This is a genomic window from Luteimonas notoginsengisoli (assembly GCF_042648885.1).
Taxonomy (GTDB): Bacteria; Pseudomonadota; Gammaproteobacteria; order Xanthomonadales; family Xanthomonadaceae; genus Luteimonas; species Luteimonas notoginsengisoli.
In genome coordinates, this window is record NZ_JBHRYF010000017.1 from 1 (window position 1) to 57123 (window position 57123).

The following is a 57123-nucleotide window of genomic DNA, read 5'->3' on the forward strand; positions in this document are numbered from 1 at the left end:
TCCGTCCTCTCTGGGTGACGGACTCTACCTAGCTTCGGCTGGTACGGCTCAGTGGGGGCAGGTCACACTTACGCAGCCTACCGAGAACAAGCCTGTCTGATGAGAATTGATTGCAAGCGCCAGATCAAGCAAGGCCGAGTCTTTAGCTAGCTCAGGTATGGCGCGGAGCGCGGCCTCATCGCCTTTGACGTACTTAAAGCCATAGTTGGCGTCGCCATCCTCTCGCAGTACTCCATCACCGCCGTATGGTATGGGCTTGGCTCGATGCCTGATGCTCAAATAGTTGGAATGTCTAGTCATATTTGGTGTGATGGCTAACGATCCGTTAGGCAGTATGCCAAATGGCATCCTGAGACTCGCCTGCTCGGACTATGACGCCCGAAGTCGGCGCTCGTACCAGGGCTGGGATCGATTGACGATCCTGACCACCGACAGCATTACCGGCACCTCGATCAGCACGCCCACCACGGTGGCCAGCGCCGCACCCGATTGCACGCCGAACAAGGCGACCGCGGTGGCGACGGCGAGCTCAAAGAAGTTGCTAGCACCGATCAGCGCTGACGGCCCTGCCACGCAGTGGGCGACGCCTAGCTTACGGTTGAGCAGGTAGGCCAGGCCGGAGTTGAAATACACCTGGATCAGGATCGGCACGGCCAGAATCGCAATGATCAGCGGCTGCTCGATGATCTGCCGGCCCTGAAAGCCGAACAACAGCACCAGCGTCGCCAACAGCGCGACCAGTGACACTGGCCCTAGTCGCGCGAGCACCGCATCCAGCCTCGCCTGACCACCACTGGCAAGCAGCCAGCGGCGAAGCAGGACGGCGACCGCGACCGGCACGAGGATGTACAGCCCGACCGAGAGCGCCAGCGTGTCCCACGGCACCGTGATCGACGACAGCCCCAGCAACAGGGCCACCAGCGGCGCGAAGGCGACCACCATGATGGCGTCATTGAGCGCGACCTGGCTCAGGGTGAAGTTCGCATCGCCGCGGCACAGGTTGCTCCACACGAACACCATCGCGGTGCACGGCGCGGCCGCCAGCAGGATCAGGCCGGCCATGTAGGAGTCGACCTGGTCGGGTGGCAGCCAGTCGGCGAACACATATCGGAGGAAGAACCACCCCAGCAGGGCCATCGAGAACGGCTTGACCGCCCAGTTGACGAACAGGGTGACGCCTATGCCGCGCCAGTGTTTGCCCACCTCCCGCATGGCGCCGAAGTCGACCTTCAGCAGCATCGGGATGATCATCAGCCAGATCAGGGCAGCTACTGGCAGGTTGACCTTGGCCACCTCCATGCGGCCAAGGCTTGCGAAGGCGTCGGGCAGGAAGTGCCCCAGACCGGTGCCGACCACGATGCACAGCCCGACCCAGAGGGTCAGGTAACGTTCGAACAACCCCATGCGGGGCGCTGCCTCAGCCATCGACGGATCCCTCGTCGTCAGGTTGCACGAAGCCGATACGATCGAGCGACTCCTTCAGAGCTGCACGGTCGTCCCAGATCTCGGCCGGCAACGCCAGCAGCGCCTGCAGGCGCGCCTTGACGATGCGGTGCGCCTGGCGGAACGCCTCTCGCTTGTCCTCGTCATTGCTCTCCACCGCGGCCGGGTCGGGAAGCCCCCAGTGCGCGCGCAGGAAGTCGCCGAACACGACGGGGCAGGTTTCGGCCGCCGCCGAATCGCAGACCGTCACCACCAGATCCATCGGCGCCGCATCCGCTGTCGCGAACTCGTCCCAGGACTTGCTGCGCAGGCCGGCGGTGGCGATGCCCTCGGCCGCCAGCTGGCCCAGCGCGAAGGGATTGACCGTGCCCGTCGGCTGGCTGCCGGCACTGAAGACTTCGAAGCGATGGCCGGCCCAGGCGCGAAGCGTGGCTTCGGCCAGGACGCTGCGGGCGGAGTTGCCGGTACAGAGGAAGAGGACGCGACGCTTCACGGGGTGGGTTCCTTGATTGGGGAGGGGCTGAGGCGGCAGTCAGCAGGCGCGGGCGGTCGCCACACCAGGGCTGCAGCTCGTGTCTGAGGAGCCTGCGCAGCAGTTATGAGTCAGATAGGCGACCAGGACGTTCATGGCATCAAAGTTGGCGCGGTAACAAACGTTACGGCCCCGGCTCTCGCTGCTGATCAGGCCGGCATGCACGAGTTCCTTCAGGTGGAAGGACAGGGTGGCGCCGGGTACGGCCAACGCCTCGCCGATTTCGCCTGCCATGCGGCCGTCCGGACCGGCTTCGACCAGCAATCGGAAGATTGCAAGCCGGGTGGCGTGGCCCAGCGCCGTCAGCGCGGTGATTACCTGATTCGTTTCCATGTTTCTAGAATAATCGAATGAATATTGAACGGCAATCACCCCGAATCCAGCCCCCATCTCGAACAGAAAGCAGTGCTATGCGCGCATAGCGTCAGCGGGAGGGGCCACCCGACGCTGTTTTCTTACCGAACCCCTGCCAACCCTCTCTTCGGCTATTCGGTTGGCATCTCAGCTCCCAGTGAGCGGCACGAACGTGGGGCTAACTCTCCACACGGTCAACCACGTCATCAGAACCGAGCGCAGGCGGCCCAACGCACCGTCCATGCTCGTACTGTCCGGCAGCCCCCTGCTCGTGCAGCTTGCGGATGAAAAGGCCATCGAGCGCCACCGCCACGGCGGACGAATAGCTGCACTGTCAGCACCGACTTGGTCGTCCAGCGATTCAGAACCACACATCGCACCTCACGATCGATTGCACTCCTCCGCGCACGGCGTCAACTCTACCTGCAGTGTGACGTGGTGAACGTTGAACCGCCCCTCCAGCGTCTCGGTCAATGTGCGTCGCACCTGCTCTGCATCTACGCCGCCGTCCTGTAGCACCACGTGGGCGGTCAGGATCGGTTGCTGTGACCCCAGCGCCCATACGTGAAGGTCATGGATCTCGCGCACGCCAGGGCAGGCACGTAACGCGCCACGAATCGCTTCTAGATCTATCCCTGCCGGCACGCCTTGCATCAACACATGGCCGGCTTGGCGCAGTAACGTCCAGGTGCGCGGGAGCACCCACAGGCCGATCAGCACGGCAATGATTGGATCGACCACGGTCCAACCGGTGAAGTGAATGACGAGCGCGCCCATAATCACGCCGACCGATCCCAGCATGTCGCTCCAGACCTCCAGATAGGCACCCCGCACATTCAAGCTGGTGCCGCTACCGGCCTTGAGCAGGCGCATTGAGATCAGGTTCACCACTAGCCCGATGGTCGCAATCACCAGCATGCCTCCAGAGGCCACTTCTGGCGGCTGCCGAAAGCGACCCGCTGCCTCCCACAGGATGTAGCCGGCCACGACGAACAGCAGCCCGCCGTTGATCATCGCGCCGATGGCCTCCATGCGGGCATACCCGTAGGTACGCTTGGCATCGGGCGGGCGCCGGCTGAGCCGCACCGCAAACAATGAGATCGCCAATGCGATCACATCGGTCATCATGTGCGCCGCGTCGGACAGCAGCGCAAGGCTGTTGGTCAGCAAGCCGCCGACAACCTCGGCGATCAAGAACGATGCGGTCAAACCGAAGGCCCACCACAGTGGCTTCTCGTGCTTGATCTCGCTGGTGCCGTGATCGTGCCCTGCGCCCATCACCGTTCTCCTGCGGCTGCTTGACTCACCGGCCAGGCGTGGTCCACCGGGTGGACGAAGACGGCCCCCGAGGGGAGGCCGCCAACGTGTCCTTTTTCCCGAATCAGCCCGACGACCTGCTCTAAATGCGCGTCTTCGCAGTAGGCCTCCAGTCGAACCTCCAACTCACCCTCCGAGCCCATGTCCGCTCGTACGATGGCCGTGTCTGGTTGCACGACGCCGTGCACCCGGCTGAGCGAAAGGTGGTACAGGCCCGCCAGCTCAAGCGCACGCACAACCGGCCCGGCGTGGGAGGAATGGACGAATGCGACGATCAGTTTCATGATGGTATCCCTCAAGTGCCCACACGCTCATGGCGTGTCGTTGATCGGCATCGATTGTTCGATCGTACTGACATAGATCCAGCCCGCGTCTGCGTGGCCGGTACGCCCTACTGTCCGGAAGATTTCGACCGCCTTGGCAACGTCATCGTCTTCACAGAACAACTCCATCTGTATTTCATTGATGACCTTGTCGCCTAACTCGACCGAGTACTGCTGCTCGCGCGCACTGAGTGCGCGCAGCAGGCCCTTCACGTCGAACAGGCTCAGTCGCTGGAAACCGGCAGCCTCCAGTGCGTGGATCAGATCAGTGACCCGGTTGCGGTGCACGAACGCCTTGATCTGTTTCATGGAGTGGTCTCCTGTGCTTTGCGCTCAGCGCGGTTTTCCAGCCATTCGTACAAGACGGGCAGCAGGATCAGCGTCAGAAACGTCGAGCTGATCAGGCCGCCCACGACCACCGTCGCCAACGGGCGCTGGGTCTCGGCGCCGACGCCGCTGGACAGCAGCATCGGCACCAGGCCCAGGATCGCGACGCTGGCCGTCATCAGCACAGGGCGCAACCGTAAGGCCGTACCTTGGATCACGGCCTCACGCACTGATCGTCCCTTGTCGCGCAATTCGTTGAGGAAGCTCACCAACACGATGCCGTTGAGCATGGCCACGCCGAATACCGCAATGAAGCCGATCGCCGAGGGCACCGACAGATACTGGCCGGTGACAAACAGTGCGAGCAAGCCGCCGATGGTGGCGAACGGCACGTTGGCCAGGATCAGCGCGGCGTACTTGATCGAGTTGAACGCGGTGTAGAGCAGCACGAAGATGAAGAAGATCGTAATCGGCACGATCAACGCCAACTTCGCCAAGGCGCGTTGCTGGTTCTCGAATGCGCCGCCCCACTCGATCCAGTAACCTGCGGGCAGTGTCACCTGCTGCTTGATCGCGGCCTCAGCCTCCTTGACGAAACCGTCGACGTCTCGGCCGCGCACGTCCATCTGGATCACGGCATAGCGCTGCAGTTGCTCGCGGCGGACGAACGAGTAGCCTTCGGCCACGCTCACGTCAGCAACCTCCGACAACGGCACCAAGGCACCGGTGGCCGTGCGCAACGCGATCTTCCGCAAAGCCTCGACCGAATCGCGGGTCGCATCGCTCAACCGCACCGCGATGTCGAACCGCTTCACGCCATCGAGCAGCACGCTCACCGGCTCACCGCCCAGGCCATTGCGGACGATGGTGAGCACTTCCTCGGCATTCATGCCGTGGCGTGCCAGTTCATCCCGATCGACCTGAATGCGGATCTGCGGCTTGCCGACATTGGCCTCCAGCGACAGATCGGCCACCCCTTGCACCTTGCCGAGGACAGTCTTGAGCTGGCCGCTGATACGGTCGAGCTCCTCCAGGTCTTCGCCATAGAGCTTCAGCGCCAAGGTCGCACGCACGCCCGAGATCAATTCCTCCACGCGCATCTGGATCGGTTGGGTGTAGCCCGGCACCACGTTGGGCACGACCTTTTCCAGCGTCTCCTGCATGGCTTCTTCGAGTTGCTTGATGTTTCGGCCGGACTTCCACTCGTCCTCAGGTTTGAGGGCGGTGTAGATTTCCATGTAGTTGACGTCGGCAGTTTCGCCTTTCTCGGCGCGGCCGATCATCGCCAGCGTGGTCTCGACCTCCGGGAACTGCTCGAATGCCTTGGCAATGGTGTTGCTGGTCTTGATCGATTCGTTCAGCGAAGTCGACGGGATACCCGTGACGCGCCACATGATCGAGCCTTCCTGCAACTGCGGCATGAACTCCTTGCCCAGGAAGGGGAACAGCGCCAGACTCGCCACCAACGCGACGACGGCGCTGACCACGACCACCCGCTTGCGTGCCAGCGCCTTGTCCAACAGCGGCCGGTAGCCGCGTTTGATTTTGGCGACCAGCCACGTATCGCGCTCCGGCTTGGGCTTGAGGATCATCGAGGCCAGCACCGGGATCAGGGTCAGGCTCAGGATCAGCGATCCGGCCATTGCGAAGGCAATATTGAAAGCCATCGGCTTGAACATCTTGCCTTCGAGTCCTTCCAGCGCAAACAGCGGCAGGAACACGACGATGATGATGCCGATCGCAAACGTAATCGGATTGGCCACTTCCTTCGCCGCCGCCAGCACCGCGGAGGTCCTGTCGACCTTCTCGCCGTGCTCGAGACGCTCGGCCATGATCCGGAAGGCGTTCTCGACCATCACCACCGCGCCGTCGACCATCATGCCGATGCCGATCGCTAATCCAGCCAGCGACATCAGGTTGGCCGACAGGCCAACCTGGCCCATCCCGATGAAGGCAATCAGCATCGCCAGTGGCAACGTCACGATCACGACCAGCGCCGAGCGCAGTTCGCCCAGGAACAGGAACAGGATGATCGCCACCAGGATCGAGCCTTCGATCAACGCGCGAGTCGCCGTCCCCACCGCTTTGTTGACCAGGTCGGTGCGCTCGTAGATCGGCTTGAGCACCATCGTCTTGGGCAACGCATCGCGTACGACATCGAGTTTGCCCTTGACCGCTTCGACCACGTCCTTGGCGTTCTCGCCGATGCGCGCCAAGGCCATGCCCAGCACGACTTCCTCGCCGTCGCGGGTCACCGCACCAAAGCGCGGCGCCGGAGCTTCCACCACGGTAGCCACATCGCGCAAATACACCGGCACGCCATCCTCGGCCTTGAGCACGATCTCACCGATATCCTTGGTAGATCGCAACAGGCCCAGGCCACGAACAAGGAACTGTTCGCGCCCCACGTCCATGACGTTGCCGCCGACCTGGCCGTTGTTGGCCGGAATCGCGTTGATCACGTCGCCAAACCCCAGTCCGCGCGCATAGAGCCGCTGCGGATCGATCTGGACCTGATACTCGCGCTCACCGCCGCCCCAGGAGGAGACATCGTCCACACCAGGCGCGGTGCGCAGGATCAGGCGCACCGTCCATTCCTGCCAGGTGCGCAGGTCCATGTCGGTGACCTGATCCTTGCTGACGCCCGGAGCACGCTCGACCGTGTACCAGAACACCTGACCCAGACCGGAGGTATTGGGCCCCATGCTCGGCTTGCCATAGCCTTCGGGCAGTCGATCGCCAATCTCCTGCAGTCGCTCGTTGACCAGCTGCCGCGCGAAATAGATGTCCATGTCGTCCTCGAAATAGACGGCGACATAGGACAGGCCAAACAGGCTGACCGATCGGATTTCCTGCACTTTCGGCAGACCGGCGAGCGCCGATTCGATCGGGGTCGTCAACAGAAGTTCGATGTCCTCCGCGGCCAGGCCTGGGGACTCGGTATAGACGTTGACCTGGACGGGCGTGACGTCCGGGAAGGCGTCGATAGGCACGTTGCGTACTGCGTTGATGCCGAGGAAGGCCACCACCGCGAAGGCGATCAGCACCAGAAACTTGTAGCGCAGGGAAAGTTCGACCAGGCGATTCAGCATGGCGCACCTCCGCGTATCACGAGGGAGAGATCAATGACCATGACCCTCTCCCAGTTGCGCCTTGAGAATCTGCGACTTGACCGCAAACGCACCGGCGACCACGACGTTGTCGCCTGCCTTCAACCCTTCGCGGATGACGGTGCGATCGCCGATCACTTCACCCACGCGCACCGGCACGGGTTCGAGTGCCCCAGCGCGGTTGCGGCGAAACACCACAGTCTCGCTTTCGAGTTGCACCAATGCCTCGGTTGGGACGGCTAGCTGCATGGCGGATTTGTCGTCCGTGTTAGCCGCAGGAGCGGCCTCGAAATACACTTCGACGAAATCGCCGCCATGCAGACGGTCGCCCTCGTTCGGCACCTCGACTCGAACTGAAGCATTGCGGGTGGCTTCGGACGTGCGATGGGCGCTACGTAGCACCTTGCCGACAAGATGCTCCCCACCCACCACGATGGTTGCCGCGCTTCCGGCCTCAATGCGGGAGGCCGTGCCGGACGGCAATTTGGCATCCACCCAGACGGTCGACTCGTCCACCAGTCGGAACAGCGCCTTGCCCGGCTCAATGCGCTCGCCGACGACAAAATCGTCCTCGGTGAGGCGGCCGGCATGCGGCGCGGTCAGGGTGAATTGACCATTGACGCTGCCACTCGATGTGCCGGGCAATCCGTAGGCCTGCGCCTTGGCGCGGGCACGCTCGACTGCCACCTTGGCTTCGTTGATGCGGCGGCCGGCAACGGCCTCGCGACCCAAGGCCGAGACACGCCGCCACTCCTGTTCGGCAATGCGCAGATCGGCCTGCGCGTCGGACACCTCAACGCTGGCCAGCGTCACCAACGGCGCGCCGGCGCGCACTTCATCACCGAGCTTGGCGTGCCGGCGGACGACGAGCGATTCGACGCGGGGCGTGATCAAGGTCGTGCCATAGGCGCTGTCGACCACTTCGCCCGGTGCACGCAGTTCCTCGCTGAGCGAGGACGGCTGCAGCGTCTGCAGTTTGATACCGGCGGCTTTGAGCGCGGCCTCGTCCATCTTCACTGGCTCGGCGGCTTCGCCTTCTTCGCCTGCTTCAGCGTGCGCTTCCGCACCTTCGGCATGATCGGCTTCACTCGACTCGGCATGTTCGGCGGTAGGCGCTTGGGTCGATTCAGTCTCTGGCGTTTTCGAGCAAGCGGAAATCGCCAGCAGCAATGCCGCAGCAAGCGGCAGCATGATCAGTCGGGACGGGGTCATCAGTAGGGTTCTCATGGGGTGCCCTCCAGGCCGGCCCAGCGTTCGAGCTGGCCGGTGGCGGCAAGGTAATCAGCGTAGTGGCGCCAAAGGCGCGCTTCGAGTTCGGCACCGGCCAGTTGCGTGTCGAGGGTCTGCTTGAGCTGCAGCAGGTAGTCGGCGGTGGACAGCTCGCCCTCGCGCCAGAGTTTTTCCAACAGGTTGGCGCGCCGGTCCACATCGGTACCGCGGCTATTCTTCCATCGCTTCCAAGCCGCGAACGCCGCGGCATAGCTGTCAATCGTGCGGCGGCGGTCGGCTTCCAGTTCCAGTTGCACCCGCTGCAGATCGGCCTGCGCCACGTCCGCATCGGACTGGGCAGCAACGACTTCGGCGCGGTACGAATTGCGTACGAACAGCGGGATGGTGAGGGTGACCCCGACGACATTGTCGGTCAGGCCGCCAACGTCGTATTCCTTGCGCCCGCCGTAGGCGCCTACGGTCGGGTCTGCGATACGGTTGCGGCGCGCCACCGTGACCTCGCGTTCGGCGACGGTGGCCGCGGCCTGCGCGGCTTGCCAGTCCGGCAGAGATTCGACACCATCAACGGCGGTTTCCGGGGCCGGCAGCAGGTCGGTTGGCAGCGCCGTGCCGGCGATCCACTCGGACGTTCCGCCGACCGTGCGGAAGCGGGCTTCGGCATCGGCTTGGTCGGCCAGCAACTGCGCCTGTTCCGCCTCCGCCTCATCCCGGGCGAGCAGCGCCAGATCGCGCTCCAGGCCGGAGATGTCGTCGGCCGTGAATTGCTTCTCGGCCAGTTCGGCAAACCGGGTCACCAATGCCAACCGGCGTTCGCCGGTACGCACGCGCTGCTGCGCCGTCTGCAGATCGGCCCAACCGGCGAACCACTGCCGGGCGAAATCGCGTCGGCGCACCCGTGCTTCGGCGGTGACCTGATCGATGCGGGCGCTGGCGGCATCGCGACGGACCCGCCGTTTGCCGCTCAGGTCCAAGGTCAAGTTCAGGCCGGCGCTGTTCGTTCGTTCGGTACCTTCATCGTCGCTGGACAGCTCCAGCTCCGGGTTGTACAGCGGCTGTCCCGCGGCGGTCAGGCGGGCACGGGCGGCGGCCAACTGCGCCTCGGTCGCCCGGTAAGACGGGTGCTGCTGCCAGGCGGCTTGCAGCGCTTGACGGATGGCGGGAGGAGCGGTGCTGGCGTCAGCGGCCCAGGCAGGCGTGAGCCAAGGGCCGATCGCCAGCAAGGCGACGGCCGCACGCACGACGAAACGTCGCCGTGACGAATGGAAAACAGGCATGAATCAATCCTCTGAATCGACGGGACCTCCCACGCATGGCGAGTGGGGGCTGATGGAATGTCGATCAGACGATGGGAGGTCGAAGCTCCAGGAGCACCGGTGCACTGCGGTTGGCCGACACGGCATAGCCAAACCGTGCGTGTGGCAGGGCTGTTGCCATGGTGTGGGGCGTCACCGGGACGGCCACTGCATGGGGGCAGCTACAGTGCGTGCAGGCGCTACCCTGCGGCAACGTGCCTTGGGCCGGGTCTGCGCCATCCGTGTCCGACACAGAATTCACGATCAACTGGTGGGTGGAATCAGTCCCCAGCCCCAAAAGGGCAAAGTCGTGCTGGGCGCAGGCGGCGACTACGCCGATCTTCATCGCGAATACCAGTAGCACCAGCGCCGCCAGCCGCGCCGAAGCGCGTAGGCGGCCAAGCATGGTGCTGGGAGCGGTCGCAAGCATCGGCGCATGATACCGGCCGGCGGGGGTGTTATGAAATTGCATCAGGCAGCGCCTTCTCGGAAGGCGTCTGCGGGCGAGCGGCGGGGCCAGGGCAGCATGGCCTTACTCGGTTGCACTGCCGCGATTCCGCGCCTTCTGACGCGCCCGCCGTGCGTCACCGAGGATTTCCACAGCCTCCTTGATGACGTACAGGCCGATCAGGGTGCCGATGATGAAGTCCGGATAGGGCGAGCCTAGCCATAGCACCAGCACGCCGGCGAGAATCACGCCTATGTTGGCCACCACGTCCGCGCGGGTGAATAGCCAGGTTGCTCGCAAATGCACCTCACCGGACTTCAGCGGCGCCAGCAAGCGCAGCACGTAGACGTTCACCGCAAGCGACAACAACGCGGTGCCGATCATCCAACCACTCAGCGGCTCGGCGCCATGCAGCACGCGACGCCCCACTTCGATCAATACTCCCACACCGAGCACCAGCAGCACGCTGCCGCTCAGCCAGGCCGCATTGGCCTTGAAACGAGCGGTCCGCCCAATGGCAATCAATCCGATCGCATAGGCTGTGGCGTCGGAGAGCATGTCCAGCGCATCGGCCAGCAGGCCGGCGGACTGTGCGATCCAGCCGGTCACACCGCCAATGACCGCCATGGCCGCATTCAGTACCAGGGCAATCCACAACACCCGACGCTCAGCAACATTCTTGGCTTCGTGATGGCAGCCGCAATCACTCATGGCCTGGATCCTTGTTCTTCAACGTCGCGAAGCGCAAGACGTGGATCGGGAATCTTGCGAAGCAAGACCATCACTTTGCTGCCAGTCCTTCCACGCACCTGACAACACGTGCGCGGCCGTGTGCAGGAACAGCGCCGCGACCAGCGCGCCGATGACCAGATCCGGCCAAGCCACATCGAGCCAGGCGACCAGGCCGGCGGCCGCGATCACGCCGAGATTGTTGACCAGATCATTGCGCGAGCACAGCCAGACCGAGCGCATGTTCATGTCGTCGCTGCGGAACCGGGTGAGCAGCGCAAAACAGGCCAGGTTACCGACCAAAGCCACGGTGGCCGCGATAGCCATGACTGGAGCCAGTGGTTCGGTGCCGAACCAGGCGCGGCGACCGACCTCCACCAGCACCGCAACACCGAACAACGCCTGGATCCCACCCTTGAGGAACACGGCCTTGCTGCGTTGACGCAGCGTGCCGCCGATCACCCACAGACTCAGCCCGTAGACCAGCGCATCGCCCAGGCTGTCCAGCGAATCAGCCTGCAGCGCGCTCGAATCGCCCCACCAGCCGGCACCGAACTCGCCGGCGAACAGCAACAAGTTGATCGCCAGCACGATCCACAACACACGTCGGCGGGCGTGGTCAGTATTGGCGCTCAGCGCCGCCGCCGTGTCGTGGCAATCACATTGGCTCATGGCATCCATCTCATGATTTGGCCTCCCGTGCCAAGGCGCGTGAAGTGCGGGTATTGACGAAGAAGCCGATTGCCGCGGCGATTGCGACGGTCAGCTGCGCCAACAGCGACTGCCAGGACGGGTAGACGCCGAGCCATTCGATGCGAGGCGCGGTGACCAGCACCTGCGACACCCAGCCAGCCTCCTGCAAGGCGGCGACGCCTTTGCCGACCAGAATGACCGCCAGTACCGCGATCAGGATCGAACTGATCGAGAAAAACCGGCCGATCGGCAGGCGCTTGCTCATGCGCAGCATCCAGTACGCCACCGCGGCGAGAACCACGCTTCCGGCCACGAGGCCCGCGATAATTGCGCTGGAAGCCTGTTCGCTCCACATCGCGATGTAGAACAGGATCGTCTCGAACACCTCGCGATAGACCGCGACGAAGGCCAGCAGGAACAGGAAGATCGCCGAACGCCGCGTCAATGCCGCCGACATCTTCGCGTGCAGATACTGCTGCCAGCGCCCGGCCAGACTCTTCTGGTGCATCCAGATGCCCACACTCAGCAACACCACCGCAGCGAACAGCGCCGACACGCCTTCGGTGACCTCGCGATTGGCGCCACTGATGCCCACCAGATAGGTCGCCACCATCCAGGTTATCCCGCCGGCCAGTAGCGCGCCGATCCAGCCGGCATGCACGTAGGGCAGCACCTCGCGGCGCTCGGCCTTGCGCAGAAACGCGATCATGCCGATCACGATCAGCAGCGCTTCCAGGCCCTCGCGCACCAGAATGGTGAAGCTGCCGAGGAAGGCCGTAGTCGTGTCCGTGTACGTGTCCTGCAGCGCCGTCTCGGCGCGATCGAACAACTCGGTGATCTGCACCGCCTGCGCCGATACCTCCGCCGGTGCGGTGCCTTGGCCGATTTGGGTGCGGAACCGGGCCATGGCAGTTTCGATGTCCCGCATCAAGGCGGCATCGCGCGTGGCCAGCGTCGGCTCGACCGGCTCCACACCATCCAGATAGGCCGACAAGGCAAATGACCGGGCCTGTGCAGCGTCGCCGGTGGCATAGGCACGCTGGCTGTCGGCCAGTCGCTGCCGCGCCAGCGCGAACGGTCCGGGGTTGTCGGCAACCGATTCGTTCACCGCCTGCGGTCGCGAGCGCAGGTAGGCGATGATCGCCGAGGCCTGCTCGGCGTCTACCGAAGCGGCAAGTCCGACCTCGCTGGTGCGCGTCAAAGCTTCGAGCGTGGGAATGCGCCCGCGCAGTTCGGCATCCTTTCGCCACAACGCCTCGCCGTCAGTGCGGGCCTGCGGCGAATACGCCAAGCTGCCCACGTAGAACGCCAGCGCCCAGCGGTCGTCTTCGGGCAACGCGGCAAAGCTGGCCATCCCGGTACCCGGTACGCCCTGCGAAATCACCTCGTACAGGGCGAACGGTGTGCGCTGGGCAGCGCGGGCGGCGTCGGTGAAGGCAATTGGCGGGGGATCCAGACCCGCCGCAGCCGGACCGTCACCATGTCCGGTGGGGCCGTGGCAGACCGCGCACTGTTGGGCGTAGAGCGCGGCCGCACGGGCCGGTTCGGGCGGTGCAGCCGGCACCGCCCCAATCGGGTAGCTGGCCAGCACATCGTCAGCCAGTCCACGGGCGAGCATCGCCACTTGTGCGGGCTCGGCCTTGGCCGCCACCGCCGCCACCAGCCGATCGGCCTGCGCGACCAATGCCGGCTGCTTCGGCGCGGCAGGCAGGGCTGCCAACTGCGTTCGCACTGTGTTGGCGAACTCCTGCATTTCGGCGTATTCGCCCGGGACCACCACGCGCCCGTGCTGGATCGCGCCGGCGTAGTCCACTGCGATGTAATCGAGCATTTGCCAAGCTTGGCGCGGATTGGCTTGGCTCGGTTCAGCGGCGCTCGCAGGAAGGGATGTGGCCACCCAGGCCACCGAAGCGGCGATCAGGAGGTTGCGGATCAGAGCGGCAAGCAGGGACATGGGCGGTCACGAAAGAAGGTGCCGGTCTCTGAGTTGGCACCGGAAGGGGCGCAGCGTAAAGTCCGTAGTAGCTACAGAGTCAAGGAATGCGAATGAAAATCAGTGACGCCGCCGCTGCCAGCGGCTGCCACCTGGAAACCATCCGCTATTACGAGCGTGTCGGGCTGATGCCGCCACCGGCACGAACCGCAAGTGGCTACCGCGCCTACCGTCCGGCCGAGGTGGAGCGGCTACGCTTCATCAGCCGCGGGCGCGAACTGGGCTTCAGTCTGGAGGAAATCCGCAGCCTGCTGCGGTTGGATGATGATCCCAAAATGTCGTGCGGCGATGTCGATGCGATCGCTCGCACGCACTTGGCTGACATCCGCCAGCGGATCGACGAACTCCAGCGCATGGTCATGGAACTGGAACGTGTGATCGCCCAGTGCGCCGGCGGCGAGCGCGAGTGCTGCACCATCCTCCATGCGCTGCGGGACACGGGAATCGTCTCAAAGCGCGACGTCGCCCGGCGTCGCGTATGACGCTGGACCGGTACCTCGAAGCCGCCACGCGCGAGAATACGCGACGGAGCTATGCCTCAGCGGTGCGGCATTTCGAGGTTGAGTGGGGTGGTCATTTGCCGGCGACCGCTGACAACGTCGCCCGTTACCTGGCCGAGTACGCCGGCCAACTGGCTACCAACACACTCAAGCAACGTCTGGCGGCGTTGGCGCAGTGGCATACCGAACAGGGCTTCGTCGATCCGACCAAGGCGCCCTTGGTGCGCAAGGTGCTCAAGGGCATTCAAACCCTCCACCCCTCGGTCGAAAAGCAGGCCGAACCGCTGCAGTTGACCCGACTGGCCCAGGTGGATGATTGGCTTGGTACCGCGATTGCAGCTGCGCAGGAACGCGATGATTGCGCAGATGCACTCCGCCTTCAGCGTGATCGCGCCCTGATCCTCCTGGGCTTCTGGCGGGGCTTCCGCGGCGACGAACTGATCCGCGTGCAGGTCGAACACCTGCGCCTGGTGCCTGGTGAAGGCATGACCTGTTTCCTGTCGCGCAGCAAGGGGGATCGCCAAGCCATGGGCAATACGTACAAGGTGCCGGCGTTGTCGCGCTTGTGTCCGGTGACTGCGACTGCTGAATGGATTGCCGCGGCAGATTTGATACAGGGGCCGGTGTTCCGCGGTGTCGATCGCTGGGGCCACGTGAGCGAGACGCCGCTGCATCCGAACAGTTTGATTCCGCTGCTGCGCCGCCTGTTCATGGCCGCCGGCCTTCCCGATGCTGAGGACTACAGCAGCCATTCCCTGCGTCGCGGTTTCGCTGGATGGGCCAACGCCAACGGGTGGGATGTCAAGGCGCTGATGGAGTACGTCGGCTGGCGCGATGTGCACTCGGCCATGCGCTACCTCGATGGCGGCGACCCATTCGCCCGCCAGCGCATCGAGGCTGGCCTGCCAGCGCCGACACTTCCACCCCCGTGACCGACTAAGGACCCGCATGGCGTCGATCGAGCGGACCGCGTACCCACAATTCAAGCGCAACCCGGTCGTCCGGGAACTGGTCACGGCCTACACGCCGACCGACGCCGAATTGGCTTTCATCACCGATAGCGCCCGGCAACCCGGCCATCGGTTGACCTTGGCCGTCCTGCTCAAATCCTTCCAGCGACTGGGCTACTTCCCGGCAATTGATGAAGTGCCCGCCGCGGTCGTCCGGCACCTTCGCAATGCCTTGCGGTACCGGGTCCAGGTCAAGCCCGCCGACATCGCGCCGAACAAGCGCTACCGCTATTTCCAGCGCATCCGGACCTATCTGCAGGTTCGCGCCTATGCCGATGGTGGCCTGGACGTGGCGGCACGCGCCATCCACGAAGCCGCGGCCGTCATGGACAATCCGGCCGATCTGATCAACGTGGCGATCGGGCAGCTCGTGCGCGACCGCATCGAGCTCCCCGCGTTCTCTGCGCTGGATCGTTTGGCGCGACGGATTCGGACCCTGGTCAACAGTCGTTACTTCGCCCTCATCGACGCCCGTCTGACGGTGGACGAGAAGCAACGGCTGGACGATCTTCTGGTCGTCACCGACGTTCGCACCAAGAGCCAGCTGCAGGCCATCAAGCGCTTGCCCAAGCGCTCGTCGCTGCAGCACTTCCAGGAACTGATCGATCATATCGCCCAGTTAGGCGAGCTGGTAGGTGACGAGCAACATCTGGCCGAGGTGCCAGAACTCAAACGTAAGCACTTTGCTGCCGAGGCCCGGGCGCTGGACGCCGCCGAACTGCGCGATTTCGGCCCGGCCAAGCGACACGCGCTACTACTGTGCCTGATCCACCGCGCCCGCGTGCAAACCCGCGATGACTTGGCGGAAATGTTCATCAAACGCATGGGCAACATCCACAACCGCGGTAAAGAGGAACTGGAGCGGCTGCATGCGCGCTACCGCGAGAAGACCGAGGCCATCGTGGCCACGATGTCGGATGTGATCCAGGTGCTCGATCGCCATCCTGGCGACACCGACGCGGGACGGGAAATCCGCCGCTTGGTCCACACGCGCGGGGGCGCCCAGACCCTGCAGGCCGATTGCGAGGCCATCGCCGCCCACAGCGGTGACAACCATCTGCCGTTGCTGTGGCCATTCTATAAGAGCCACCGCGCCACCATCCTGCGCATGGTGCGCAGGCTAGACTTGGAATCCACCACCGAAGACCGTTCGTTGATGGATGCCATCGAGCTGATCCTGTCGCAGGAGCGTGCCCGCGGCGATTGGCTCGATGAACCGGTCGATCTGGCGTTCACGACCCATCTCTGGCGAAAGACCATTACCCGCCGCACCGAACAGGGAGAGGAACGCATCCATCGCCGCCTGTTCGAGGTGTGCGTGTTCTCCTCGCTGGCCAACGAACTGAAATCCGGCGACGTGGCTGTACGCGGCTCGGAAACCTACGCCGACTACCGCCAGCAGTTGCTACCTTGGGAGCAGTGCGAGCCGCTGCTGGACGACTACTGTCGCCAAGTGGGCTTGCCGGCCTCTGCGGTGGGATTCGTCAATGCGCTGCAGAGCAAGCTGATGCAGGTCGCAGACCTGACCGACCAGGGTTATCTGGAGAACGGCCAGGTGATCATCGGCGACGACGGGTTGCCGGTGCTCAAGCGCCACAAGGCCAAGGACATGAGCCGCGGTGCTCGCGCCTTGGAAACCGCGATCCTCGACCGCCTGCGTGAGCGCAGCGTCATCGAGATCCTGTGCGACGTGGCCCACTGGACCAGTTGGCCGCGGCATTTCGGACCGCTGTCGGGATCCGACACCAAGATCGACCAGCCGACCGAGCGCTACGTGCTGACGGCGTTCACCTATGGCTGCAACCTCGGCCCGGCCCAAGCCGCACGGCACCTGCGTGGCACCGCTTCCGCGCACATGCTGTCGTTCGTCAATCGCCGGCACGTCGATGCGAACAAGCTGGCAGCGGCCTGTCGCGACATCATCAACAGCTATGCCGGCCTGCAGCTCCCCAAACTCTGGGGTGACGGGAAACGTGCCGCGGCCGACGGTACCAAGTACGACCTGTACGACCAGAATCTGCTCGCGTCGTACCACATCCGTTATGGCGGCTACGGCGGCATTGCCTATCACCACGTATCCGATACCTACGTGGCGCTCTTCAGTCATTTCATCCCATGCGGTGTGTGGGAAGCGGTGTACATCATCGACGGGCTGTTGAAGAACACCTCTGATATCCAACCTGACACCGTCCACGCCGATACCCAGGGCCAATCGTTGCCGGTGTTTGGGCTGTCGCATCTACTGGGCATCCAGCTGATGCCGCGTATCCGCAATTGGCGCGACTACCGGTTCTTCCGTCCGGAGCAGGACAGCCGCTACGAGCACATCGACGCGCTCTTCCGGGAAGACGTGGACTGGGATTTGATCGAGACCCACTGGAAGGATCTGATGCAGGTGGTGCTGTCGATCAAGTCCGGCAAGATCGCGGCGTCGACACTGCTGCGCAAGCTGGGCAACTACAGCCGCAAGAATCGGCTGTACCAGACCTTTCGGGCTCTGGGTGCCGCGGTACGCACGTTGTTCCTTCTGCAATACATTTCCGACCGCGAGCTGCGCGAGCAGATCACCGCCTCCACGAACAAGGTCGAGGCCTATAACGGATTCTCCAAGTATTTCTTCTTCGGCGGAGAGGGCGTGATCGCCGATAACGATCCGCTCGAGCAGGAGAAGGCAGTCAAGTACAACGACCTGGTCGCCAACGCCGTCATCTTCCATAACGTGGTCGAACAAACCCGCATCATCAAGACGCTCATACGGGCTGGCTGGAAGATCACCCAGGAGGACGTGGCTACGCTCAGCCCCTACGTGACCAGTCACGTGAAGCGCTTCGGCGATTACCTGATCGACGTGGACGATCTTCCGGAACCGTACGAAATCGAGTTGGCCCTGATTGCTTAGCGGGATTCAGCCTGTATGGCCGCAGCAGGAACTGTGCTGCTGGATAGGCGGGCACGGCACCGTGCCGAAGGAGCAAAACACACAGCAATCGCCTGTTTTCGGGTGCAGGAGCGTGTGGCAGGCGGAGCACTCATAGAAGAACTGGCACGCCGTGGTGGGCATGGTTTCGGTCGCCTGGTGCCCGCATGCAGGGCACGTAAGCGTACTTTGCAGCCGCGTCTTAGCCACCGTTCGCGCTCACCTTGGCCGTGGCCGGAAAACCGGCGTCGGTGATGGCTTTCGCGATAGCAGCCACGTTGGTGCGCTCGGCATCGAACCCCACCGACACGGTGGCGGCTTTGGCATCAATACGCTTCGTCGTCACACCCGGTACCGCGTCCAACGCCTTTTCGATCGTGATGTTGCACGCTGGACAAGTCATGTTCTCCACCCGCAGGACTACCTGCTTGGGAGTAGCCGCCCAAGCCAGGCCCATCCATGCCGTGAGTACCAGACTGAGAAGGATCTTGTGCATGTGGGACTCCTACAGGAACCAGCCGATGTAGTAAGGGAAGAGCAGCAGCAGAACGATCAGGCCAGTGGCGAACCACAGCCAGCACCGCTGGCGTTGCAATCGCGTGGGATCGACGCAAAGGCCATCGATGTGGCAGCGTCGGGTTGGACCATAGAGCCTCCAGAACGCCCAGCCCAGGCACACCAACGTGGCCGCGCTGAACCATGGGCGCCAAGCCTCCAGTGCTGTGAGATTGGAGATCCAGGCGCCGCTGATACCCATCAGGACGAGCACCAAGGGCACAACACAGCACACGGACGCGCCAATAGCCGCGGCGGCAGCGCCTATGAGGGCAGGGAGGGAGGACTGCGCGGGGCGTAGGGCCATACCCGCATGGTAATCTCCGTACCTAAGTACGGAGTCAAGTGGATGGCTGCTGGCGCAATGACGATCAGCCGGCTGGCTGCAGCCGCCGGCGTTCATGTGGAAACAGTCCGCTACTACCAGCGGCGAGGTCTGTTGCCAGAGCCTAAGCGCCCCATGGGCAGCGTGCGGCGATACGGTCCAGACGATGTCGGCCGGCTTCAGTTCGTCCCCGGGCACAGGCGATGGGGTTCAGTCTCGACGAGATTACGGGGCTGCTGGCGGTCAAAGGTCAGCGCGCCTGCGAACAGACTCGCCACCTGACTGAACTGAAATTGGCCGAGATACGGCGGCGACTGGATGACCTACGACAATTGGAAGCCGACCTTGAGCATTTGGTGGATGAATGTCGCCATGCGGCGACAGGCGCTCCGTGCCCGACGCTCGATCTTCTAGCGCTGCCGGCGAAGAAGAAAAATGTCGGCTAAGTTATTGCATTGAAAGAACTATTTTAGGTTTGTGGGGCATTTTTACACGTATCTCGGCTGAACCCCGATGTGCGCTGCTTCGCGACCGAGGCGGGTGTGCTGCTGTTCGCGGCCAGGTTGTACCAAGGCCAGACAACGAACATGCGCACCCCCGGTGGTGGATTCGCAGCGGTGCTCACGACGCCACTGATCGGCGAGTGATCGTCGCCGGAGCAGGCTCTGGGGTTGTGCCCGGCGACTAGAGCCAGGCCAGCGCGGATTCAGCCAGTTCGCGCTCCTCATCGATCGCGACGTTCCATATGGCCGGGCCGATCCCTCCCTGGATCCTTACGGCTCCAGCGTCGTTGTCGACAGGAGCCAGCGCCAAGCCGAGCCAGCCCAAGCGCGCGACGATGCGAGCCCGCAGACCCGGCGCGCGATGGCCGATGCCGCCGGAAAAGACGACATGGTCGAGTCCGCCGATTCCCGTGGCCATGGCCGCGATCGACTGTGCAATCCGGACTGCAAACAGCTCCACGGCAAGCTGGGCCTGCGGGCGAGGATCGGCGAGCAGCACGCGCATGTCGCCGTGGCCGGCGATGCCGGCAAGGCCTGCAGTGCGGGACAGGCCGTTTTCAAGCGCCTGCGCATCCAGACGTTCTTGCCGGAGCAGGTACAGCAACGCACCGGGATCAAGATCCCCGGAGCGGGTAGGGCTCGGGATTCCACCTAGCGGAGTGAGCGCCATGGTGGTGTCGCGGCTCCGGCCGTCCTCGACGGCGCAGACGCTGCAGCCACCCCCCAGATGTGCGAAGACGGCGCGGCTCTTCAGGATTCCGGCATCGTGGCGGGCCACGATTCGCAGCGCGGAGGCGAAGGCGAGTCCGTGGAAACCGTAGCGGCGGATGCCGAGAGCATCCCATGCTTCGGGGATGGGCAGGCGCCGGCTCCAGGGTGCGAGTGACGCATGGAAGTCGGTGTCGAAGGCCCCGCCCTGGCGGGCTTGCGGCCACCGCAGGCGTGCAGCACGCGCGAAGGCGAGGGCTACAGGTTGGTGCAAGGGTGCGAACGGCACCAATGCATCCAGTTTTGCGAGCACGTTTTCGTCGAGTTCACGGGCGCCGCGCAGGTCACCGCCATGGACGATCCGATGCACCACCACTTCGGGGCCGGTCGCCGGTTCCGACAAGATTTCGAGCAGGGTGGCAAGGCGCTCCTGCGCATCCACGCCGATAGCAATCTCGGCCCGGGAGCGCTCGACGACGCGAGGCTGCGCGCCTGGTCCGTCAGAGTTCAAGAGATAGGACGCCCCCTTGAGGGTGGACGAGCCAACGTTGAGTGCCAGAAGCCGGCGCGTGGTCACAGGTGTCCCCAAACCATGTTCATGTGGACCGCACCGCCCGGCGCAACAGCTGCGCATTGATCGCCACAACGATGGTGCTCAGCGACATGAGAACCGCCCCGAGCGCAGGTTGCAGCAGAATCCCCCACGAGGCGAGAACCCCCGCGGCCAGGGGGATGGCGACGATGTTGTAGCCGGCGGCCCACCACAGGTTCTGGATCATCTTGCGATAGGTCGCCTTGCTCAATGCAATGATCGCCGGCACGTCACGCGGGTCGCTGCGCACAAGTACGACGTCGCCGGCCTCGACCGCGACGTCGGTCCCTGTGCCGATGGCGATGCCGACGTCGGACGTGAGCAGCGCCGGGGCGTCATTGACGCCGTCACCCACCATGGCGACGCGCTTGCCCTGCGCCTGCAATTCCTCGATCTTCGCCACCTTGTCCTCGGGCAATACCTCGGCGAAGACGGTATCGATGTCGAGTTCCTTTGCAACCGCGTTTGCGACCGCCGTGGAGTCACCGGTCAGCAGGACAACCTCCAGTCCGCTGGCGTGCAGGCGCTTGACCGCATCGAAGGACTCGGGACGGATGGCATCAGCGATGGCAAACACGGCGAGCACCTTGTCACCTTCCACCAGGTAGGTTGCAGACTGGCCATCGGCCGCCGCGGCTTCGGCGGCCCGCCGCAGCGTTTCCGGCGGTTCGACGGCGAGCATCCTCAAGAGCCCCGGTCCGCCAACGTGAAGTGAACGCTCCTCGACGACTGCGCGTACGCCGCGACCCGGCATGGACTCGAAGTCCTGGGACATCGGAACGTCGATGCCATGTTCCTTTGCACTGGTCATCAGTGCCTGCGCGATCGGATGTTCGGCATCGCGCTGGACGGACGCAGCCACGCGAAGCACCTCGTCGTCAGTGAATCCATCGGCGGCAGTGGTCTTCACGACGCGATGCGAGCCGAGGGTGAGCGTTCCTGTCTTGTCGAACACGACTGTGTTCAGCAGACGGGCTTCTTCGAGGCCGCGTCTATCGCGCACGAGCAGGCCGTTCCTCGCGCCAATCGTGGTCGAGATGGCTGTCACCAGTGGGATGGCCAGACCCAGCGCATGGGGGCAGGCGATCACGAGCACGGTCACGACGCGCTCGATCGTGAAGCTCCACGGTCGACCGAGGAGTGGCCAGACGATGGCGGTGATGGCGGCGGAGACGATGGCGATGATCGTGAGGTAAAACGCCGCCCGGTCCGCCAGAGCCTGGGCGCGCGAGCGCGACGTTTGCGCCTGCTCGACGAGCCGCATGATGCCCGCGAGCGCGGTCTCGTCGCCGGTTCCCGTCACCTCGATACGCAGCGAGCCCTGTCCGTTGACGGTGCCGGCGATCACCCGGTCACCCGTCGACTTGTCCATCGGCTTCGACTCACCGGTGATCATCGCTTCGTTGACGGCGCTGGTCCCTTCCTTCACTACGCCGTCGGCGGGAATGCTCGCGCCGGGCCGGATGAGCAGCAGGTCACCGAGTTTCAGGTCTGCGACAGGGACTTCCTTCGTGCCGCCGGCCTCATCCAACCGCACCGCCATGTCAGGCAGAAGCTTCGCCAGCTCCTTGAGGGCGCCCTGTGCCTGGTTGATCGAACGCATCTCGATCCAGTGGCCGAGCAACATGATCGCCACCAACGTCGCCAGCTCCCACCACAGGTCCAATCCCTCGACCACGCCGAGCGTGACCAACGCGCTGTAGAGGAAGGCGACGGTGATCGCAAGCGAGATCAGCGTCATCATTCCCGGCAGGCGATTTCTCAGCTCGTGGTATCCGCCGTGGAGGAACGGCCAGCCGCCGTAGAAGTACACGATCGTGCCGAACACCGCCGGGATGTACACCGACCCCGGGAACTGTGGGGCGGTGTAGTCGAACCAATGCTGGATCATCCCGCTCCAGATCAGGGTGGGGATGGTCAGCAGCAGCGTGAGCCAGAACTTGTCGCGGAAGCCCGCCACGCTGTGGCCAGCATGTTTGTCGTGCCCGGCATGGCCGTCGCCATCACCACCTCTGCGGGAATGCGGCGGTTGCTCGCCATGCGCCTGATGATCTTGATGATGATGGTTGTGTTGCGTCATGGGTCCGCCTTCCTGGATGCACTGATGCATTGAGCATCAGCGGGGAGATAGATCAGTGGTTCTACAGCAGGCTTCCGGGAGGTCGGCCATTCCCGATGTCCGTTGCTAAGGCTGCTCACAGGTGCCCCGATCTGGCGATGGCCGTGACCAGCCGCAGCGAGAGCAACCCCGCTGCGGCGAAGGCCAGGACCGCCAGGAAAGGCAGGTGGCCGAACACTTGCGGGCCTTCGGAGTGCAGGCTCAACAGCGCCCCGCTCACGTAGAGACCCAGGGTGACCAGTGCCAGCGCAAGCCGGTTGCCGGTGCGCGCGAGTGCCTCCTGCGTGGAGCTCAAACCGTGGTGGTGTACGGAAAAGGCGGGCCGTCCGTCGCTCAGCTGCGCCTGCCGCAACAGGTCGGTGGCGATCTGTGGCAGCTGGCGCGCAGTGCGGGCCAGCCGCATGGCGAGGGGCCTGTTGCCGCCGGCGCGGCTGGCATCGGCGATGTCGGCGATCTCGGCCGCCTGTGCCGACAGCGTCCCCAGCAGGTCCAGATCCGGATCCAGTGCCCGCAGCGTGTTCTCGACCAGGAACAGCGTCCGGATCAGGGACAGCAGATGGGCCGGAAGCCGGAAACCCGCGCCCTGCCCAATGCGTGCCACGCGCCAGATCGCCTCGGCAATGGACCACTCCGCCAGCGGGCGGCTGGCCATCTCGGCCAGGATCAGGTGGATCTCGCGCACGTGCGAGCGTCGCTCGACCTGCGGCGGGAAGAAGCCCATGGCAATCGCTGCATCCAGCACGCCGTCGGCATCGTCGGCCGCGATGGCCTCGACCAGGCCGCCGAGCGCGAGCCGGGATGCAGGGTCGAGCACGCCGATCGAGCCGAAGTCATGCAAGCACAGGCGACCGTCGTCGAAGAAGAACAGGTTTCCAGGATGCGGGTCGGCATGGAAGACGCCGGCGCCGAAGAGTTGACGCACGTAGGCATCGAGCAGCGCCCTTGCCAGCGCGGGAGCGGCCGCTGTCCCGTAGGCGGCTTCCAGGCGGGTGCCGTGGCTTCGATCCTGGACCAGCACGTCGCGGGTGGCATAGGGCTCGACGACGTGGGGCTGGGTGATGCCGGGCAAGGAATCAAGCACCCGGGCCATGCGTCGCATGTTCTGCGCCTCGTGACGCATGTCGACCTCGTCGCGCAGGAATGCGCCCAGTTCGTCCACGAGCTCGAGCGGGCGGTATCGCTTGAGTGGTGGCCAGAGCCACTGGGCGACGCGCATTGTGCGCCGCAGTAGCCGCAGGTCGGCCTGCACCTGGGCATGGATCCCGGGGCGGGTGATCTTGACGACCACGTCGCGACCATCATGCATACGTGCCGGATGGATCTGGGCTACGGACGCCGCGGCCAGCGGCTTGTCATCGAAGCTGGCGAAGAGTTCTCCGACCGGTGCGCCGAACGCCTGTTCGACCATGCGCCTGGCCTGGTCTGCAGGAAACGCCGGCACGTCGCTGTGCAACCGCGACAGCGCCTCGCGATAGGGCACCGGCAGCAGGTCCCAGCGCAGGCTCAAGCCTTGGCCCAGCTTGACGAAGGTGGTGCCCAACCCCACCAGGGTGGTGCTGACGTATGCCGGAAGCAGGTCGGGTGCACGTCGGCGCAGGCGCAGCACGGCGACGCCGAGCTTGAGTCCCGCCCAGGCAATCTGGCCTCCGCGCCGCACTGTGCCCGCCATCAGCGCGAGGTCCCGGTTGGCCAACTCATGGCGTCGACCCACTTGCAGGACGCAGGATAGTGGCCGGATCGCCCCGACCATCCACCGCCGCCAGCTCCGCTTCCGACAACAGGCTGCCCCGGGACTGGCCGAGGACGCCCGCGGCCGCATCGACCACGTGCGCCCAAGTGCTGCGGTTGGCGAACAGCAGTCCCGGCACGTCCAGCGTACCGCCGCGGTTGACGAAACCCAGCGCCGCGGTCGTCGCCGGCCCGGTGTCGATGCGGCGCAGCGCGCCGAGGAAGGGCTCCGGACGGGTATGCGTGACGAAGACGCGCGGCCTGTCGACCGGGAACAGCGGATGGACGTTGCTGTCGGGATGCACGTATCGCGCCTCATCCGAGTCGCGTGGCGTGCGGAACCGGCCAGGCTCGCCGAGGTACAGGATCGCCGCCGACACACCGCGCTCGACAAGACGCGCCTGCGCGCGACGCACTTCCTGCAGCTGGTAAGCGCCGGTGGCGATAAGCAGGATGTCCGACGTCGCCGGATCGCCGGCCAGGCACGTCGCTCCGGTCTCGGCCAGCGACCTGGCCTGCTGTGGCGTCAACTCATGGGGCACCGGCCGCTTCGGGACCACCAGGGCGGTGACCGTACCGCGCTGCGCATAGGCGTGGGCGAGTGCCGCGGCTGCGCCGTTGGCGTCCGGGGGAAAGACCACGCGCGAGATGTCGGCCATTTCGCCCAGAAGCGCCTCGGCCATGGTCGGATCCTGGTGGGACTGTTCGTTCTTCGCGTTCTCCCATGTGTGGGAAGTCAGGACCAGCGGCACGCCCAGCCAGCCGGGCGGACGTCCCGCCTGGGCCTGATGTCGGGCGAAGATCAACTCCTGGCGCACGGCGCCGAGCATCTTCGGTGCGAACGCCTCGTAGGTGACCACCAGGTTCAGCCCACCCTTGTTGCCGAGCGCGGCGCAGACCACGGCCTCCTCGTTGAGCGCGGTGATGACTGCCCCGGTCGGTGATTCGGCAACGCCGGGCTCGGGCTCGTGCACCCGGTGCTTCATCGCGTCCAGGGTGCGGTCGAGCTTGTTGCTGCGCAGCTCGTCGGGATTGCCCACGCGCACGCGCAGTCCGGGGTTCGCTTCGGCGATGGCGACGAACTGCTCGTCGAGCGCGGTCATCGGCGAGCTCTCGCCGCCGGCGCCGCGGTCGGCAATCGCTGGAATGCGGGGCGGGTCCACCTGGCGATCGGCCAGCGCGTGGTCGCGCTCGCGAACCCGCTGCTGGTCATCGTGGCTGTTGAGTGCGGCAATGGCCTCCTCGAGCTCGGACGCGGCCACAAACAGCGCCGCGGCGCCTCCATTGAACAGCGCGCGTGCCTCGGCATCCTTCGCCGGATTCCCGGGCAAGGGCAGGTTGTGCGAGGCGTTGGTCCCGGCGCCGGGGAAGCCGAAGCCCTTCACGGTTTCGGCGATGCCATAGGGCAACCGCACGTCGATATCGGGGACTTCCGCGCCAGCTTGCAGGCGCGACTCCATCACATGGATGCCCCAGGCGATGCTGGCCGGATCGCGCCCGTCCAGCGCGATCGGGTCAAAGCCGTTCAATCGCAGGTGCCGGTCCAGCCACCGCTCGCCGCCCTGCTGGGTGATCTGGCTGCGCTGTTCGATGCGCCGCCCGTTGAGGATGATGATCGGGCTGACCAGCCCGCTGTCCTCGGCACGCCACCAGCGCGGCGCCCAGTCGCTGCCACGCTGTTCCTCGAACGCACCGTCGCTGAGGAATGCCACCAGGCGTTCGTCCTTGAGCGGCGCATGCACGTACTGCAGCTCGGCAAAGCCGAGATAGCCGCCTTCCATCACGCCCCCGGCGGTGTGCGCATTGACGTGGGAGCCCAGGGGCGACGCCGGCGTTCCGTCCGGATTGAGGGTGTAGGCGTAGAAGTCGCCGACGAACCGGCTCAGCCCCGCGTCGGAGCGGTCGTAACGTTCGGCGTGCCGGGCCGTCATGTTGCCAACCAGCAGGTTCAGCGCGTCGATCGCCGCCACGCAGTGCCCCTGACCCATCATCCACGCGCGGGTGACGCCATCCAGGGCGTCCATCAGCAGGTAGCCGGCATAGGCGGGCACCATGTTGAGGGACCCGCCGGTGTGGCCTTCGGGCGTGATCTTGAAGTCATCAGACTCGAGGGCCGCACCGTCGGTACGGACGCGCTGGCTGTAGGTCATGTGCGCCACCAGCCACATGCCGGCGCTGGTAACGCGGTCGGCCGCGGCGAATCGCTGCCAGGCGGTACCCGCATCGGGCGTGCGGCCCAGAGCTACCAGCTCGGCCACCATCTGGCGCACGCGGAGCTGGGTGAGCGGGTCATGCCGGATCACGCCGTAACCGGCGGCCCAATGGGCGAACGCAGGATCGGCCTTCCGATGGGCGTCGGCCATTTCAACGATCCGCTGGCGCTCGGCGGCTGACAGCTGGTCGGCGGTGCAGCAGTTGAGATGCAGGTTCATGGGTCCTCCGTGGAATCGGTCGAAGCGGTCATCAGGCTCGATGACGCGGCGGCGAGGTTCGCACCCAGCGCGATCGCATTGGACGGGTGGGCAATGGTGTCGGTGCTCACGATGCGGGCCAGGCCCGCTTCCTGCAGACGGGTATAGGCATCGCCGGCGAACACCGGATGGATCGCGACCAGCAACGGCGGTGGCAGCGACAATCGACGCAGGTGTGCGAGGGTTTCCAGGATCGTGTTGCCGGACGACACGATGTCGTCGATCAGGACCGGGGTCCGGCCGGATACCGCCTGCGGGTCGGGCAGGCTCACGCGCACGTCGTAGTCGCCATGCCGTTCCTTGGCCAGCACCTGGTAGGGCATGCCGCACCGGGCCGCAATGTCGGCGACCCATTGTTCACTCTCGCTGTCGGGTCCGATCAGCACCGCGTCGGGGACCGTCTCTGCGATCCAGCGGGCCACGGCTGGCGTCGCCGACACGTGGGTCGTCGGGATCCGGTACAGCGACTGCAGGCGCTCGACACGGTGCAGGTGCGGGTCCACGGTTACCAGCCAGTCGAAGGCCTCTTCGAGGAACTGCGCGAACAGTGGCGTACTGACCGCCTCCCCTGGATTGAAACGAGTGTCCTGGCGCATGTACCCCAGGTACGGTGCGATCAAGCCGACCGAGCGCGCCCCGAACTCGCGGGCCGTCTGGGCAGCGAAGCGCAGCGGGAGGGCCATGGCATCGGCGTTGCGCAGGCTGGCCAGGAGCGCCACATCGGCTCCGGCCAGTGCGTCGTCCAGGGTGACCAGCGATTCGCCATCTGGGAAGTGCCGCCAAGCCACGGATGCAATGCGCGCCTGCAGGGGCTGGTTGATGGTGCCGGCCAACACTGCATCGGCCGGGAAGGGCATCAGCACACGGGTCATGGAACCTCTCCAAGCACAAAGGGTTGCAGCGTCGCGGCGTGCTCCAGGGCGTAGGCCAGTTCTCCCGGCGACTCCGCATGCAGGGTCATCATGGGCTGTCCCCGCTCGACCGTATCGCCGATCCGCAGACCGGTCTCGAGGCCGGCGGTGGGGGATGTCGGGGCGCCGGCCAGCTTGGCCAGTTTGGCCAGCCTGCGGTTGTCGATCTCCGCGATGCGGCCCGATGCAGTTGCCGGGACGTCGGCGGTGAACGCCGCCCGTGGCGGTTCGCGGAAGCCTCCCTGGGCCTCGCAGATCGCCAGGAACTTGGCCAGCGCAGCCCCGGAATCCAGCACGCTGCGCGCGCGCTGCAGCCCGGTGCCGGCGCTGCTGCCCGGTGCCATGTCGAGCAGCACCGCGGACAGCGCCAGTGCGCGCTCGCGAAGGTCGACGGGTGCATCGGCTGCATTGCGCAGCACCTTGAGCACATCGTGCGCCTCGAGCGCCGGGCCGATTCCGCGGCCCACCGGCTGGGTGCCGTCCGAGCGATGGATCCCCAGCTGCAATCCAAGCGCAGCGGCGGTGTGTTCAAGCCGCGTGCCCAGGCTGTTGGCCGCGGCCTCGCCACGCACCTTGGCGGTCGGACCCACCGGCATGTCGATCAGGACGTGGGTTGAACCAGCGGCGATCTTCTTCGACAACACGCTGGCGACCAGTTGGCCATCGCTGTCGAAATCGAGCGGGCGCTGGACCCGGATCAGGATGTCATCAGCCGGGCTCAGGCGCACGTTGCCGCCCCAGACGATGCAGCCGCCCTCGCGCTCCACCACCCGGCGCATCGCCGCCAGATCGAGCGCCACCGGCGCCATGACCTCCATCGTGTCGGCGGTGCCCGCCGGCGACGTGATCGCGCGCGACGAGGTCTTCGGAATGCGGTAGCCAAGCGCGGCCACGATGGCCACCACGATCGGCGTGGTGCGATTGCCCGGCAGGCCGCCCACGCAGTGTTTGTCCAGCACCGGCCCTTGGCCCCAGTCCAGGCGCTGCCCAACGGCGATCATGGCCCGCGTCAGCGCGGTCGTCTCCGCTTGGTCCAGAAGGTCGCCAGCGCTGGCCGTGACGAACGCAGCAAGTTCCAGGTCCGACAGCTTGCTTTCCATCACGTCCTGCACCAGGGCGAGGTACTGCGCGTCGTCCAGCCGGGCCCCGAACACCTTGGCACGGAGCGCGCCTGCCGACGCCGCGGGTTCCGCGTGCCGGACCCGGGCCAGTACATTCGGCATGGGTTCGAGGAGCGTCCACGCGACCTCCGACAGCGCCACCTCGTCAAGTCCCAGCCTGTCGTCGACGACCACGTTCAGCGTCGCCACCAGCGTGCGCGGGCCGACGTCCAGCCTCACGCGCGTCATCGCCGCAAAGCCTTCGGAGCGACAGACTTCGCAGTCGCGGTGCATGTAGACCACCGGCTGCTGATAGGTGTCGATGCCGGCACGGGTGACGCGCAGGCGGGTGTGGCCTGGGACCGGCGTGGTCACCGCGCATCCTCCAACTCAACGCGCTCCAGGTGCTCCGGCACACGCGCACGCCAGCCCAGTTCACGCTGCACCCGCCCGCGCAGCGTGTCGGCTGCGTCGGGCTCGCCGTGGGTGAGGTACACCACGCGCGGCGCGGAAGGCGCAGTGCGCATCCAGTCCAGGAGCTCGCCGGCATCGGCGTGGCCCGAGAAGCCTTGCAACTGCACGACCTCGGCGCGAATGGCGACCTCGCGGCCGAACATGCGCAGGGTCCGCGCACCTCCAGCCAGCGCCGCGCCGCGTGTTCCGCCGGCCTGGTAACCCGCGAGCAGGATTGCGTTGCGGTCGTCTGATCCGAACGCCTCGATGTGGTGCAGCACGCGCCCGCCGGTGATCATGCCGCTGGCCGAGATGATGATCATCGGGCCGCGCTGTCGGTTGAGCGCCTTTGACTCCTCCACGGTGTTGACGAAAGTGGCCACATCGAACATCCGTTGGCAGTCTTCGTCCGAGACATGGTGCTCGTCGTGATGGGCGTGGTAGTGCCCGGTGGCGTTGACCGCCATCGGACTGTTGAGAAAGACCGGTACACGTGGGATCTCATTGCGCTCACGCAGCCGGGCGATATGAAGCATGAGTGCCTGGGCGCGACCGACGGCGAACGCCGGGATGACGATCACGCCACCACGGGCGGCCACCCGGCGAATGATCGGCGCGAGCTCGGCCTCCTGATCGATCGCGACATGGGCCCGGTTGCCGTAGGTCGATTCACAGACCAGCACGTCACAGGCAGGAAGCGGCGTCGGCGGATTCATCAGCGACTCGTGCTGCCGCCCCAGGTCACCGCTGAAGTGCAGGCGCTGGTTCTGGACGTCCATGCTGACGTGGGCGGCGCCCAGGATGTGGCCTGCCGGATGGAAGCGGACCGTAAAGCCGGGCGCGACCTCGATGTCGAGACCGTAGTCATGCCCCTTGAGCTGCTTCAGGCTGCGGCGGGCGTCATCCTCCGTATAGAGCGGCCGCGGCTCCGCGTGCTTCGAGTAGCCCTTGCGCGCGGCGTATTTCGCCTGCTCCTCGAGCAGGTGTCCGCTGTCAGGCAGCAGCAGGCCGCACAGGGCGACGCTGCCGCGAGTGCAATGGATGCGTCCGCTGAATCCCTGCTTGACCAGGGCGGGCAGGTAGCCCGAATGGTCCAGGTGGGCGTGGGTCAAGACCACCGCGTCGATCGATGACGGCTCGACGGGAAACGGCGCCCAGTTGCGCTCGCGCAGTTGCTTGTAGCCCTGGAACAGGCCGCAGTCGACCAGCACGCGCTGGCCGTTTGCCTCGACCAGGTAGCGTGAGCCGGTGACGGTGCCCGCGGCGCCGAGGAACTGGAGAGTGGGACTTGTTCTGTTGTTCATGGTTGCTCCTGGGGACTGCGGCAGTGCCGCGGCATCAAAACGGGAAAAGGAGACATGGGTTGCTCGACGCGCCGGTAGTCCTCACCCAGCCGAGCGGCTCGAGAATCGAGGCGCCCCCTTGACCATCGCCGATGCAGTGGGCGTGCCTCATTGGGCCTCTCCCTGCGTTGCGCCTGGACCAAGCCGGCGATGTGGGATGAAGGCCGGCACCTCCTGCATGTAGCGGACGTAGTCGTCGCCGAAGCGGCTCAAGCAGTCTTTTTCCTCACGGCGTGCCAGGCGGGCATAGGCCCACACGAGCACTGGATAGCTAGCGAGCGTGAGCAGCGTGGGCCACTGCAGCAGGAAACCGGTCAGCACGAGCACGAAGGCGACGTACTGCGGGTGGCGCATGCGCGCATACACGCCCTCCCGGGCGAGCCGGCCCTCACGCTGTGCCCGATACAGCACGGGCCAAGCGGCCGACAGCAGCCAGAAGCCGCCGCCGATCAGGACGAAACTCGCGATGTGGAATGGGCCGAAATGCGGGTTGGCGCGCCAGCCGAACCACATCTCCAGCAGATGGCCCGCGTCATGGCTGAGCCAGTCCACCTGCGGATAGTTGGCGCTGAGCCAGCCGCCCAGCACGTACAGCGTCAACGGGAAGCCATACATCTCCGCGAACAGGGCTACGACGAAGGCGGAGAACATCCCGAACCCCCGCCAGTCCCACCGGGTCAACGGCTTGTAGAAGCTCCACGCGAAGAAGATGAAGAACGCGGCGTTGATGGCGGCCAGGAGCCAAAGTCCGTAGCCAGCGTCAGGTGCATGCATGTCAGTGCCCTCCGCTCGAGGTGTCGGATGTCTCGCCGGTCTGTGCCTGCTTGCGACGGCCGTCATCTCTACCACCGGTAGGGGCATCAGCATTTCTGCCTTGCCCGTGGCCGCCATGACTGCCATGTCGCTTGTGCATGAACACATGCATGAGCGGGCACAGCAGCAGGATGGCCAGCGGCAACCAGCGGAGCGTTCCGGTGAGGTGGGCGCGATGCTCGACGCCCAGATAGAAGACGGCCAGCGCGAGGAAGATCCAGAAGACCCAGCGTCGGGACCGCGACGCAGTTGGAGAGCGGGGGGCAGTCATGGCAAATTCTCCTGAATGCGGCGTCCGAGAAGTCGTCGCGGGGTGGATCTGACGAACTTGCCGCCTTCCGCCGCGGCTACAGCTTCGATCAATGCGCAGACATCGTCGCCCGTCGGAATGGAGTCCGGCAGCGCGGCCCAAGCGTGGATGGCACGCTCCATCCGTTCGTGCATGGCCAGCAGCCTGTCCAGTTGTTGGCGGGTGTCGTCGAGCCTGCGCCGGATGATGTCCCGCACAAGCGGGCAGGGACTATGCCGCTGCAGGCTGTGGCGGATGATTTTCTCGATTTCGGCCAGCGTGAAGCCGAGCTGCTGCGCCGTACGAATGAAGTGCAGGCGCTGGAGCTCCGAGGCTGAGAACAGCTGGTAGCCGCCCTCGGTATGGGTGGCCGCCTGTAGCAGGCCCCGCCGCAGATAGTTGCGCACCACATGCACCGTGACGCCGCCCTGCTGTGCCAGCTGGCGTACTGTCATCAGCGGCGGCGCTGATTCGCCTTTGCCCGTCATTGGCGCGCTCCCTGATAGATGCTGATCAGGCTAGACCTGTGTCCCGCACACAGGTCAAGCTCGACTGACACACCTCCATCCGTAACCAGGCGGCCGGCGCGCTGAAGGTCGGCCGAATCACGACATGTCCGCCGGCAGCGCAGCGGATATTGGCCGCTTCCTGGCCAACTGCCGCTGCTTGATCAGCGAATACAGCGCCGGAATCACCACCAGGGTCAGCATCGTGGACGAGACCATGCCGCCCACCATCGGCGCGGCGATGCGGCGCATGACCTCCGAGCCGGTGCCGCTGCTCCACATGATCGGCAGCAGGCCGGCCATGATCGCGACCACGGTCATCATCTTGGGGCGCACGCGGTCGACCGCACCTTCGACGATCGCCTCGCGGAGGTCGCGTGCATCCAGCGAGCGGCCTTCGGCCTGGCGCCGCACGGCCCGCGCTTCGAGCGCGTGGTCGAGGTAGATCAGCATGACCACGCCGGTTTCCGCGGCAACGCCGGCCAGTGCGATGAAGCCCACGATCACCGCGACGCTGACGTTGTAGTCGAGCATCCACATCAGCCACACGCCGCCGACCAGCGCGAACGGCACCGACAGCATCACGATCAGCGACTCGGTGACGCGGCGGAAGTTGAGGTACAGCAGCAGGAAGATCAGCGCCAGGGTTACCGGGACGACGACGCGCATTTTCTCGGCGGCGCGCTGCATGTACTCGTACTGACCGCTCCAGGTCACGTAGTAGCCGGGCGGGAACTGCACCTGCTCGGCGACGGCATCCTGCGCGGCCTTCACGTAACGGCCGAGATCGCTCTGACGCGTATCGACGTAGATGTAGGCCGCCAGCATCGCGTTTTCGGTGCGGATGCTCGGTGCCCCTTTCGTGACCTCGATTCGCGCCAACTCGCCGAGGGGCACCTGCGCGCCGCCGGGCACGGGCACCAGGACCTGGTTGCCGATCCGGTGCGGGTCGTCTCGCAACTCGCGCGGATAGCGCACGATCGCACTGAAGCGCTCGCGGCCCTGCAGGATGGTGGTCACGATCTCGCCGCCCAAGGCGGCCGCGACCACGTCCTGCACCTCGCCCAGGGTCACGCCGTACTGCGCCAGGCTGGGCAGGTCCGGCGTGATGTCGAGATAATAGGCGCCGGTCAGACGTTCGGCGAACGCGCTGGTCGTCCCCGGCACTTCGCGCACCACCGCTTCGATCTCGGTGGCGAGGGCGTCCAGCTGCTTCAGGTCGTTGCCGAAGAGCTTGATGCCCACGGGCGTGCGGATGCCGGTGGCCAGCATGTCCGTACGTGCCTTGATCGGCATCGTCCAGGAGTTTGCGACGCCCGGGAACTTCAGCGCCGCGTCCATTTCGGCGATGAGCTTGTCGGTGGTCATGCCGTCGCGCCATTCGTCCTCGGGCTTGAGGTTGATGACGGTTTCGAACATCTCCAGCGGTGCGGGATCGGTGGCCGTCAGGGCACGGCCCGCCTTGCCGAACACCGACTCCACCTCCGGGAAGCCCTTGATGATCCGGTCCTGCTGCTGCAGCAGTTCGGAGGCCTTCGTCACCGACATGCCGGGGAGCGATGCGGGCATGTACAGGAGGGTGCCCTCGTTGAGCGTGGGCATGAACTCGCTGCCCAGGCGTGACGCCGGCCACAAGCTGGCGAACAGGGCAACGAGCGCGATCGCGATCGTGGCCATGCGGTGCCGCAGCACGACGTCGATCACGGGCCGATAGGCCGCGACCAGGAACCGGTTCACCGGGTTCTTCTGCTCGGGCATGATCTTGCCGCGCACGAACAGGAGCATGAGCACCGGCACTAAGGTCACTGAAAGCAGCGCACCACCGGCCATGGCGAAGGTCTTGGTGAAGGCCAGCGGCTTGAACAGGCGGCCTTCCTGCGCCTCCAGGGCGAACACCGGAAGGAACGAGACGGTGATGATCATCAGGCTGAAGAACAACGCCGGCCCGACCTCGCGGCAGGCATCAATGATCAGCTGGGCTCGGCTGCGGGAGCCGTCGGAGCGCTCGATGTGCTTGTGTGCGTTCTCGATCATCACGATCGCCGCGTCCACCATTACGCCGATCGAGATCGCGATGCCGCCCAGGCTCATGATGTTGGAGTTCATGCCGAGCGCACGCATCGCGATCACTGCGACCAGCACGCCGACCGGCAGCATGACGATCGCGACCAGTGCGCTGCGCGCATGGAACAGGAACAGCAGGCAGACCAGCGCGACGATGAGGCTCTCCTCGAGCAATGTCGTGCGCAGCGTCTTGATCGCACGCACGATGAGGTCGGACCGGTCGTAGACCGTCTGGACGCTGACGCCCTCGGGCAGGCCGCGTGCAAGTTCCGCGATCTTGTCCTTCACCCCGCCGATCACGGCCAGAGCGTTCTCGCCGAAGCGCGCAATGACGATCCCGGCCACGACATCGCCTTCGCCGTCCAGGTCGGCGATGCCGCGACGCTCGTCGGGCACCAGTTCGACCCTGGCGACGTCGCCAATCAGCACCGGTGCGCCCCCTTCGGCGCGCAGCACGAGGCTCTCGATGTCCTCGCTGCCGCGCAGGTAGCCGCGGCCGCGCACCATGTATTCGGTCTCGGCCATTTCGATCACGCGGCCGCCAACGTCGCGGTTGCTAGCGGCGACCACCTCGGACACCCGCGAGATCGGGATGTCGAACTCGCGCAGGCGGACCGGATCCACCGTGATCGAGTACTGGCGCACGAAGCCGCCGACGCTGGCGACCTCGGCCACGCCGGGCGCGGTGGTGAGCTGGTAGCGCAGGTACCAGTCCTGCATGGCACGCAACTCGTCCAGCGAGTGGCGGTCGCTTTTCAGGACGTACTGGTAGACCCAGCCCACGCCCGAGGCATCGGGTCCCAGCGCCGGTGCCACGCCAGCCGGCAGGTTCTTCGACGCGACGTTGAGGTTTTCCAGCACGCGTGAGCGCGCCCAGTACAGGTCGGTGCCTTCTTCGAAGATGACGTAGATGAAGGAGGCGCCGAAGAACGAGAAACCGCGGACGTCCTTCGATTTCGGAACCGAGAGCAGAGCGCTGGTCAGCGGGTAGGTGACCTGGTCCTCGACCACCTGGGGCGCCTGTCCCGGGTATTCGGTGAACACGATCACCTGCACGTCCGACAGATCCGGCTGTGCGTCCAGTGGCGTGTTCATCAGTGCGTAGATGCCGCCGGCGACGATCGCCAGTGTCATCACCAGGACCAGGAAGACGTTGCGGACCGACCATTCGATGAGGCGGGCAAGCATGTCAGTACCCCTCGTGGCCGGTGGCGGAGGGCGGAGCCTCCTCAGGGGTGGCCGGCATCGAATGACCCGCGTGCGGATCAGCGGCTTCGCCACCGCCGGACTCGGGCTGCGGATCCTCGCTGGTGCCCGAGGGCGCCCCATGTCCTGCGTGACCTTCAAGTCCCTGAAGTGCGGACTGCAGATTGCTTTCGGCGTCGATCAGGAAGTTGGCGGAGACCACGACCTGCTCGCCTTCGGTGACCCCATCCAGAATCTCCATGCGATCGCCGCCGCGCCGCCCCAGCGTGACGTCCCGCGGTGCGAAGCGACCGGGACCGGTCTCGACCAGCACCACCTGGCGTGTGCCACTGTCGAGCACCGCCGAGCGCGGCACGTTCAGGACCGGGCCGGCCCCGGGCTCCTCGAGCAGCACCGTCCCGTAGAGTCCCGGCCGCAGGTCGCCATCGGGATTGGGCAGCGCGATGCGTACGTCCACGGTGCGTGTCATCGCATCGATGACGGGCTGCACGAAGGTGACTTCGCCCTCGGCCACCTGGCCCGGCAGGGCCACGGTTTCAAAGCGGGCCGGCTGGCCGACCCTGATGTCCGCGGCCTGCGCCGCCGGCACCTTGGCGATCACCCACACCGTCGACAGGTCGGCCAGCAGCAGGATGGTTTCGCCGGGCTCGAAGCGTGCGCCCTGGACCACCGGCTTCTCGATCACGACCGCGTCCGCGGGCGCCGTGAGGACCAGTCCGGTCTTGCCCAGCTGCGAATCGCTGATTTCCCAGTTGCGCAGGCGGGTGCGGGCGGCATCGCGCAGGCGGACCATCGACGCCGCGCTCGCGGGATCGGACCCGGTGAGCCTGCGGGCGGTCTCGTCGGCGAGCCGGTATTCCTGCTGCGCCGTCGCCAGCTGCGGGCTGTAGACGGACAGCAGCGGCTGCCCGGCGCGGACGCGCATGCCCGTTTGGTTCGCGTACAGGCGCTCCACCCAGCCTTCGAAGCGGGGCGCGATCGCGTACTGCCGGGTCTCGTCGACCTCGACCGTGCCGCTGGTGCGCACGGTGGCGGCCAGGGCCCCCCGCTTGACCGCTTCGGTGCGCACGCCCAGCGCCTGCACCTTGTCCGGCGGCAGCACCACCGTGCCCGGTGCCGCCGGCGGTGCATCGTCGGCATAGACCGGGACGTAGTCCATACCCATCGAGTCCTTCTTGGGCACTGGCGAGGTGTCCGGAAGGCCCATGGGATTGCGGTAATAGAGCACCTTGCGTTCCGCGGCCGGCGCCTCGGCGGACGTGGTTGCGGTCGTGGAATCGTTCGTGGCGCGGCCGGCCACCCATCCGACGGTGAGAGCGGCGAGTGCGACGCCGATGGCGAGCGACAGGGTCTGGACACGGGTCATCGGATATCTCCTTCGATGGCGCGCACGGCGGCGGCGCCCAACAGTTCGTCACGCAGTGCATCGACCCGTGCGAGGTCGGCGCCCTGCCATTGATTGAGTGCTTCCAGCAGCGTCCCGAAGTCGACTTCGCCGACCTGGTAGCTGGCCAGCGCGGACTGCCAGGTGGCGTCGGCCTGCGGCAGCAGCGTGTTCTCGATCAGTTGCCGGCGTTCGCGTGCGCTCGTCCACCGCGCCCAGGCGGAGGCGCCGCGTTCCTCCACGGCCCGCAGCGTGGCGTCCATGCGCGCCAGCGCCGCGTCTTCGAGCAGGCGCGATTCGCGCTCGCGCTCGCGGCGTGCACGCTGCTGGAACGGGATCTCGATCTCCAGCATCAGCTCGGTGCTTTCGATGCCGTTGCCGAGCTGCATCGCACCCACGCCCACGGTGATGTCCGGGAACCGGTTGCGACGCTCCAACACCACGTTCGTGCGCGCGGCTTCGGCGCGGGCCTGCTGTGAGCGGACCGCGGGGTGCGCGTCGGCGCCATCCAATGCTTCGGCCAGGGAGGCACTTTGAACGACTAGGCGCGGCGCCTCATCGGGGGTCGCCAGCGGTGAATCGGACCGGCGCCCCAGCACCGCGTTCAAGGTGGCGGCCGCCTCCTGCTTGGCCGCGAGGCGTTCGATCCGCTCGCGCTGCAGGCTGGTCTGCTCGACCTGGGCGCGGATGGCATCCTGCTGCGCCGCGCGGCCCAGGGCGTAGCGCACGCCGGCCATCTCTTCGACTTGGCGGAGCAGGGCGATGCGGCGATCGAGCACGGCCACGGCCTGATCGGCATGCCAGTAGCGTGCGTAGGCCGCCTCGGCATCGGACAGCAGGTCGCGCGCCGTGGTGATGCGGTCTAGCCCGACCGCGACCGCGTCCTGGGTGGCCCCGGTCCGCGCCAAGCCGCGCTTGCCCCAGAGCGGGAAGCGCTGGCGCAGCGCGTAGTCGACTTCGCGGTCGGCACCGGCGCTGCGCCAGGGCTTGTCCGGATCCAGGCCGCGGAATCCAACGGAAGCCATCGGGTCGGGCAGGGCGCCCGCCGGCAGAATCCGTGCTTCGGCGGCCTGGGCCTCGAAGTCCAGTGCCCGCAGCTCGGGGTTGTGTTCGAGGACCCAGGCGCGGATCGACTCGAGGCTGTGCCCTGGGACGGGTTCGGTTGCGGTAACGGGCAGCGCCAGCATCCACAAGGCGCCGGCGAGCACGCAGGCAGGCAGGTGCCAGAGTGGTGGTCGACGGCGGAACAGAGGGCGGGGTCGCAGGCGCCTGGCCTGCAGTCGGTCGAACAGGGATGCCATATCAGTGTCCTTTGGCCGACGCGACGGAAGTCGCTCGGACGAGGGCAGGAACACATGCCGTGACGCAGCCACGGCGCGAACGCACAGGACTGCGCCGCACAGACGTGCGGAGCAGTCAGCGTCCGGGCATCAGATGAGCAGAAGCGCCGCTGGATGGGCGGTAGGTCGGTGCCAGGCGGGCCTGGGCGGTGAATCCAGCCATGTGGCCGTGACACTTGGTGAAGCATCCGCAATCGCGGCGATCGCAAGCCAGGAGAGCCATGCTTCGGCCAGCAGCGGCGGAATCGAAGGGATGCGCCCACTGTCCGCCGAGAGGTCACCCTCGGTGCAGTGCGCGTCGCACAGTGCCTTACTCGCCGAGGGGAGCTCCGCCTCGCAGCCGTGGCCATGGTCGTGCCGGGTGTCGGTGGCAGCAGCGACAAACGCCGCCGGCGTGCCTGGGAGATCCAGGCAGTCGCCATGGCCCGCGAGCACAAGCTGGGACCAGAGCAGCGCCGCCATCGCGAGGAGGACGGTGCGCCGGAACCAATTCCGATGGCGGATGCGGACCATGACGTGAGCTTGCCTCTTACCGGGACAGACGCAATTGATCCAAGTCAATCCTTGGCCAAGCCCAAGGGCGGGTCCGGCGGCGACTTGGCAGGACTAAGTGCATTGGCCACCACCGATACCGAACTCAGGCTCATTGCCAGCGCCGCCACCATCGGAGCCATAAAAAGACAAAGGCGTGGTTGGAAGAGTGCACGCGTAAGCCGCCATTGCCACCTGTTGGAACAGGAGGCACAGCAGGACCGCGAGGGCGATCCGTAAGCGGTGGCGGCTGCGAAAATGCATGATCAGGATGTTACTCCGTCATTTAGCCCAAAGCGTCGGCAAATACTTGGAATTCATGCCAGTACTTGACACTGATCGAGCCGAACCGGCGTACTCACTCGGTGCTGCGCTGTTCCAGATCCGCGATCAGCGCCTCCATCTCCCGGATCTCTCGGCGTTGGGCGGCAATGATCTCATCGGCCAGTTCACGCACCCGTGGGTCGGAAATGTTGGCCCGTTCGCTCGTCATGATCGCAATGGAGTGATGCGGAATCATCGCTCGCGTATACGACACGTCCTGGACGGTTGCCTGACTGCGCATCAGCCACAACGCCCCGGCAAACACCAACGCGCAACCGAGCAGGATTCCCGTGTTGAGCTTCCTGTTCTGGTACATGCCCAGCATGAAGAGCAGCATGATCACGCCCATGGTGGCGCCCATGACAAAAGCCATGTACACGCGGGTTTCGCTGAAAGAGACGTGATCGAGTTGGTAGGTATTGAGGTACATCAACCCGAACATGACCACCGTCGAGGTGGCGATCATGAGCCCGAACCTGGCGTACTTCGGCATGGCGGTTTCTCCTTTCTACGTGGTCGTACTAGGTGGCGGATGTTGTTTCGCGGGGAGGGTTGGAGTCGCTGGCGCCCCGGAGTGGCGAGCGGGAGAGCCGCAGCGCATTGCCGACCACCGAGACCGAGCTCAGGCTCATCGCCAGCGCCGCGATCATCGGGCTCAGCAGCAGCCCGAACACCGGGTACAACACGCCAGCGGCGATCGGCACGCCAAGCGCGTTGTACAGAAACGCGAAGGTCAGGTTCTGCTTCATGTTGGACACGGTCGATTCCGAGATCATCCGCGCGCGCATGATTCCTCGCAGATCGCCCTTGACCAGGGTCACCTGGGCACTGGACATTGCGACGTCCGTACCGGTGCCCATCGCAATACCGACGTCGGCCGCGGCCAGCGCCGGCGCATCGTTGATGCCGTCTCCGGCCATCGCCACCCGGTGTCCTTCGCTCTTGAGGCGCTGCACGAGGTCGGCCTTGTCCTGCGGCCGCACTTCTCCATGCACCTCGTCAAGGCCGAGTTCCGCGGCCACCGCGCGGGCGGTGGTGAGCCCATCGCCAGTAGCCATGATGATTCGCACGCCGGCCGCCTGCAGTTCTCGGATCGCTGCAGCGGTGGACGGCCTGATGGGGTCCGCCACGGCAATGACACCGGCAAGCCGCCCGTCCGCTGCCAGGAACATGGCGCTCGCGCCCTCGCCACGGAGCCGTTCGGCGACGTCGACGTGGCGCTCGACATCGGCACCGATCTCCTGCATCAGCGCGGTATTGCCCAGCACGAGATCCTGGCCGGCGACCCTGCCACGCACGCCCATGCCGGTGACGGAGTCGAATCCCTCGACGTTATCGAGGCGGAGGTCCCGACGCCGCGCTTCGGCGACGATCGCATCCGCCAGCGGATGCTCGCTGCCCTGGTCGAGGCTCGCGGCGAGCTGCAGCACTTGCTCGTCCCGGTAGCCCTCGAAAGCCACCACCTCCTTGAAGGTAGGCCGGCCTTCGGTCAGGGTGCCGGTCTTGTCCACGATCAACGTGTCGATCTGGCGCATCTGCTCGATTGCTTCGGCATCGCGGAACAGCACGCCTGCCTGCGCCGCCCGCCCGGTGGCGACCATGATCGACATCGGTGTCGCAAGCCCAAGAGCGCACGGGCAGGCGATGATCAGCACCGAGACCGCGTTGAGCACTGCGAATGTCCACGCCGGTGCCGGGCCAAACAGGCCCCAGACGAAGAACGTGAGCACCGCCGCGGCCAGCACGGCCAGGACAAACCAGAAGGCGACCTTGTCGGCCATGCGTTGCATCGGCGCGCGCGAGCGTTGCGCCTGCGCGACCAGTTGCACGATCTGCGACAGCACCGTATCCGACCCGACCTTGCCGGCACGGATGACCAGCGCGCCGGTGCCGTTCTGGGTGGCACCGATGACACTGGCGCCTACCGTCTTCTCGACCGGGATCGGCTCGCCCGTCAACATCGATTCATCAACGCTGGAGCGTCCTTCGATCACCTCGCCATCGACCGGCACCTTCTCGCCTGGGCGGACGCGCAGGCGGTCGCCGACGTGGACGTGGGTCAGCGGGATGTCCTCTTCGGAGCCATCGTCGTTGAGTCGTCGGGCCTCCTTCGGCGCAAGGCCGAGCAACCCCTTGATTGCGGCGGAAGTCTTGGAGCGTGCGCGCAACTCGAGGATCTGCCCGAGCAACGTCAGCGACACGATCACGGCTGCGGCCTCGAAGTACACGCCGACGCGTCCATGCTCCCGGAACGAGGCGGGAAACAGGTCTGGTGCGACCGTCGCCACCACGCTGTAGCCGAATGCCGCCGCCACGCCGATCCCGATGAGCGTGAACATGTTCGGGCTGCGGTTGCGGATGGACTGGACGCAACGGACGAAGAATGGCCATCCGGCCCACAGTACGACCGGAGTGCTCAGGACCAGTTCGACCCACGTCTGGGTGCCCATGGGCAGCGGCAGGACCTCCTGGCCGAACAGGTCCAGCCGCGGCAGGTAGCGGCCAAACATCGCCAGGACCAGCGTCGCCAGCGTCAGTGGCAACGTCCACCAGAAGCGTCGCGAGAAGTCGCGGAGCTCGGGGTTGTCTTCGTCCTCCAGGCTGGGCATTTCAGGCTCGAGCGCCATGCCGCAGATCGGGCAGTTCCCGGGACCTTGCTGCCTGATCTCCGGGTGCATCGGGCAGGTGTAGGTGGCGGTCGCGTCGACCGGAGGAGCCTGTTGCGGCGTGAGGTAGCGTTCGGGATCAGCGGTGAACTTCTCGCGGCATCGGCCGGAACAGAAGTGGAACTGCGACCCGTTGTGTGTTGCGTGGTGCGGCGTCGTTTGCGGGTCCACCTGCATCCCGCACACAGGATCGACGGCCAAGTTCGTCGGCTTCGGCTCTGCGGCACCGCCGTGATCGCCAGCGTTCGGCTGCTCATGGCCATGGGAGTGCGTCGATGCGTTCATGCAGGACCTCGTTCAACGGAAGAGTGTGGTCGGTCGCGAGCGCGCCATGCCGAAAACGATGGCTTGGCTTGAACCCGGAGCCAGGTCTCAACCCTTGCGAAGGGCCCGCCCTTGCGGGCCGACCCTCCGCGGTGGGTCAGGCAGCGGCCGCCATGGCAGCGCAGCTTTCGGCACACCGTCGACAGATGTCGGCGCAGCGCTTCATCTGCGCGTCGTCACCCATGGACTCGCAGTCCGCCGCGCACTGGCGGCAGATCTCGGCACAGGCGCCGCAGATGACGTTGTGCACGCTGGAGCCGCGCAACATCGCGTCGGCGCTGGTCGCGCAAATGTCGGCGCAGGTGGCCATCAGGCTGATGTGTTCTGGTGCAGCGTGTGCGCCTCCTTTGGTCAGGCAGTAGTTGATGGTCTCCAGGCAGATCGCATGGCACTGGACACAGTTGTCAATGCAATCGTTCATCGCCTGAGGCCGATCAGCAGCGGAATGGTGAGTCATGTGATGCTCCTTCTTCCAAGCGGGCATAAAATCGGCGTGCCCGCATCACCGCCCCCTATTGCGCGGATCTGTCAGTGCTGTGCGAACGGTTCGGTCGTACCATCGCGATTGACGATCTCAACCGTGTAGGGCTCCTGGCGCCCGTCGGGCATCTCCATTCCCGGGGAGCCCATCGGCATGCCGGGAAGCACCAGGCCAATTGCGTCCGGCTTCTCCTCCAGTAACCGCTTGATGTCTGTGGCCGGCACATGGCCTTCGATCATGTAGCCGGCGATCTCCGCGGTATGGCATGAGCCCTTGCCATAGGGAACGCCCAACCGTTCTTTGACGGGCTGCAGGTTGTCGGCTTCGCGCACCTCGACTGCGAACCCGGCCTGCCGCACGTGCTCCACCCATGAACCGCAGCAGCCACAACTTGGGCTCTTGTGCACGATCATCAGCGGCAAGCCCATGGCGTTGTTCACGGAAGCGGGTGCCCGCTGGGCTTCCGCTTCGATCGCTGGTGGAGCTGCCGATGGCGCCGCCGATGGCGCTTGGGCACAGGCGCCCAGGGTCGCGAAGGCAATCGCCAACCCCGCATTACGCAGAAATAGACGCGTTTTCATGGGTCCTCCGGCTTTCAACGCTTGGTCCGTGACGACCAATGGATGTGGGCGATCCGCCAGCCCTCCGGTGTCTGCCGGAGCACCATGGTCTCGGCGCTGAGCAGCACCAGGGGTTTGCCGTCCTTCTTGGCGTGTAGTTCGCTTTCGCTGCCGATCCAGACGAGGTCGCCGGCAGTGCGTGCACGGCGCCGCAGCAACTGGCGGTGGGTTCCCTCCAGGAACTTTGCGTCACTGATGGCGTGGTGGCCGAGGTACTCGTCGCGGCTGCGTTCGGCCCCGCCCGATTCCAGGATCAGTACGTCCCGGGCGAGCAGCTCTTCCACTGTTTTCAGGTCGCCGCTGGCCAGGGCATCGCTGAACCGTTCGGCGACCGCCACGGCCGCTCCGGCTTGGGCAGGCACGTCGATCTGCGGCTGGTGCGCCGCTGCCGGGTGGTGCGCGTGCGAAGCCGCATCGGGCGCGGTCTGGGCGGACACGGTGCTGATTCCGCCCGCGGCGAGGATCAGGACCAGAAAGGTTGCGACAGATTTCATGTTCATAGCTCCGTGATCAGTGTTCGTGGTCGTGGCCGTCGTCGGCCGGATTCGTTTGCGGTGCAGGGTGTGATTCGACGGTTCCGTCGGCATGGCGGTGCTCGACCATCCGCGGTTGCGCCTCGGGCTCGTGGTGATCGGCAGCCGTGCCCGGCGGATGTGCGTGCGGCGCCTGGCCGCCATCGCCGTGGTGGTCATCCATGCCGGTCTGCGGTTTGGCCGCCGCGTCATCATGGGGCGGCGTGCCTGGTGGATGCACATGGCCCCCGGAACCATCAGCCGCTGCGGCGCCTGCCGCTGGATCGTCATGATGGTTCGCCGCGGCGCCTTCCCCATGAGGATGTGGCTGGGTCTCCCCGCCGCCGTGCGAATGCCCGCCGCTGCTGTCGACTATGGCCTGGTACCCGGCTTCGTCGAGCGTCGGCAGCACCTGGAGGAACGCGGCCATGTTCCAGATGTACTCGTCGGCCATGCTCTCGCCCCAAGCCGGCATGCCCGATGCCTTGATGCCGTGCTTGATGACCCAGAACGCTTCGGCGGCGTCGACCATGTGCCGGGTCAGGTTCGGCGGGGCGGGGTACAAACCCCGGCTCAACTCGGTATCCGGCATCCCCGGTGCCAGATGGCAGCCGGCGCACATGGCGGCATAGTTGCCCGAGCCCTGGACGATCCGCGCCGGATCCTCCAGGTTTGGCACCTGCAGCTCCTTGGCCCGGACCTTGATCGAGCGTTCGCGCAGCGTTTCGAGTGCCGAGTAGACCGGTCCCGTGTGCGGGTCGTCGGCGCCGATGTTGTACAGCCCCGACCAGACGAAGCCCGCCATCGCCAGCACGGCGATGAACGACAGTCCGACCAGCACGATCAGAGTTTTGCGTTTTACGAATGCCATGGTGGTGGTCTCCCCTAGAACCAGATGCGGATGCCGGCAACAATGCGCGTGTCCTCTATGTCGTCGGACTGTTCGCGCCGGTAGTCAGCAGTGCCGCCGTAAGCGCGTTCCCACACCACACCGATATAGGGCGCAAACTGGCGGTGGAACTCGTAACGCAGGCGGAAGCCCGCTTCCAGCGTGCTCAGGCCGCTGCCGATGCCGCGCTCCGGATCGTCCTGGCCCCATGCTTCGGCTCCGACCAGCCATTGGCCGATCAGCCGGTTGGTGAACAGCGTCTCGTACTCGGCTTCCAGCCCGAGCCCGGTCTGGCCCGACTCGCCCAAGTAGGCCGTGGCATCGACCTCGAACTTGTACGGCGCCACGCCCATGACGCCGACGGCAGCGAAGGTCGGCGATGGCCCCTCGCCAAAGTCGTGGCGGACGCCCGCGACGAGGTCCCACCAGCGTGCGATCGCGCGGCCGTACAGGACCTCGACATCGGCGGACTCATTGGTGCCGCCCACGCGCTCGCCTTCGCTGCGCAGCCACAGGCGATTCAGGTCGGTGCCTATCCAGGCGAGCGCCTCCCAGCCCACGCCTGTGCCTTCGTCGTCGGCATCCCAGGTCTCCAGCCGGTCGAGCAGCCAGTACGAATGAATCGCCGTGTCGTGGACGGCGTGGCCACCGACGTCCGGGAACGCAGCAGCGCGGTCACCGGGTGTGACCGGCGGAATCGGGTCGCGCGGTGCCGCGGTTGCGGGCAGGTCCTCATCCACAACGGTGCCGTGGCCCATGGCGGCGTGATCCACCGGTTCGGCCGGCGGAGCAGCCGTTGGCATGTGATGTCCTGCATGGGGATCGGCCGGTTCATCCGTTGCAGAGGCCGACTCGGCAGGCGCATGCACCGAGTGATCGACCGACGGTTCCTGCTGCGCGGGCTTGGCAGGCGGCGGCATGTGGTGGCTGGCATGCGGATCCTGCGGCGCCGGCGTCTCCTGCACTGGCGCGGCGGGCTCGACCGGGTGGTGCATGGAATGATCGACTTCCTGGCCCCAGGCGGGCGCGGCGCCCAGTGACAGCAGAACTGCCGCTGCCATGAGGGCAGTGCGTGGGTCGTGAGTGGACAGGTTCATGGCATTCACTCCTTCACCTGAACTTCCCGGAACATGCCGGCTTCCATGTGGTAGAGCAGATGGCAGTGGTAGGCCCAGCGGCCGAGCGCGTCGGCACGCACGCGGTAGCTGCGCTTGGTACCCGGCGGCATGTCGATGGTGTGCTTGCGCACTTGGAAGTTGCCGTCGGCGTCCTCCAGGTCGCTCCACATACCGTGCAGGTGGATCGGATGGGTCATCATCGTGTCGTTGACCAGGACGATGCGCATGCGCTCGCCGTAATTGAGCCGGAGCGGCTCGGCGTCGGAGAACTTCATGCCGTCAAACGACCACGCAAAACGCTCCATGTGGCCGGTGAGGTGCAACTTGACGGTGCGACCGGGCTCGCGGCCGTCCGGGTCGCGGAAAGTGCTGCGCAGGTCGGCGTAGGTCAGCACCCGACGTCCGTTGTCACGCAGGCCGATGCCGGGGTCATCGAGCTTCGGCGCGGGGTTCATGGTCTGCATGTCGACCAGCGGATTACCCTCCTCGCTGGCGGGGTGCTGCTGCATGCCGGCTGCGCCGTGGTCCATCGTCGCCATCGGGCCAGGCTTCATTGACGACGTGCCGTGCTGGCTGTGGTCCATGCCGGCGTGCTGCGTCCCGGCCATCGCGCCGGCTGACGACATCGCGGCCATGTCGTGGCCCGTGGCTCCGTGGTCCATGCCGCCCATCATTCCGTGCCCCATGTCATCCATGGTCAGGATCGGCTTGGGGTCCACCGACGGCACCGGCGCGCGCAGGCCTTCGCGCACCGCCAAGGTGCCACTGACATAGCCGGTGCGGCCCAGATCCTGCGCAAAGATGGTGAAGGCATCCTGCCCGCTGGGTTCGACGATCACGTCGAAGGTCTCGGCGGTGGCAATGCGGAACTCGTCGACGCTGACGGGATGCACGTACTGTCCATCGGCCGCAACCACCGTCATCTTCAGCCCGGGGATACGCACGTCGAAATGGGTCATCGACGATCCGTTGATAAAGCGCAAGCGGACCTTCTCGCCGGACCGGAACAGGCCGGTCCAGTTGCCCAGGGAAGTGGTTCCATTCATCAGGTAGGTGTAGGTGTTGCCGTTAACGTCCGACAGGTCGGTCGGCGTCATCCTCATCTCGCCCCACATCTTCCGGTTCTGGAGTGTGGCCGTGAGCCCATGCTGCTGGACGTCTTCGAAGAAGTCGCCAACGGTCTGTTTGGCGTAGTTGTCGAAATCGGACATCTTCTTGAGCCGGGCGAACAAGTAGGTCGGATCAAGATCAGTCCAGTCGGTCAGCATGACCACGTAGTCGCGGTCGTAGGCGAAAGGCTCCGGCTCGAGGGGCTCGATCACAAGCGGCCCATACAGACCGGCCTGCTCCTGGAACGCAGTGTGGCTGTGGTACCAGTAGGTGCCGCCCTGCACGACGTTGAAGCGATAGTGGTAGGTCTCGCCACGATCGATGCCGTCGAAGCTCAGCCCCGGCACACCGTCCATGTTGGCCGGCAGCAGAATTCCGTGCCAATGGATCGAGGTTGAATGGCCGTGGATCGAGTTGGGCGGTAGCGCGTTCCTGACCCGCAGGTTCACCGTGGTGCCTTCGCGCCAGCGCAGCAGCGGCGCAGGAACGGAACCGTTGACCGTGATCGCGGTCCGCGTTGCGCCGGTGAAGTTCATCGGCGTCTCACCGATGGTCAGGTCGAACTCGGTGCCCGACAGGATGTTGGGCACGCCTTGGGCATTGACCGCCCAGCTGTAGCGGGGCCAGAACCCCAAGGCGGCGACGGCACCGCCAGCGGCCAAGCCCTGCACGAAGCGGCGGCGCGACGGCGCAAGCAGCCCACCGGCGACCCGGTCGAAAGAATCGGATGACATGGAAGCTCCGTAAAGCGTCAGAGGGCTCGCGCGAATTGCGAGCGGATGCCTCGCCTGCCATGGAGATGGGCAGGCGGAAACGCGCCAGTAAGGCGCAGCAGGACGCTTAGCCGATCGGAGGTCGGATCAGGTGAGGCAGTGCAGGAGACGCATGGGCCGAGTACATCGGCCGGACGCTATCGGTGTGCTCGGGCACCGTGGCATTTAAAACGACCGCGACCACCGCGGCTTGGCAGTGATGCATGCAAGCACAGCGGCATTCACCCGTCTGGCAGCAGTCGCCAGGCGACTGCTGTTCTTCCCCTCCAGGAGAGCCTCCGCCATGAGCATGCCCCTCGAGGGGAGCCGAGCCTTCGGTGGGCTGGCCATGGCAGGGCTTCTTGGACTCTGCAGCCGACTGCGAGGCAGAATCTGCCGGGGTGTCCGAAATGCCCGCCGTGGAGTGGTTCGCGTGCATTGACGCCACTGCCACGCCCATGCCGTCGACCAACAAGGCGACAATCAAGAACAGCTGCAACAGGATGGAGCGGGCAGGCATGCCGCAAGTATACCGATGGCCGTAAAGCCCAGGTGAGTGGCGTGCAAGCGACAGGTACTTAGTATCGGCGGCGGGGTACAGCGCGCCCCGCATGAAAATGGTCCCATTGACCTCCTGACGCTTGGCTCCATTTTAACTAGGGGAATCAGTAACGTAGGTCACCGCCGTGTACGTTCACGCAGAGCCGCCCTACGCGGAGCCCAACGCGGGATGAGTCTTGGCGTGCAGCTCCGATCACGGAGACCGTTATCGGCTCCCGGTAGACCGAGCCGTACGGGTGCAGTCGCTAGAGTAGGCGGCTGCTGGTCAGCAGCCAGGAAGCGTTGGGCGGCAAACCGCCGAACGCCCTATCGCACCTGTTGCAAGTCGGCTATGCCAAGTGCGCGTTGAGCGGGGGCAGCAGGGTCACACGTGGTAAGTTGAGGTCGAAGCTGGCGACGCAGTGCTGGGCTGCTCGTGTGCGTTGACCAAGGCCCGCGCGAGCATCCCGGCCCCGCCCCAGACCAGCTGAAATGTGAACGCGTGGGGCGTGGTCTTGGTCTGGCTCCAAGCCGTCTCATTGGCGACCTGTTCCTGGGTAATGGCGTCGTTGATGAGAAGCAGCTTCAGGAAATCTCGACGCGGCTGCTCCAGTCGCTCGGGATGCTCTAGAAAGGGGTGGGGCCGTCGCCCCAACAACCGATGAATTACTGGCTAACGCCGGCAACTTGGCGAGACAGAAATGGGATGAACTGCTTTCGCCCAAGCTGCTGCGTGAGACTTACGCGAACTCCAACCTCGATCTCGACGAGGCGCGCGTCTGGCTTGCTCAACTGGCCCCTTGTCTGAAGACGACCGCTTCTCCCGAGCGCGTTCTGCCTAATGCCGGCTCTGCGGTGAAAGCGACCGCCCCGCAGCAGGCGGTTAGGGATGTTTATCGGGGGTGAGGATGGCAGCTGGCCCGCGGCCGCGCTACTGTCGCTCTTTTGATTTATTGGCCGGGAGCCGACATGAGCAAGGATCCGACTCGAAAACGAAAGACAAAATTAAAGGAGCTCCGCAAGGAATCTGACGCGGCCGCGGCCCGAGCACTTGCAGAGCTGCACACGGTTTAGGATTGGAAATCCGGATCGGTGATGCCAGCGCCACCTCGTATTGAGCGAGGATAGCTGGGGCATGGAATCAAAGCAGGACGTTGTCCCTCGACCTGTCCATCATTGGAAGATTGGTCCCGCCCAGTATTTCCTTCGATCTCCATCTCGCGGCCGGCTGCGCGCCACCCGCGGTACTGGACAAGGCGGGCGCCTCAGGCGTGCGAGGTCAGGCGCTCCGGCACCGGCTTGGTCTTCTCCAGGCCGAAGCGCGTGTATGTCCATACAAAGGCGAAGAATCCGAAGTAGATGGCAGTCCAGAAGCGCCCGAACCAGGTCTCGATGCGGTTGGCGTCCACGTCGTGGCCAAGCCAGTGCGGGAGCGCCTGGGCGAACACGCCGGCGCCGATGACGCCGAGCATCAGGAACGACAATGCGAACAAGCCGAGCGCAACCTTGTAACCCTGGCCGCGGTAGCGGATGGACTTCACCTTTCCGCGATCCAGCCACGGCATGAAGAACAGCACGGCGATTGCCGCGAACATGACCAGCACGCCCCACAGCTTGATCCCGAGGAACGCGGGCACGACGCGCAACATCGCGTAGTACGGGGTGAAGTACCACACCGGTTTGATGTGTTCCGGCGTCACCAGGCGGTTGGCCTCGACGAAGTTGTCGTGTTCAAGGAACCAGCCGCCGAAGGTGGGGGCGAAGAAGATGATGAAGGCGCCCACGAGCAGGAACACGGACGTGCTGAGCAGATCCTCGACGCTGTAATAGGGATGGAAGGGAATGCCGTCGAGCGGCACGCCTTTCGCATTGAGGCTGTCGCCGATCTCGATCCCGTCCGGATTGTTGGAGCCCATCTCGTGCAGCGCCAGGATATGGATCGTCACCAGCAACAGCAGCGCCAGCGGCAACGCGATCACGTGCAACGCGAAGAAGCGGTTGAGGGTGGCGTCGCCCGGCAGGTAGTCGCCCATGATCCATTCGGTCAGGCCGTTGCCGACGACGGGTATCGCACCGAACAGCGAGATGATCACCTTGGCGCCCCAGAACGACATCTGGCCCCACGGCAGCACGTAACCCATGAACGCCTCGGCCATCAGCACGAGGTACACCAGCATCCCCAGCACCCAGACCAATTCGCGCGGCTTCTTGTACGACCCGTACAGCAACGCACGGAACATGTGCAGGTAGACGACGACGAAGAACAGCGAGGCGCCGGTGCTGTGCATGTAGCGGATCAGCCAGCCCCACGGCACATCGCGCATGATGTACTCGACCGACGAAAATGCCTCGGCCGCGGACGGCTTGAAGTGCATCGCCAGGAAGATTCCCGTGAGCAGCTGGTTGACCAGCGCCACCCCCGCCAATGCGCCAAACAGGTACCAGACGTTGAAGTTCTTCGGCGCGTAATAGGTTGCGGTGTGGGCCGACACGAAAGACAGCCAGGGCAGGCGATCCTCGATCCAGCCCAGCAGGGGATTCTTCGGATGCAGGCGGATGATCTTCAGGGCCATGGCTTCATTCCCCACGCTGGTAGGCCGCAGACTCGTCGGGGGCGAGCGCGATGACGTGCTCGATGCCTTGGCGGAACATCTTGGTGTAGGGGCAGATGCGTTCTGTGTTGCGGACCAGTTCCGCCGCGAGCGCGCGATCGAGGCCGGGCAGGCTGATCCGGGCCTCGGCCGTAAGTAGGAACAGACCGTCGACCGGGTCCCGGGCCGCGGTCACAGTGGCTTCCACGCTGGCATCGACCAGGACGATCCCGGCACGCGCGGCGAGCAGGCTCAAGGCGCCATGGAAGCAGGCTGCATAGCCGGCGGCCAGCAACTGCTCGGGATTGGTGCCGCCACCCGGCCCGCCGAGCTCCAGCGGCAGGCGCATGGCGACGTCGAGTGCACCATCATCGGATCTCGCGATGCCCGAGGCGCGTCCATGCGCGGCCTCCCCGCCGGTCACGCGCACACGGCCGGTGTAGATCGGCTTGGCGTCCTCGCCGCGGTACTTGTCCAGAAGATTCTGGGGAGGGGGCTGTAAAGGGGTCACGGGAAGGCCGTTGGCATGATCGGAAATCTGGAGTGGCGAGGCCGGCGCACTGCTGGCATCAGGACGCTCGCGCGCGCGGCGCATCGGCTGGAACGAAGCGGGGCTGATCGACGACCCAGCGCTCGAAACTCAGTTCGCCGTGCCAGGCAGACGCGCCAGGCATCAGGGTGTCGGTATCGAGCTCCGCGCCGAAGTAGGGTGCGTGTACGTCGCTGACCACGTCGCGTGGATCCCCGGTGATCGCCATGAAGCGCTTGGCCAGGCTGGCCAGCGACTCGCTCTCGGGCCCGGCGATCTCGATGATGCCGTTGACCGGTTCCTGCTGTGCCAATCGTGCCACGTCCCTGGCGACGTCCTCCGCGGCGATGGGTTGCACCAGCGCCGGTGACAGCCGCACCGTGTTGCCGTCGGCGGCCGACTGGATCATGCGCGGCAGGAACTCGAAGAACTGGGTGGAATGGATGATGGTGTAGGGAATCCCGGAATCGCGGATCAACGCTTCCTGCGCGATCTTGCCGCGGAAATAGCCGCTGGCTTCCAGTTTCTCGGTACCCACCACCGACAGCGCCACGTGATGGCCGACGCCGGCCCTGGCTTCGGCGCCCAGCACGTTGCGGCCTGCTGTCTGGAAGAAGTCGAGCACTGCGGCGTCCTCGAACGAGGGCGAATTCGCCAGGTCGATGACCACGTCCGTTCCCGCCATGGCGGCGTCCAGGCCCTCGCCCGTCAGGATGTCGATGCCGGTGGAGGGCGCCGCCGCAACTACCTCGTGGCCTTGCCCGGCCAGTCGCGAGACGACCTTGCTGCCGATGAGTCCGGTACCACCAATCACTACGAATTTCATGTTGTTTCTCCACTGCTGGAGTTTGGGGGAGGGCGATTGGAATTCCGTTTCCGGGAGTGCCCGGGAACACCTGGGGATGCTAGGGAGCGTGCGTCGACAGCAGAAGACTCGTGTCGGCATGCATGGTGTTGCCCTTTGCGCACCAATCCCGTGCGCTTCGACTGTGCCCGCAAGACGCTAGCGCAAACCGGCGGGGGCAGCCGCGGCAATGGCACTGTTTCTGAGCACGCAACACCACGCGTCCGCCCGCGGGCCTAGCGCGAGATTGAGGCGCCGCCTAGTGTCGATCCCGGGCGCGAAGCCTTCGCGTCGTCCCCGACCCTCCCCCGTTTCAAGGAGCATCAACATGAGCCAACGCGCCGATTTCATGCAGCAATCCCCGGAACTGACCAGGAAGCTCGTCGAGCTCGACGCGCTGTTCAAGAAGACGACCATCGAGGAGTCGATCCAGGATCTGGTCAAGATCCGCGCCTCGCAGATCAACGGCTGCGCCTTCTGCCTGGACATGCACGTCAAGCAGGCCACGATCCACGGCGAGCGTCCGCTGCGCATCCTCCATCTGCCCGCATGGCGCGAGTCGCCGCTGTTCAACCCGCGCGAGCGCGCGTCGCTGGCATGGGCCGAAGTGCTCACGCAGATCCCGGCGCAAGGCGTGGCCGACGACTACTACGAGCGGGTCGGCGCGCAACTCTCGGAAAAGGAAATGTCCGACCTGGCATTCATCGTTGCGTCGATCAATGCCTGGAACCGGATCAACATCGGTTTCAGGACCGTGCCGGGCAGCCGCGACAAGGCGTTCGGCCTGGACAAGGCGAAGCTCGCCTGATCCACCGCATCGGCCGGGCACTGCCGGTGCCCGATCTTCCCCCACGTCCCCCAAAAGGAGCCTTCGATGAGCATCCATCATTGCCTCGGCATTTGCCTGCTGCTCTCGTCAACCGTGGCGATGGCGCAGGAGCCTGTCGCCGCCGCGCCATCGCCGATCGCCACGCCGGTCATGACCCAGCCATTGCCCGAGTTCCCGGGCAAGGAAGTCCTGCTCCTGTCGGTCGAGTTCCCGCCGGGCGCGGTCGATCCGGTCCATCGCCACGATGCCGAAGCATTCGTCTATGTCCTGGAAGGAAACATCATCATGGGCGTCGCCGGTGGCAGGGAAGTCACCCTGCGGCCCGGCGACACCTTCCATGAGCGTCCCGAAGACCTGCACACGGTCGGGCGCAATGCCAGTTCACAGAAGCCGGCCAGGTTCCTCGCGTTCCTGATCAAGGACGCCGGCAAGCCAGCGGTGATCCCCGCCGACTGACGCCGCGTCGCGAATCGCGGCTGAGCCGTGTCTTCCTCAGGACTTCCAGGACCCCGGGTGAAACCGGGGTTCTTTCTTCTGCGCGAAACAAGGGGGATCTACGTGCCGATGCATTCTCGCGCGTCGAACCCAGTCCGATCATGTGTGCGCAGTCCGGTCGAAGGTGACGCGCGTATCGCGGAGAACCACCGCCCGGACAGCACTGACGACGAGTCCAAACCTCGCAATCGCGGACCGCCCAGTCGGTTCTCGGAACCGGGCTACTCCTCGAACGGGGATTCCAGCAGCGCATCCACCGACGAAGGCGGATCGTAATCGGGCACGAAACGCTCGCCGAAATCCCTGGCGAAGTTGTCGTACGTGGTTTCGGGTCGCGCCTCGGCGATCCTGCAAACTGCATGCGCGAAATGGTGCTTCATGCCCAGACGGGGGAACGCATCGAGGATCCGCGCCATGTCGGCTTGCGGAATCGACTCATAACGCCATCCGCCCCAATCGACGCCGACACCCAGGGTGCACAGCGCGGCTTCGGTTTCCTTGTGGAGGCAGATCGACGGGGTGGAGTTGAGTGCGATGCTGTCCCATATCAATTGGGTGCGACGTTCATCAAGGCCTTCGCCGCGGACGAAGTCACGCGCGGCGTTGGCGCCTTCCACCTCGAACCGGAGGGAGCCACTGCCCGCCTTCGTCAGGCCGAGGTCGTGCAGCAGCGTTGACACCGCCAGTACCTCGGCATCGCAGGGCTCGTCCTTCTGGTCCGCCAGGATTACTGCGAACAGCCAGGATCGCATGACGTGGTTGAAAAGGTAGGGTTCGGAGTTTTTGCGCACGTACTCGATGGCCCGCGAGACCAGGGGCGTGTCGGGCACGGTGATGCCGGCCAGGGTACGCATGGCGGGCTCACGGGAATGGCGCGAGTACGAGGGCGGCGCCCGGCCGATGCTCGACAGCGTTTGCATGGGAATTCCTCCTATGGAGATCCGGTTGGCACAAGCAGGTCAAGCACCGCGTCGGCGAATGCCCGTGGTGCTTCCTGCGGCAGGTTGTGTCCGACGTCCTGGATGATGCGATGCGTCCTGCGACCGGCAAACAGCGCTGCGCTGGACTTGCCGTCCGTGGCTGGAACAACGCCGTCCGCATCACCGTCCAGGGTGATCGCGGGCACGGTGATGGGGGGCAGCGAAGCCAGTCGGCGCTCGACTTCCCGATAGCGTGCGAACCCATCCGCCAATCCCATCCGGTGACGATACGAATGGATCACGACGTCGACGAAATCCGGATTGTCGAAGGCCTCTGCGCTGCGCTCGAAAGTCGCATCGTCGAATGCCCAGGTCGGTGAATTGTTCTCCCACAGGATCCGCGCGATTTCCCTTCGGTTTGCCGCCAATCCGGCACGGCCGCGTTCGCTCTGGAAGTAATGCTGGTACCACAGGCCCCATTCGATGCGTGCGGGCGCAGGCCGCTCCGAGTGCGCAATGTCCTGGATCAGGTAACTGTTCACGGAGACCAGGCCACGGCATCGGTGAGGCCAAAGCGCGGCAGCCACGCACGCGGCACGGCCACCCCAGTCGTAGCCAGCCAGGACGGCGCTGGGCATCCCCAGGGCATCCATCAGGTCCATGACATCCGCTCTGATCGCGCCCTGCTGTCCCGCGCGCGGCTCATTGGCATCGATGAAGCGCGTTGCTCCATGCCCACGCAGATAGGGGACCACGACGCGGCACCCTCGTGAGGCCAGTATCGGCGCCACTTCCTGATAGCTGTGGACGTCGTACGGAAACCCGTGGAGCAGGAGGACGGGATTCCCGTCCCGGGGCCCGGATTCGAAGTAGGCCACGTCCAGCTGGCCCGCCCGGATCGTCCTGGCTTGCCCCAGCTCGGCGCGCAGCATTGCGCGTGGGGACGTCGCGGCTGCGCGGGCGATCAGCGAATGGCCGGCAGCCGCGGTGATTCCGCCCAGGGCGACCCCTTTTGCGGCGCCGCCGATGATCGCGCGCCGCCGCTTGTCGATGTGTTCGTGCATGGGATTTCTCCGGCGGTTGCGGGCTCAATGCGATTCCGCGGCTTCGACGATGAGACGGGCCACTTCATCCGGGTGCGACACCATGACAAGGTGCGAGGCGCCATCGATCTCGACGATCCGGCGCGACCGCGCGCGTCGGGCCATGAAGCGCAGGGCTTCCGGCGGAATGTTCCTGTCCAGGCTGCCAAAGATCGACCACGACGGAATCGATCCCCAGGCGGGCGGGCCGGATGCGTCGTTCAGCGCCTTGTCGGTTACGGGTCGCTGGGCGACCGCTGCTGCGGCGGCCGGACCGGCGGGGACATCGGCCGCGAACTGTTGGTGGAAGCGTGCCTGCTGGATGTAGAGATCATTGCTGCCATCGGGCAGCGCGACGGGCGGCCCGAGGGCGGCAGCGAGCGTGCTCCCCGGAAACCTCGCAGAAAGGCCGGCGGCGGTTTCGCCGATCTCCGGCGCGAATGCCGCCACGTACACCAGGGCCTTGATCTCGTGGCGCCCGGAATCGACGTCGCTGATCACCATCCCGCCATAGGAATGACCGACCAGCACGACCGGCCCATCGATCGTCTCGAGCAGGGCGTCGAGATAGGCGGCGTCGTACTTGACGCTGCGCAGGGGATTGGCGGCGGCGACGACGGGATAACCGCGGGCAACGAGGTCGCTTGCCACGTCGTTCCAGCTGGAGGAATCGGCGAATGCGCCATGGACGAGGACGATCGTGGGCTTGGCCGCGGGATGCGGGGCTTCCTTCGGTTCGGCACAGAGCGCAGTGAGGGCGAGGGACAGGACGCCGAGGAGCGCCAGTCGCTTGATCAAGGTGTTCATGGATACCTCTGCGGATTGGGTGAAGTTGCGCCGGATGGGATCGGGTTGACGCTGTCCCGGCACTGCGGCGTGGTTTCAAGATAGGCAGCGCAACGCGGTGCCGGAAGACATCGGAATGACCCGCCGTGTTGCGTTGCGTGCAGCAATCGCACCGGGATTCCATGTGCTGTGCCCGCAGGGCGATGCTGGGAAAAGCGGTCCCTGCGCGACCTTCCCGGGGGGATTGGATTCGAGGGCCGAGGCTCCCCGCCCATGGCGTCGTCGTGTGGCTGATTGGTACTCCGCGGGGACGCCGCGCCAACGTGGGTTTGTCCCGTGCACGAACGGGTGGAAAGTGCACGTCCCGTTACAGCCGCCTCGACGAACTGACACCCGTCGTCTTCGTTGCCATGGGGGGAAGGTGGGGCAATTCTGCGTCCGGGCGCCGGTGAGCGGAAGACGAGAACCGGGAGCCACCGTGTTGTCGCCCAGGCATCAATCCAGGTCGCCGCGTATGCGACAAGGATGAAATCTCTTGCATCTGGATTGCGC

The 57123-nt window shown here is 65.5% G+C and carries 51 protein-coding genes and 1 pseudogene; 7 read left to right on the forward strand and 45 right to left on the reverse strand.

Annotated elements, in window-relative coordinates:
- Window positions 1–369: 369 nt before the first annotated feature.
- From arsB to ACFOM9_RS15120, 13 genes are all read right to left on the reverse strand, one after another.
- Window positions 370–1404 carry an ACR3 family arsenite efflux transporter gene (arsB, locus tag ACFOM9_RS15060; protein ID WP_291211168.1) on the reverse strand — a complete coding sequence of 345 codons (1035 nt, stop codon included), beginning with the start codon at window positions 1402–1404 and terminating at the stop codon, window positions 370–372.
- Window positions 1405–1417: 13 nt separating this feature from the next.
- On the reverse strand, window positions 1418–1936 hold the full coding sequence (locus ACFOM9_RS15065) for an arsenate reductase ArsC (RefSeq protein ID WP_291210789.1): 519 nt from the start codon (window positions 1934–1936) through the stop codon (window positions 1418–1420).
- A 39-nt stretch (window positions 1937–1975) separates the two neighbouring features.
- Window positions 1976–2308, reverse strand: a complete 333-nt coding sequence (locus tag ACFOM9_RS15070) for an ArsR/SmtB family transcription factor (protein ID WP_291211164.1) — start codon at window positions 2306–2308, stop codon at window positions 1976–1978.
- 402 nt (window positions 2309–2710) lie between these two features.
- Window positions 2711–3607 (reverse strand): cation diffusion facilitator family transporter, encoded by an 897-nt coding sequence (locus tag ACFOM9_RS15075; RefSeq protein ID WP_325138650.1) that lies wholly within the window; start codon window positions 3605–3607, stop codon window positions 2711–2713.
- Complete coding sequence (locus tag ACFOM9_RS15080; RefSeq protein WP_325138648.1) at window positions 3607–3930, reverse strand: P-II family nitrogen regulator; 324 nt, start codon at window positions 3928–3930, stop codon at window positions 3607–3609. The genes ACFOM9_RS15075 and ACFOM9_RS15080 overlap by 1 nt, the downstream gene beginning before the upstream one ends.
- Before the next feature lie 27 nt (window positions 3931–3957).
- Window positions 3958–4278: a P-II family nitrogen regulator gene (locus ACFOM9_RS15085; RefSeq protein ID WP_325138646.1), complete on the reverse strand. Its 321-nt coding sequence runs from the start codon at window positions 4276–4278 to the stop codon at window positions 3958–3960.
- Window positions 4275–7388 carry an efflux RND transporter permease subunit gene (locus ACFOM9_RS15090; protein ID WP_325138644.1) on the reverse strand — a complete coding sequence of 1038 codons (3114 nt, stop codon included), beginning with the start codon at window positions 7386–7388 and terminating at the stop codon, window positions 4275–4277. Before ACFOM9_RS15090 ends, ACFOM9_RS15085 begins: the two co-directional genes overlap by 4 nt.
- A 30-nt stretch (window positions 7389–7418) precedes the next feature.
- Window positions 7419–8633: an efflux RND transporter periplasmic adaptor subunit gene (locus ACFOM9_RS15095; protein WP_386712718.1), complete on the reverse strand. Its 1215-nt coding sequence runs from the start codon at window positions 8631–8633 to the stop codon at window positions 7419–7421.
- The gene (locus tag ACFOM9_RS15100) at window positions 8630–9910 is read right to left on the reverse strand and encodes a TolC family protein (RefSeq protein WP_386712721.1); all 1281 of its coding nucleotides are present in this window, start codon (window positions 9908–9910) and stop codon (window positions 8630–8632) included. Before ACFOM9_RS15100 ends, ACFOM9_RS15095 begins: the two co-directional genes overlap by 4 nt.
- A 64-nt stretch (window positions 9911–9974) precedes the next feature.
- A complete protein-coding gene (locus ACFOM9_RS15105; RefSeq protein ID WP_182684921.1) occupies window positions 9975–10400 on the reverse strand; it encodes a hypothetical protein in 426 nt (141 codons plus the stop codon).
- A gap of 60 nt (window positions 10401–10460) precedes the next feature.
- Window positions 10461–11087 (reverse strand): cation transporter, encoded by a 627-nt coding sequence (locus ACFOM9_RS15110; RefSeq protein WP_182684922.1) that lies wholly within the window; start codon window positions 11085–11087, stop codon window positions 10461–10463.
- 18 nt (window positions 11088–11105) lie between these two features.
- A complete protein-coding gene (locus tag ACFOM9_RS15115; protein ID WP_386712726.1) occupies window positions 11106–11786 on the reverse strand; it encodes a cation transporter in 681 nt (226 codons plus the stop codon).
- Window position 11787: 1 nt separating this feature from the next.
- Window positions 11788–13752, reverse strand: coding sequence for an FTR1 family protein (locus tag ACFOM9_RS15120; protein ID WP_386712729.1), 1965 nt, complete (start codon window positions 13750–13752; stop codon window positions 11788–11790).
- A gap of 92 nt (window positions 13753–13844) precedes the next feature.
- On the opposite strand from ACFOM9_RS15120, the gene ACFOM9_RS15125 reads away from it, so the two are divergent.
- The 3 genes and pseudogenes from ACFOM9_RS15125 (at window position 13845) to ACFOM9_RS15135 (ending at window position 18200) form a co-directional block, all read left to right on the forward strand.
- Window positions 13845–14273 carry a MerR family transcriptional regulator gene (locus ACFOM9_RS15125; RefSeq protein ID WP_182684925.1) on the forward strand — a complete coding sequence of 143 codons (429 nt, stop codon included), beginning with the start codon at window positions 13845–13847 and terminating at the stop codon, window positions 14271–14273.
- A pseudogene (locus ACFOM9_RS15130) lies at window positions 14270–15220 on the forward strand (site-specific integrase); the annotation flags it as partial. The gene ACFOM9_RS15125 and the pseudogene ACFOM9_RS15130, both read left to right, overlap by 4 nt.
- 19 nt (window positions 15221–15239) lie before the next feature.
- Window positions 15240–18200, forward strand: a complete 2961-nt coding sequence (locus ACFOM9_RS15135) for a Tn3 family transposase (protein WP_386712733.1) — start codon at window positions 15240–15242, stop codon at window positions 18198–18200.
- Window positions 18201–18206: 6 nt separating this feature from the next.
- Here ACFOM9_RS15135 and ACFOM9_RS15140 read toward each other — a convergent pair whose 3' ends face one another.
- The 3 genes from ACFOM9_RS15140 to ACFOM9_RS15150 are packed head-to-tail and all read right to left on the reverse strand — an operon-like array spanning window position 18207 to window position 19176.
- Complete coding sequence (locus tag ACFOM9_RS15140; protein ID WP_386712736.1) at window positions 18207–18428, reverse strand: GDCCVxC domain-containing (seleno)protein; 222 nt, start codon at window positions 18426–18428, stop codon at window positions 18207–18209.
- Entirely contained in the window at window positions 18421–18714 is a 294-nt protein-coding gene (locus ACFOM9_RS15145; RefSeq protein ID WP_386712739.1) for a heavy-metal-associated domain-containing protein, read from the reverse strand. Before ACFOM9_RS15145 ends, ACFOM9_RS15140 begins: the two co-directional genes overlap by 8 nt.
- Window positions 18715–18723: 9 nt before the next feature.
- Window positions 18724–19176, reverse strand: coding sequence for a mercuric transporter MerT family protein (locus tag ACFOM9_RS15150; RefSeq protein WP_386712742.1), 453 nt, complete (start codon window positions 19174–19176; stop codon window positions 18724–18726).
- Between ACFOM9_RS15150 and ACFOM9_RS15155 the strand changes: the two genes are divergently transcribed.
- Together ACFOM9_RS15155 and ACFOM9_RS15160 are read left to right on the forward strand one after the other, a co-directional pair.
- Complete coding sequence (locus ACFOM9_RS15155) at window positions 19138–19380, forward strand: MerR family transcriptional regulator (RefSeq protein WP_386712745.1); 243 nt, start codon at window positions 19138–19140, stop codon at window positions 19378–19380. The two genes, ACFOM9_RS15150 and ACFOM9_RS15155, sit on opposite strands and share 39 nt — an antisense overlap.
- On the forward strand, window positions 19302–19544 hold the full coding sequence (locus tag ACFOM9_RS15160; protein ID WP_386712748.1) for a MerR family DNA-binding protein: 243 nt from the start codon (window positions 19302–19304) through the stop codon (window positions 19542–19544). The genes ACFOM9_RS15155 and ACFOM9_RS15160 overlap by 79 nt, the downstream gene beginning before the upstream one ends.
- A 238-nt stretch (window positions 19545–19782) precedes the next feature.
- On the opposite strand, the gene ACFOM9_RS15165 is transcribed toward ACFOM9_RS15160, so the two are convergent.
- The 26 genes from ACFOM9_RS15165 to ACFOM9_RS15290 form a co-directional block, all read right to left on the reverse strand.
- On the reverse strand, window positions 19783–20886 hold the full coding sequence (locus ACFOM9_RS15165; protein WP_386712751.1) for a hypothetical protein: 1104 nt from the start codon (window positions 20884–20886) through the stop codon (window positions 19783–19785).
- Window positions 20887–20905: 19 nt separating this feature from the next.
- Window positions 20906–22981 (reverse strand): heavy metal translocating P-type ATPase, encoded by a 2076-nt coding sequence (locus ACFOM9_RS15170; protein WP_386712754.1) that lies wholly within the window; start codon window positions 22979–22981, stop codon window positions 20906–20908.
- Window positions 22982–23096: 115 nt separating this feature from the next.
- Complete coding sequence (locus ACFOM9_RS15175) at window positions 23097–24713, reverse strand: ABC1 kinase family protein (RefSeq protein WP_386712756.1); 1617 nt, start codon at window positions 24711–24713, stop codon at window positions 23097–23099.
- Window position 24714: 1 nt separating this feature from the next.
- Window positions 24715–27180, reverse strand: coding sequence for a phosphoketolase family protein (locus tag ACFOM9_RS15180; protein WP_386712759.1), 2466 nt, complete (start codon window positions 27178–27180; stop codon window positions 24715–24717).
- A complete protein-coding gene (locus ACFOM9_RS15185) occupies window positions 27177–28091 on the reverse strand; it encodes a ribose-phosphate diphosphokinase (protein WP_386712762.1) in 915 nt (304 codons plus the stop codon). The genes ACFOM9_RS15180 and ACFOM9_RS15185 overlap by 4 nt, the downstream gene beginning before the upstream one ends.
- Window positions 28088–29605, reverse strand: coding sequence for a thymidine phosphorylase family protein (locus ACFOM9_RS15190; RefSeq protein WP_386712764.1), 1518 nt, complete (start codon window positions 29603–29605; stop codon window positions 28088–28090). The genes ACFOM9_RS15185 and ACFOM9_RS15190 overlap by 4 nt, the downstream gene beginning before the upstream one ends.
- The gene (locus tag ACFOM9_RS15195) at window positions 29602–30987 is read right to left on the reverse strand and encodes an MBL fold metallo-hydrolase RNA specificity domain-containing protein (RefSeq protein WP_386712768.1); all 1386 of its coding nucleotides are present in this window, start codon (window positions 30985–30987) and stop codon (window positions 29602–29604) included. Before ACFOM9_RS15195 ends, ACFOM9_RS15190 begins: the two co-directional genes overlap by 4 nt.
- A gap of 147 nt (window positions 30988–31134) precedes the next feature.
- Complete coding sequence (locus ACFOM9_RS15200; RefSeq protein ID WP_386712772.1) at window positions 31135–31800, reverse strand: methyltransferase family protein; 666 nt, start codon at window positions 31798–31800, stop codon at window positions 31135–31137.
- Between the two features lies 1 nt (window position 31801).
- Complete coding sequence (locus ACFOM9_RS15205) at window positions 31802–32110, reverse strand: DUF2933 domain-containing protein (RefSeq protein WP_386712775.1); 309 nt, start codon at window positions 32108–32110, stop codon at window positions 31802–31804.
- Window positions 32107–32616: a MerR family transcriptional regulator gene (locus ACFOM9_RS15210; protein ID WP_386712778.1), complete on the reverse strand. Its 510-nt coding sequence runs from the start codon at window positions 32614–32616 to the stop codon at window positions 32107–32109. Before ACFOM9_RS15210 ends, ACFOM9_RS15205 begins: the two co-directional genes overlap by 4 nt.
- Window positions 32617–32733: 117 nt before the next feature.
- The gene (locus ACFOM9_RS15215; protein ID WP_386712781.1) at window positions 32734–35886 is read right to left on the reverse strand and encodes an efflux RND transporter permease subunit; all 3153 of its coding nucleotides are present in this window, start codon (window positions 35884–35886) and stop codon (window positions 32734–32736) included.
- 1 nt (window position 35887) lies between these two features.
- Window positions 35888–37270: an efflux RND transporter periplasmic adaptor subunit gene (locus tag ACFOM9_RS15220; protein ID WP_386712784.1), complete on the reverse strand. Its 1383-nt coding sequence runs from the start codon at window positions 37268–37270 to the stop codon at window positions 35888–35890.
- Complete coding sequence (locus ACFOM9_RS15225; protein WP_386712787.1) at window positions 37267–38589, reverse strand: TolC family protein; 1323 nt, start codon at window positions 38587–38589, stop codon at window positions 37267–37269. Before ACFOM9_RS15225 ends, ACFOM9_RS15220 begins: the two co-directional genes overlap by 4 nt.
- Before the next feature lie 129 nt (window positions 38590–38718).
- Window positions 38719–39141 (reverse strand): hypothetical protein, encoded by a 423-nt coding sequence (locus ACFOM9_RS15230; protein WP_386712790.1) that lies wholly within the window; start codon window positions 39139–39141, stop codon window positions 38719–38721.
- A 376-nt stretch (window positions 39142–39517) separates the two neighbouring features.
- On the reverse strand, window positions 39518–39976 hold the full coding sequence (locus ACFOM9_RS15235; protein WP_386712793.1) for a DUF305 domain-containing protein: 459 nt from the start codon (window positions 39974–39976) through the stop codon (window positions 39518–39520).
- A 28-nt stretch (window positions 39977–40004) separates the two neighbouring features.
- Window positions 40005–42434: a heavy metal translocating P-type ATPase gene (locus ACFOM9_RS15240; protein WP_386712796.1), complete on the reverse strand. Its 2430-nt coding sequence runs from the start codon at window positions 42432–42434 to the stop codon at window positions 40005–40007.
- A gap of 136 nt (window positions 42435–42570) precedes the next feature.
- Window positions 42571–42930: a four-helix bundle copper-binding protein gene (locus tag ACFOM9_RS15245; protein ID WP_215217995.1), complete on the reverse strand. Its 360-nt coding sequence runs from the start codon at window positions 42928–42930 to the stop codon at window positions 42571–42573.
- 71 nt (window positions 42931–43001) lie between these two features.
- Entirely contained in the window at window positions 43002–43535 is a 534-nt protein-coding gene (locus ACFOM9_RS15250) for a DUF411 domain-containing protein (RefSeq protein WP_386712800.1), read from the reverse strand.
- A 14-nt stretch (window positions 43536–43549) separates the two neighbouring features.
- Window positions 43550–44068, reverse strand: coding sequence for a nuclear transport factor 2 family protein (locus ACFOM9_RS15255; protein WP_386712803.1), 519 nt, complete (start codon window positions 44066–44068; stop codon window positions 43550–43552).
- A gap of 16 nt (window positions 44069–44084) precedes the next feature.
- Window positions 44085–44927 (reverse strand): c-type cytochrome, encoded by an 843-nt coding sequence (locus ACFOM9_RS15260; RefSeq protein ID WP_386712806.1) that lies wholly within the window; start codon window positions 44925–44927, stop codon window positions 44085–44087.
- A 44-nt stretch (window positions 44928–44971) separates the two neighbouring features.
- Window positions 44972–46072 (reverse strand): copper resistance protein B, encoded by a 1101-nt coding sequence (locus tag ACFOM9_RS15265; protein ID WP_233740735.1) that lies wholly within the window; start codon window positions 46070–46072, stop codon window positions 44972–44974.
- A 5-nt stretch (window positions 46073–46077) separates the two neighbouring features.
- Window positions 46078–47937, reverse strand: a complete 1860-nt coding sequence (locus tag ACFOM9_RS15270; RefSeq protein WP_386712811.1) for a copper resistance system multicopper oxidase — start codon at window positions 47935–47937, stop codon at window positions 46078–46080.
- 106 nt (window positions 47938–48043) lie between these two features.
- On the reverse strand, window positions 48044–48568 hold the full coding sequence (locus ACFOM9_RS15275) for a CopL family metal-binding regulatory protein (protein ID WP_386712814.1): 525 nt from the start codon (window positions 48566–48568) through the stop codon (window positions 48044–48046).
- A 1192-nt stretch (window positions 48569–49760) separates the two neighbouring features.
- Complete coding sequence (locus tag ACFOM9_RS15280; protein ID WP_386712817.1) at window positions 49761–51068, reverse strand: cytochrome b; 1308 nt, start codon at window positions 51066–51068, stop codon at window positions 49761–49763.
- A gap of 4 nt (window positions 51069–51072) precedes the next feature.
- Window positions 51073–51681, reverse strand: a complete 609-nt coding sequence (locus ACFOM9_RS15285) for an OsmC family protein (protein WP_386712820.1) — start codon at window positions 51679–51681, stop codon at window positions 51073–51075.
- Entirely contained in the window at window positions 51656–52441 is a 786-nt protein-coding gene (locus ACFOM9_RS15290; RefSeq protein ID WP_386712823.1) for an SDR family oxidoreductase, read from the reverse strand. Before ACFOM9_RS15290 ends, ACFOM9_RS15285 begins: the two co-directional genes overlap by 26 nt.
- A gap of 346 nt (window positions 52442–52787) precedes the next feature.
- Here ACFOM9_RS15290 and ACFOM9_RS15295 point away from each other — a divergent pair, with 346 nt between their 5' ends.
- Together ACFOM9_RS15295 and ACFOM9_RS15300 are read left to right on the forward strand one after the other, a co-directional pair.
- Complete coding sequence (locus tag ACFOM9_RS15295; RefSeq protein ID WP_386712826.1) at window positions 52788–53267, forward strand: carboxymuconolactone decarboxylase family protein; 480 nt, start codon at window positions 52788–52790, stop codon at window positions 53265–53267.
- A 66-nt stretch (window positions 53268–53333) separates the two neighbouring features.
- A complete protein-coding gene (locus ACFOM9_RS15300; protein WP_386712829.1) occupies window positions 53334–53744 on the forward strand; it encodes a cupin domain-containing protein in 411 nt (136 codons plus the stop codon).
- A gap of 260 nt (window positions 53745–54004) precedes the next feature.
- Here the strand turns inward: ACFOM9_RS15300 and ACFOM9_RS15305 are convergent, their stop codons facing one another.
- The 3 genes from ACFOM9_RS15305 to ACFOM9_RS15315 are packed head-to-tail and all read right to left on the reverse strand — an operon-like array spanning window position 54005 to window position 56592.
- On the reverse strand, window positions 54005–54703 hold the full coding sequence (locus ACFOM9_RS15305) for an HD domain-containing protein (protein ID WP_386712832.1): 699 nt from the start codon (window positions 54701–54703) through the stop codon (window positions 54005–54007).
- Between the two features lie 11 nt (window positions 54704–54714).
- Window positions 54715–55767, reverse strand: coding sequence for an alpha/beta fold hydrolase (locus ACFOM9_RS15310; protein WP_386712835.1), 1053 nt, complete (start codon window positions 55765–55767; stop codon window positions 54715–54717).
- Between the two features lie 24 nt (window positions 55768–55791).
- Window positions 55792–56592 carry an alpha/beta fold hydrolase gene (locus ACFOM9_RS15315; RefSeq protein WP_386712837.1) on the reverse strand — a complete coding sequence of 267 codons (801 nt, stop codon included), beginning with the start codon at window positions 56590–56592 and terminating at the stop codon, window positions 55792–55794.
- Window positions 56593–57123 lie beyond the last annotated feature (531 nt).

What these genes read in the sequence shown, in the direction of transcription:
- arsB (WP_291211168.1), bottom strand. Translation starts at nt 1,404, where the DNA reads ATGGGGTTGTTCGAACGTTACCTGACCCTCTGGGTCGGGCTGTGCATC.
- ACFOM9_RS15070 (WP_291211164.1), bottom strand. Translation starts at nt 2,308, where the DNA reads ATGGAAACGAATCAGGTAATCACCGCGCTGACGGCGCTGGGCCACGCC.
- ACFOM9_RS15075 (WP_325138650.1), bottom strand. Translation starts at nt 3,607, where the DNA reads ATGGGCGCAGGGCACGATCACGGCACCAGCGAGATCAAGCACGAGAAG.
- ACFOM9_RS15080 (WP_325138648.1), bottom strand. Translation starts at nt 3,930, where the DNA reads ATGAAACTGATCGTCGCATTCGTCCATTCCTCCCACGCCGGGCCGGTT.
- ACFOM9_RS15085 (WP_325138646.1), bottom strand. Translation starts at nt 4,278, where the DNA reads ATGAAACAGATCAAGGCGTTCGTGCACCGCAACCGGGTCACTGATCTG.
- ACFOM9_RS15090 (WP_325138644.1), bottom strand. Translation starts at nt 7,388, where the DNA reads ATGCTGAATCGCCTGGTCGAACTTTCCCTGCGCTACAAGTTTCTGGTG.
- ACFOM9_RS15095 (WP_386712718.1), bottom strand. Translation starts at nt 8,633, where the DNA reads ATGAGAACCCTACTGATGACCCCGTCCCGACTGATCATGCTGCCGCTT.
- ACFOM9_RS15100 (WP_386712721.1), bottom strand. Translation starts at nt 9,910, where the DNA reads ATGCCTGTTTTCCATTCGTCACGGCGACGTTTCGTCGTGCGTGCGGCC.
- ACFOM9_RS15105 (WP_182684921.1), bottom strand. Translation starts at nt 10,400, where the DNA reads ATGCAATTTCATAACACCCCCGCCGGCCGGTATCATGCGCCGATGCTT.
- ACFOM9_RS15110 (WP_182684922.1), bottom strand. Translation starts at nt 11,087, where the DNA reads ATGAGTGATTGCGGCTGCCATCACGAAGCCAAGAATGTTGCTGAGCGT.
- ACFOM9_RS15115 (WP_386712726.1), bottom strand. Translation starts at nt 11,786, where the DNA reads ATGGATGCCATGAGCCAATGTGATTGCCACGACACGGCGGCGGCGCTG.
- ACFOM9_RS15120 (WP_386712729.1), bottom strand. Translation starts at nt 13,752, where the DNA reads ATGTCCCTGCTTGCCGCTCTGATCCGCAACCTCCTGATCGCCGCTTCG.
- ACFOM9_RS15125 (WP_182684925.1), top strand. Translation starts at nt 13,845, where the DNA reads ATGAAAATCAGTGACGCCGCCGCTGCCAGCGGCTGCCACCTGGAAACC.
- ACFOM9_RS15135 (WP_386712733.1), top strand. Translation starts at nt 15,240, where the DNA reads ATGGCGTCGATCGAGCGGACCGCGTACCCACAATTCAAGCGCAACCCG.
- ACFOM9_RS15145 (WP_386712739.1), bottom strand. Translation starts at nt 18,714, where the DNA reads ATGCACAAGATCCTTCTCAGTCTGGTACTCACGGCATGGATGGGCCTG.
- ACFOM9_RS15155 (WP_386712745.1), top strand. Translation starts at nt 19,138, where the DNA reads ATGACGATCAGCCGGCTGGCTGCAGCCGCCGGCGTTCATGTGGAAACA.
- ACFOM9_RS15150 (WP_386712742.1), bottom strand. Translation starts at nt 19,176, where the DNA reads ATGAACGCCGGCGGCTGCAGCCAGCCGGCTGATCGTCATTGCGCCAGC.
- ACFOM9_RS15160 (WP_386712748.1), top strand. Translation starts at nt 19,302, where the DNA reads ATGGGGTTCAGTCTCGACGAGATTACGGGGCTGCTGGCGGTCAAAGGT.
- ACFOM9_RS15170 (WP_386712754.1), bottom strand. Translation starts at nt 22,981, where the DNA reads ATGACGCAACACAACCATCATCATCAAGATCATCAGGCGCATGGCGAG.
- ACFOM9_RS15180 (WP_386712759.1), bottom strand. Translation starts at nt 27,180, where the DNA reads ATGAACCTGCATCTCAACTGCTGCACCGCCGACCAGCTGTCAGCCGCC.
- ACFOM9_RS15185 (WP_386712762.1), bottom strand. Translation starts at nt 28,091, where the DNA reads ATGACCCGTGTGCTGATGCCCTTCCCGGCCGATGCAGTGTTGGCCGGC.
- ACFOM9_RS15195 (WP_386712768.1), bottom strand. Translation starts at nt 30,987, where the DNA reads ATGAACAACAGAACAAGTCCCACTCTCCAGTTCCTCGGCGCCGCGGGC.
- ACFOM9_RS15200 (WP_386712772.1), bottom strand. Translation starts at nt 31,800, where the DNA reads ATGCATGCACCTGACGCTGGCTACGGACTTTGGCTCCTGGCCGCCATC.
- ACFOM9_RS15205 (WP_386712775.1), bottom strand. Translation starts at nt 32,110, where the DNA reads ATGACTGCCCCCCGCTCTCCAACTGCGTCGCGGTCCCGACGCTGGGTC.
- ACFOM9_RS15210 (WP_386712778.1), bottom strand. Translation starts at nt 32,616, where the DNA reads ATGACGGGCAAAGGCGAATCAGCGCCGCCGCTGATGACAGTACGCCAG.
- ACFOM9_RS15215 (WP_386712781.1), bottom strand. Translation starts at nt 35,886, where the DNA reads ATGCTTGCCCGCCTCATCGAATGGTCGGTCCGCAACGTCTTCCTGGTC.
- ACFOM9_RS15220 (WP_386712784.1), bottom strand. Translation starts at nt 37,270, where the DNA reads ATGACCCGTGTCCAGACCCTGTCGCTCGCCATCGGCGTCGCACTCGCC.
- ACFOM9_RS15225 (WP_386712787.1), bottom strand. Translation starts at nt 38,589, where the DNA reads ATGGCATCCCTGTTCGACCGACTGCAGGCCAGGCGCCTGCGACCCCGC.
- ACFOM9_RS15230 (WP_386712790.1), bottom strand. Translation starts at nt 39,141, where the DNA reads ATGGTCCGCATCCGCCATCGGAATTGGTTCCGGCGCACCGTCCTCCTC.
- ACFOM9_RS15235 (WP_386712793.1), bottom strand. Translation starts at nt 39,976, where the DNA reads ATGCCGAAGTACGCCAGGTTCGGGCTCATGATCGCCACCTCGACGGTG.
- ACFOM9_RS15240 (WP_386712796.1), bottom strand. Translation starts at nt 42,434, where the DNA reads ATGAACGCATCGACGCACTCCCATGGCCATGAGCAGCCGAACGCTGGC.
- ACFOM9_RS15245 (WP_215217995.1), bottom strand. Translation starts at nt 42,930, where the DNA reads ATGACTCACCATTCCGCTGCTGATCGGCCTCAGGCGATGAACGATTGC.
- ACFOM9_RS15250 (WP_386712800.1), bottom strand. Translation starts at nt 43,535, where the DNA reads ATGAAAACGCGTCTATTTCTGCGTAATGCGGGGTTGGCGATTGCCTTC.
- ACFOM9_RS15255 (WP_386712803.1), bottom strand. Translation starts at nt 44,068, where the DNA reads ATGAAATCTGTCGCAACCTTTCTGGTCCTGATCCTCGCCGCGGGCGGA.
- ACFOM9_RS15265 (WP_233740735.1), bottom strand. Translation starts at nt 46,072, where the DNA reads ATGAACCTGTCCACTCACGACCCACGCACTGCCCTCATGGCAGCGGCA.
- ACFOM9_RS15270 (WP_386712811.1), bottom strand. Translation starts at nt 47,937, where the DNA reads ATGTCATCCGATTCTTTCGACCGGGTCGCCGGTGGGCTGCTTGCGCCG.
- ACFOM9_RS15275 (WP_386712814.1), bottom strand. Translation starts at nt 48,568, where the DNA reads ATGCGGGGCGCGCTGTACCCCGCCGCCGATACTAAGTACCTGTCGCTT.
- ACFOM9_RS15280 (WP_386712817.1), bottom strand. Translation starts at nt 51,068, where the DNA reads ATGGCCCTGAAGATCATCCGCCTGCATCCGAAGAATCCCCTGCTGGGC.
- ACFOM9_RS15285 (WP_386712820.1), bottom strand. Translation starts at nt 51,681, where the DNA reads ATGCGCCGCGCGCGCGAGCGTCCTGATGCCAGCAGTGCGCCGGCCTCG.
- ACFOM9_RS15290 (WP_386712823.1), bottom strand. Translation starts at nt 52,441, where the DNA reads ATGAAATTCGTAGTGATTGGTGGTACCGGACTCATCGGCAGCAAGGTC.
- ACFOM9_RS15295 (WP_386712826.1), top strand. Translation starts at nt 52,788, where the DNA reads ATGAGCCAACGCGCCGATTTCATGCAGCAATCCCCGGAACTGACCAGG.
- ACFOM9_RS15300 (WP_386712829.1), top strand. Translation starts at nt 53,334, where the DNA reads ATGAGCATCCATCATTGCCTCGGCATTTGCCTGCTGCTCTCGTCAACC.
- ACFOM9_RS15305 (WP_386712832.1), bottom strand. Translation starts at nt 54,703, where the DNA reads ATGCAAACGCTGTCGAGCATCGGCCGGGCGCCGCCCTCGTACTCGCGC.
- ACFOM9_RS15310 (WP_386712835.1), bottom strand. Translation starts at nt 55,767, where the DNA reads ATGCACGAACACATCGACAAGCGGCGGCGCGCGATCATCGGCGGCGCC.
- ACFOM9_RS15315 (WP_386712837.1), bottom strand. Translation starts at nt 56,592, where the DNA reads ATGAACACCTTGATCAAGCGACTGGCGCTCCTCGGCGTCCTGTCCCTC.